This window comes from Mycobacterium sp., from assembly GCF_032159765.1.
Lineage (GTDB): Bacteria > Actinomycetota > Actinomycetes > Mycobacteriales > Mycobacteriaceae > Mycobacterium.
This window is the reverse complement of record NZ_JAVHWM010000165.1, coordinates 1-57,671: the sequence shown is the minus strand read 5'-3', so window position 1 is coordinate 57,671 and position 57,671 is coordinate 1. Positions and strand designations below refer to the sequence as shown.

48 protein-coding genes (1 of these 48 running past the window's edge) are annotated in these 57,671 nt (G+C 66.1%); 16 read left to right on the top strand and 32 right to left on the bottom strand.

The features are described from left to right. The 3 genes from treY to QOH60_RS19710 form a co-directional block, all read left to right on the top strand. A protein-coding gene (gene treY, locus QOH60_RS19720) for a malto-oligosyltrehalose synthase (protein WP_526423598.1) crosses the window boundary here: on the top strand, positions 1-1,752 show its 3' portion. It extends 504 nt beyond the left edge of the window; only the last 1,752 of its 2,256 coding nucleotides appear in the window; its start codon lies off the left edge, out of view; it ends in the stop codon at positions 1,750-1,752. Further along, positions 1,745-3,475 carry a malto-oligosyltrehalose trehalohydrolase gene (gene treZ, locus QOH60_RS19715; protein ID WP_526423486.1) on the top strand — a complete coding sequence of 577 codons (1,731 nt, stop codon included), beginning with the start codon at positions 1,745-1,747 and terminating at the stop codon, positions 3,473-3,475. Before treY ends, treZ begins: the two co-directional genes overlap by 8 nt. 67 nt (positions 3,476-3,542) lie before the next feature. After that, a complete protein-coding gene (locus tag QOH60_RS19710) occupies positions 3,543-3,986 on the top strand; it encodes a hypothetical protein (RefSeq protein WP_526423484.1) in 444 nt (147 codons plus the stop codon). Positions 3,987-3,989: 3 nt separating this feature from the next. Here QOH60_RS19710 and ilvA read toward each other — a convergent pair whose 3' ends face one another. Continuing rightward, positions 3,990-5,279, bottom strand: a complete 1,290-nt coding sequence (gene ilvA, locus QOH60_RS19705) for a threonine ammonia-lyase IlvA (RefSeq protein WP_526423482.1) — start codon at positions 5,277-5,279, stop codon at positions 3,990-3,992. Between the two features lie 30 nt (positions 5,280-5,309). Next, positions 5,310-5,747, bottom strand: coding sequence for a nitroreductase family deazaflavin-dependent oxidoreductase (locus QOH60_RS19700; protein WP_526423480.1), 438 nt, complete (start codon positions 5,745-5,747; stop codon positions 5,310-5,312). An 80-nt stretch (positions 5,748-5,827) separates the two neighbouring features. On the opposite strand from QOH60_RS19700, the gene QOH60_RS19695 reads away from it, so the two are divergent. Next, a complete protein-coding gene (locus QOH60_RS19695; protein WP_526423478.1) occupies positions 5,828-6,058 on the top strand; it encodes a hypothetical protein in 231 nt (76 codons plus the stop codon). A 23-nt stretch (positions 6,059-6,081) separates the two neighbouring features. Here the strand turns inward: QOH60_RS19695 and fadD11 are convergent, their stop codons facing one another. Continuing rightward, positions 6,082-7,887 carry a fatty acid--CoA ligase FadD11 gene (gene fadD11 / locus QOH60_RS19690; protein WP_526423476.1) on the bottom strand — a complete coding sequence of 602 codons (1,806 nt, stop codon included), beginning with the start codon at positions 7,885-7,887 and terminating at the stop codon, positions 6,082-6,084. A gap of 24 nt (positions 7,888-7,911) precedes the next feature. Here fadD11 and QOH60_RS19685 point away from each other — a divergent pair, with 24 nt between their 5' ends. After that, positions 7,912-8,670: a hypothetical protein gene (locus tag QOH60_RS19685; protein WP_526423474.1), complete on the top strand. Its 759-nt coding sequence runs from the start codon at positions 7,912-7,914 to the stop codon at positions 8,668-8,670. Positions 8,671-8,858: 188 nt separating this feature from the next. After that, positions 8,859-9,314: a hypothetical protein gene (locus QOH60_RS19680; RefSeq protein ID WP_526423472.1), complete on the top strand. Its 456-nt coding sequence runs from the start codon at positions 8,859-8,861 to the stop codon at positions 9,312-9,314. 31 nt (positions 9,315-9,345) lie between these two features. Here QOH60_RS19680 and QOH60_RS19675 read toward each other — a convergent pair whose 3' ends face one another. The 6 genes from QOH60_RS19675 to QOH60_RS19650 form a co-directional block, all read right to left on the bottom strand. Then, positions 9,346-13,659 (bottom strand): nSTAND1 domain-containing NTPase, encoded by a 4,314-nt coding sequence (locus QOH60_RS19675; RefSeq protein WP_526423470.1) that lies wholly within the window; start codon positions 13,657-13,659, stop codon positions 9,346-9,348. 122 nt (positions 13,660-13,781) lie between these two features. Next, positions 13,782-17,327, bottom strand: coding sequence for a DNA polymerase III subunit alpha (gene dnaE / locus QOH60_RS19670; protein WP_526423468.1), 3,546 nt, complete (start codon positions 17,325-17,327; stop codon positions 13,782-13,784). A 62-nt stretch (positions 17,328-17,389) separates the two neighbouring features. Then, positions 17,390-18,004 (bottom strand): SecDF P1 head subdomain-containing protein, encoded by a 615-nt coding sequence (locus QOH60_RS19665; RefSeq protein ID WP_526423466.1) that lies wholly within the window; start codon positions 18,002-18,004, stop codon positions 17,390-17,392. Then, positions 18,001-19,242, bottom strand: coding sequence for an RNA polymerase sigma factor (locus QOH60_RS19660; protein WP_526423464.1), 1,242 nt, complete (start codon positions 19,240-19,242; stop codon positions 18,001-18,003). Before QOH60_RS19660 ends, QOH60_RS19665 begins: the two co-directional genes overlap by 4 nt. After that, entirely contained in the window at positions 19,227-19,607 is a 381-nt protein-coding gene (locus QOH60_RS19655) for a YciI family protein (protein WP_526423462.1), read from the bottom strand. Before QOH60_RS19655 ends, QOH60_RS19660 begins: the two co-directional genes overlap by 16 nt. Positions 19,608-19,803: 196 nt before the next feature. Next, positions 19,804-22,734, bottom strand: coding sequence for a hypothetical protein (locus tag QOH60_RS19650; protein WP_526423460.1), 2,931 nt, complete (start codon positions 22,732-22,734; stop codon positions 19,804-19,806). 16 nt (positions 22,735-22,750) lie between these two features. Between QOH60_RS19650 and QOH60_RS19645 the strand changes: the two genes are divergently transcribed. Continuing rightward, positions 22,751-23,641 (top strand): hypothetical protein, encoded by an 891-nt coding sequence (locus tag QOH60_RS19645; RefSeq protein WP_526423458.1) that lies wholly within the window; start codon positions 22,751-22,753, stop codon positions 23,639-23,641. A 291-nt stretch (positions 23,642-23,932) separates the two neighbouring features. Here QOH60_RS19645 and rarD read toward each other — a convergent pair whose 3' ends face one another. Genes rarD through lspA form a run of 3 tightly spaced genes read right to left on the bottom strand, consistent with a single transcriptional unit; the run spans position 23,933 to position 26,365 of the window. Beyond that, positions 23,933-24,847, bottom strand: a complete 915-nt coding sequence (rarD, locus tag QOH60_RS19640; protein ID WP_526423456.1) for an EamA family transporter RarD — start codon at positions 24,845-24,847, stop codon at positions 23,933-23,935. Next, positions 24,844-25,773: an RluA family pseudouridine synthase gene (locus tag QOH60_RS19635; protein WP_526423454.1), complete on the bottom strand. Its 930-nt coding sequence runs from the start codon at positions 25,771-25,773 to the stop codon at positions 24,844-24,846. Before QOH60_RS19635 ends, rarD begins: the two co-directional genes overlap by 4 nt. After that, entirely contained in the window at positions 25,766-26,365 is a 600-nt protein-coding gene (lspA, locus tag QOH60_RS19630) for a signal peptidase II (RefSeq protein WP_526423452.1), read from the bottom strand. Before lspA ends, QOH60_RS19635 begins: the two co-directional genes overlap by 8 nt. A gap of 73 nt (positions 26,366-26,438) precedes the next feature. Here lspA and QOH60_RS19625 point away from each other — a divergent pair, with 73 nt between their 5' ends. Continuing rightward, positions 26,439-27,335 carry an asparaginase gene (locus tag QOH60_RS19625; RefSeq protein WP_526423450.1) on the top strand — a complete coding sequence of 299 codons (897 nt, stop codon included), beginning with the start codon at positions 26,439-26,441 and terminating at the stop codon, positions 27,333-27,335. On the opposite strand, the gene QOH60_RS19620 is transcribed toward QOH60_RS19625, so the two are convergent. Next, positions 27,300-28,673: a DNA polymerase IV gene (locus QOH60_RS19620; protein WP_526423448.1), complete on the bottom strand. Its 1,374-nt coding sequence runs from the start codon at positions 28,671-28,673 to the stop codon at positions 27,300-27,302. The genes QOH60_RS19625 and QOH60_RS19620 overlap by 36 nt on opposite strands. A gap of 23 nt (positions 28,674-28,696) precedes the next feature. Between QOH60_RS19620 and QOH60_RS19615 the strand changes: the two genes are divergently transcribed. After that, entirely contained in the window at positions 28,697-29,263 is a 567-nt protein-coding gene (locus QOH60_RS19615; RefSeq protein WP_526423446.1) for a class I SAM-dependent methyltransferase, read from the top strand. Positions 29,264-29,295: 32 nt separating this feature from the next. Here QOH60_RS19615 and ileS read toward each other — a convergent pair whose 3' ends face one another. Next, positions 29,296-32,427 carry an isoleucine--tRNA ligase gene (ileS, locus tag QOH60_RS19610; protein ID WP_526423444.1) on the bottom strand — a complete coding sequence of 1,044 codons (3,132 nt, stop codon included), beginning with the start codon at positions 32,425-32,427 and terminating at the stop codon, positions 29,296-29,298. 223 nt (positions 32,428-32,650) lie between these two features. Between ileS and QOH60_RS19605 the strand changes: the two genes are divergently transcribed. Beyond that, a complete protein-coding gene (locus QOH60_RS19605) occupies positions 32,651-33,514 on the top strand; it encodes an enoyl-CoA hydratase/isomerase family protein (RefSeq protein WP_526423442.1) in 864 nt (287 codons plus the stop codon). A gap of 45 nt (positions 33,515-33,559) precedes the next feature. Here the strand turns inward: QOH60_RS19605 and QOH60_RS19600 are convergent, their stop codons facing one another. From QOH60_RS19600 to QOH60_RS19565, 8 genes are read right to left on the bottom strand one after another with little or no spacing between them, the layout of a single operon-like run. After that, positions 33,560-35,233, bottom strand: coding sequence for an FAD-dependent oxidoreductase (locus tag QOH60_RS19600; protein WP_526423440.1), 1,674 nt, complete (start codon positions 35,231-35,233; stop codon positions 33,560-33,562). After that, complete coding sequence (locus QOH60_RS19595) at positions 35,230-36,594, bottom strand: aromatic ring-hydroxylating oxygenase subunit alpha (RefSeq protein ID WP_526423438.1); 1,365 nt, start codon at positions 36,592-36,594, stop codon at positions 35,230-35,232. Before QOH60_RS19595 ends, QOH60_RS19600 begins: the two co-directional genes overlap by 4 nt. A gap of 13 nt (positions 36,595-36,607) precedes the next feature. Continuing rightward, on the bottom strand, positions 36,608-38,143 hold the full coding sequence (locus QOH60_RS19590; RefSeq protein ID WP_526423436.1) for an AMP-binding protein: 1,536 nt from the start codon (positions 38,141-38,143) through the stop codon (positions 36,608-36,610). Positions 38,144-38,175: 32 nt separating this feature from the next. After that, positions 38,176-39,051, bottom strand: a complete 876-nt coding sequence (locus QOH60_RS19585) for an enoyl-CoA hydratase/isomerase family protein (protein WP_526423434.1) — start codon at positions 39,049-39,051, stop codon at positions 38,176-38,178. A gap of 15 nt (positions 39,052-39,066) precedes the next feature. Then, on the bottom strand, positions 39,067-39,303 hold the full coding sequence (locus QOH60_RS19580; protein WP_526423432.1) for a lipoyl domain-containing protein: 237 nt from the start codon (positions 39,301-39,303) through the stop codon (positions 39,067-39,069). After that, positions 39,296-40,300, bottom strand: a complete 1,005-nt coding sequence (locus tag QOH60_RS19575; RefSeq protein ID WP_526423430.1) for an alpha-ketoacid dehydrogenase subunit beta — start codon at positions 40,298-40,300, stop codon at positions 39,296-39,298. Before QOH60_RS19575 ends, QOH60_RS19580 begins: the two co-directional genes overlap by 8 nt. A gap of 11 nt (positions 40,301-40,311) precedes the next feature. Continuing rightward, entirely contained in the window at positions 40,312-41,271 is a 960-nt protein-coding gene (locus tag QOH60_RS19570) for a thiamine pyrophosphate-dependent dehydrogenase E1 component subunit alpha (RefSeq protein WP_526423428.1), read from the bottom strand. Positions 41,272-41,288: 17 nt separating this feature from the next. Beyond that, positions 41,289-41,612 (bottom strand): hypothetical protein, encoded by a 324-nt coding sequence (locus QOH60_RS19565; protein ID WP_526423426.1) that lies wholly within the window; start codon positions 41,610-41,612, stop codon positions 41,289-41,291. A gap of 182 nt (positions 41,613-41,794) precedes the next feature. Between QOH60_RS19565 and QOH60_RS19560 the strand changes: the two genes are divergently transcribed. Continuing rightward, on the top strand, positions 41,795-42,952 hold the full coding sequence (locus QOH60_RS19560) for an acyl-CoA dehydrogenase family protein (protein WP_526423424.1): 1,158 nt from the start codon (positions 41,795-41,797) through the stop codon (positions 42,950-42,952). Next, positions 42,949-44,046 carry an acyl-CoA dehydrogenase family protein gene (locus QOH60_RS19555; RefSeq protein ID WP_526423422.1) on the top strand — a complete coding sequence of 366 codons (1,098 nt, stop codon included), beginning with the start codon at positions 42,949-42,951 and terminating at the stop codon, positions 44,044-44,046. The genes QOH60_RS19560 and QOH60_RS19555 overlap by 4 nt, the downstream gene beginning before the upstream one ends. Positions 44,047-44,060: 14 nt before the next feature. Here the strand turns inward: QOH60_RS19555 and QOH60_RS19550 are convergent, their stop codons facing one another. Next, positions 44,061-44,702, bottom strand: a complete 642-nt coding sequence (locus tag QOH60_RS19550; RefSeq protein WP_526423420.1) for a hypothetical protein — start codon at positions 44,700-44,702, stop codon at positions 44,061-44,063. A 135-nt stretch (positions 44,703-44,837) separates the two neighbouring features. Here QOH60_RS19550 and QOH60_RS19545 point away from each other — a divergent pair, with 135 nt between their 5' ends. Both QOH60_RS19545 and QOH60_RS19540 read left to right on the top strand, forming a co-directional pair. Beyond that, on the top strand, positions 44,838-45,197 hold the full coding sequence (locus tag QOH60_RS19545; protein WP_526423418.1) for an XRE family transcriptional regulator: 360 nt from the start codon (positions 44,838-44,840) through the stop codon (positions 45,195-45,197). A 57-nt stretch (positions 45,198-45,254) separates the two neighbouring features. After that, positions 45,255-45,989, top strand: a complete 735-nt coding sequence (locus QOH60_RS19540) for a hypothetical protein (protein WP_526423416.1) — start codon at positions 45,255-45,257, stop codon at positions 45,987-45,989. A gap of 59 nt (positions 45,990-46,048) precedes the next feature. Here QOH60_RS19540 and lipL read toward each other — a convergent pair whose 3' ends face one another. The 4 genes from lipL to mutA are packed head-to-tail and all read right to left on the bottom strand — an operon-like array spanning position 46,049 to position 52,455. Then, complete coding sequence (gene lipL / locus QOH60_RS19535) at positions 46,049-47,317, bottom strand: esterase/beta-lactamase LipL (protein WP_526423414.1); 1,269 nt, start codon at positions 47,315-47,317, stop codon at positions 46,049-46,051. A gap of 53 nt (positions 47,318-47,370) precedes the next feature. After that, entirely contained in the window at positions 47,371-48,357 is a 987-nt protein-coding gene (meaB, locus tag QOH60_RS19530; protein ID WP_526423412.1) for a methylmalonyl Co-A mutase-associated GTPase MeaB, read from the bottom strand. Beyond that, on the bottom strand, positions 48,350-50,590 hold the full coding sequence (gene scpA, locus QOH60_RS19525; RefSeq protein WP_526423410.1) for a methylmalonyl-CoA mutase: 2,241 nt from the start codon (positions 50,588-50,590) through the stop codon (positions 48,350-48,352). Before scpA ends, meaB begins: the two co-directional genes overlap by 8 nt. Before the next feature lie 2 nt (positions 50,591-50,592). Then, a complete protein-coding gene (gene mutA / locus QOH60_RS19520) occupies positions 50,593-52,455 on the bottom strand; it encodes a methylmalonyl-CoA mutase small subunit (protein ID WP_526423408.1) in 1,863 nt (620 codons plus the stop codon). 51 nt (positions 52,456-52,506) lie between these two features. Between mutA and QOH60_RS19515 the strand changes: the two genes are divergently transcribed. Continuing rightward, a complete protein-coding gene (locus tag QOH60_RS19515) occupies positions 52,507-53,244 on the top strand; it encodes a TVP38/TMEM64 family protein (protein ID WP_526423406.1) in 738 nt (245 codons plus the stop codon). On the opposite strand, the gene QOH60_RS19510 is transcribed toward QOH60_RS19515, so the two are convergent. The 3 genes from QOH60_RS19510 to QOH60_RS19500 are packed head-to-tail and all read right to left on the bottom strand — an operon-like array spanning position 53,241 to position 55,296. Beyond that, positions 53,241-53,603: a DoxX family protein gene (locus QOH60_RS19510; protein ID WP_526423404.1), complete on the bottom strand. Its 363-nt coding sequence runs from the start codon at positions 53,601-53,603 to the stop codon at positions 53,241-53,243. The two genes, QOH60_RS19515 and QOH60_RS19510, sit on opposite strands and share 4 nt — an antisense overlap. After that, the gene (locus tag QOH60_RS19505; protein WP_526423402.1) at positions 53,600-54,823 is read right to left on the bottom strand and encodes an SPFH domain-containing protein; all 1,224 of its coding nucleotides are present in this window, start codon (positions 54,821-54,823) and stop codon (positions 53,600-53,602) included. The genes QOH60_RS19510 and QOH60_RS19505 overlap by 4 nt, the downstream gene beginning before the upstream one ends. A 41-nt stretch (positions 54,824-54,864) precedes the next feature. Continuing rightward, on the bottom strand, positions 54,865-55,296 hold the full coding sequence (locus QOH60_RS19500; RefSeq protein ID WP_526423400.1) for an NfeD family protein: 432 nt from the start codon (positions 55,294-55,296) through the stop codon (positions 54,865-54,867). 58 nt (positions 55,297-55,354) lie between these two features. Here QOH60_RS19500 and QOH60_RS19495 point away from each other — a divergent pair, with 58 nt between their 5' ends. Then, complete coding sequence (locus tag QOH60_RS19495) at positions 55,355-56,197, top strand: Rv1486c family protein (protein WP_526423398.1); 843 nt, start codon at positions 55,355-55,357, stop codon at positions 56,195-56,197. Between the two features lie 67 nt (positions 56,198-56,264). Here QOH60_RS19495 and QOH60_RS19490 read toward each other — a convergent pair whose 3' ends face one another. Together QOH60_RS19490 and QOH60_RS19485 are read right to left on the bottom strand one after the other, a co-directional pair. After that, a complete protein-coding gene (locus QOH60_RS19490) occupies positions 56,265-57,293 on the bottom strand; it encodes a ferrochelatase (protein ID WP_526423396.1) in 1,029 nt (342 codons plus the stop codon). Beyond that, positions 57,294-57,671: SDR family oxidoreductase (locus tag QOH60_RS19485; RefSeq protein ID WP_526423394.1), on the bottom strand; the 378-nt coding region annotated here is incomplete at its 5' end. It abuts the gene before it with no gap.

Sequence of the window (57,671 nt, the reverse complement as noted above, 5' to 3'; positions counted from 1 at the left end):
CGACAGCACTACCGGCTGATCGGCTGGCGTCGCGGATTGGTCGGCTACCGAAGGTTTTTCGCGATCACCTCTCTCGCGGGGCTGCGCCAGGAGGACCGCGCGGTGTTTGACGCCACTCACTCGGAGGTGCGGCGATGGTTCACCGAGGGCCTCGTCGACGGCGTCCGGGTGGACCACCCCGACGGATTGTCCGATCCCACCGGCTATCTCGGCTGGCTGCGGGAGATCACCGGAGCGGACGCGTGGATCGTCGTCGAAAAGATCCTGGCCGTCGACGAGGCGCTGGAACCGACGCTGCCCGTCGCCGGCACCACCGGCTACGACGCGCTGCGCGAATTCGGCGGCGTCTTCGTGGACCCGGCCGGTGAGCACGCTCTCACCTCACTGTACGAATCCGCGGGCGCACCGTACTCGGCCAACGCGATGCTGGCGCGCGAGCTCAAGGCCACCACCGTCACCGACATGCTGTCCAGCGAGTTGCGCCGCCTGGTGCGCGCCATGGTGCATGCGACCGGCCAAGATCACCCGCGACTGCCCGACGCGGTGGCTGCCCTGGTCAGCCGAATTGGCGTCTATCGCTCCGACTATCTGTCGCTGTCCGCGATCCTTCCCGTAGCGATCGCCGAAACACTTGTGGCTTCACCAGAATTCGCCGAACCTCTGCAGGTGGTCGCGGCCGCATTGAACAGCGCCGAGCCCGCCGTCCGCCTGCAGCAGCTGTGCGGCGCGGCCACCGCCAAATCGATGGAGGACTGCCTGTTCTATCGGGACGCGCGGCTGGTGTCGCTCAACGAGGTCGGCGGCGAGCCTTCGCGATTCGGCGTGAGCGCAGCCGAATTCCACCGGCGGGCCGCGGACCGTGCCCGGTTGTGGCCGCATGCGATGACGACCCTGTCCACACATGACACCAAGCGCGGCGAAGACGTCCGGGCGCGCATCGGCGTGCTCTCGCAGGTTCCGTCATTGTGGGCCGAATTCGTCGGCGGCTGGGCGAACAGGGCCCCAGCGCCAGATCATATGACGGGAATGTTCCTGCTGCAGAACATCTTCGGCGTATGGCCTGTCGACGGTCGGGTGACCGACGCGCTGCGCGACCGGTTGCATGCATACACCGAGAAGGCGATCCGGGAAGCCTCGACGCACACGTCGTGGAACGATCCCGACACCGAGTTCGAGTCGGCAGTGCACGCGTGGTTGGACACCGTGATCGACGGGGATATCGCCGCCGAGCTGACCAAGCTGGTCGCCCGACTCGATCCTCACGCGCATAGCGATGCGCTGGGACAGAAGCTCATACAGCTCACCGCGCCGGGCATCCCGGACGTGTACCAGGGCACCGAACTATGGGACGACAGCCTCGTCGACCCCGACAACCGCAGGCCCGTCGACTTCGCAGCCCGCCGGACCGCCCTGGCATCACTGGAGCATCCCAAGCTGCGAGTGACCTCGGCCGCGTTGAGGCTGCGACGGCGCCGTCCCGAGGCATTCCTGGCGGGAGGCCATTCGCCGGCCTTCGCCACAGGACCGGCGCGCGAGCATGTCGTCGCGTTTCTCCGGGCCACCCACGTACTGGTGGCAGTCAGCCGGTGGACCGTGCGCCTCGACGAAACCGGATGGGGCGACACGACTCTGGGCCTACCTGCCGGCCGGTGGGACGACGTGCTGACCGGCCGATCGTTCACCGGCCAGGTGGCCGCCGGCGATCTGTTCGCCGAGCTGCCCGTGGCGCTGCTGGAGCGCGCGGATGGCTGAATTCGCGGTGTGGGCACCGATTCCCGACCAGGTACAGCTGGATGTCGACGGTGCGCTGCACCAGATGCGACGAAGTGACGACGGATGGTGGCGCACCGACATCGCCGCCGCACCCGGCGCCCGCTACGGTTTCGTCCTCGACGAGGACCCTGCGGTACTGCCGGATCCCCGCTCGCCGCGACAACCCGACGGTGTGCACGAACGCTCCCAGCTGTGGTCACCGGCCGGGGACGCGTGGACCGACCAGAATTGGCAGGGCCGCAGCATCGCCGGAAGTGTGATCTACGAACTGCACATCGGCGCGTTCACCGCCGAGGGCACACTGGACTCGGCGATCACGAAGCTGGACTACCTCGTCGACCTCGGTATCGACTTCGTCGAGGTGATGCCGGTCAACGCCTTCGCCGGCATCCACGGCTGGGGTTACGACGGAGTGCTCTGGTATGCGGTCCACGAGCCGTACGGTGGACCCGACGCGCTGGTCCGGTTCGTCGACGCATGCCACCGGCGCGGGCTCGGCGTGCTGATCGACGCCGTGTTCAATCACTTTGGCCCGTCGGGCAATTACCTGCCCCGCTTCGGCCCGTATCTGTCGTCGGGCAGCAACCCCTGGGGTGAGGGCCTGAATGTTTCGGATGCGGACTCCGATGAGGTGCGGCGCTACATCATCGACTGCGCGCTGCGCTGGATGCGCGATTTCCACGCCGATGGCCTGCGCCTAGACGCGGTACACGCACTCGTCGACACCACGGCCCTCCACATCCTCGAAGAGCTGTCGGCCGAGACCGATTCGCTCGCAGCCGAACTGGGCCGCCCACTGTCGCTGATCGCCGAGAGTGACCTGAACGACCCCCGGTTGATCACCCCTCGCGACCGGGGCGGTTACGGGATGACGGCGCAGTGGGACGATGACATCCATCACGCGATCCACGCCGCGGTGTCGGGTGAGCGCCAGGGCTACTACGCGGATTTCGGTTCACTGGAAACGCTTGCAAGCACATTGCTTAACGGATACTTCCATGCAGGCACGTATTCGTCGTTCCGCGGCCGACGGCACGGTCGGCCGCTGGACAAGAAGACCATCCCGGCGACTCGCTTGATGGCATACACCTGCACGCACGACCAAGTGGGCAACCGTGCAACCGGCGATCGGCCGTCGCAGAACCTCGATGTCGGTCAGCTGGCCGTCAAGGCTGCGCTCGCACTGACGTCTCCGTACACCGCGATGATGTTCATGGGCGAGGAGTGGGGTTCGTCGCATCCGTTCCAGTTCTTCACCAGCCACCCGGAGCCGGAGCTCGCCAGAGCAACCGCCGAGGGCCGCAAGGCGGAATTCGCGCACCACGGATGGAATGCCGACGAAATTCCGGATCCGCAAGACCCGCAGACCTTTTCGCGATCGAAGCTGGACTGGGCCGAGCTCAGCACCGCTGAACACGCGCAGTTGCTGGACATCTATCGAGGCCTGATCGCGTTGCGGCGCAGCGAACCCGACTTGGCGGACCCGTGGCTCGAGCACCTTTCGATCGATTACGACGAGAAGTGCCAATGGATTGTGATGCATCGGGGGTCGGTGTCGATCGCGTGCAATCTCGGGACGGGCACCGTGCAGGTACCCGTCACCGGAACCGTGCTGATTGCGTGGGGCGAACCGACGGTCGAGGCCTCGCACACTGTGCTGGAAGGCCATTCGTTCGCGGTTCTGCGTTCTGTCAAGTCGTAATCCACACATGCCAGGCACCTGTGGATAGCGCGTTGTCGCGATCGGGTGTCGAGACGACGCTCGCAACATGGCATGTCCCTACGCACCGCCTCCGATCGAGTCAGCTACCGATCCCATCTTCTCGACCGCCGATCTGGGCGAACGCTGGCGAGCCCTGATGGGGCCGTTAGGATTCGGGGAGCGGCTCCTGTGGATCGGATTCATCGGGCCGGATCGGCGCTTGATCAAGGCGCTCACCCAAGTCGAACTCGGGCCGCGGCCAAGGCGCAGATATGTCGAATCGACGATGGCGGCTCTTCGTCACGTAATCGATGAATTCAACGACGACACCACAATCGCCTTGCTCTTGACGCGCCCGGGACGAGGCCCGATTTCGCCAGCAGACCGACAGTGGGCGTCGATGCTTGCTGATCTTGCCGCAGAATTCGGCCTGCCGATCGCGCGGATCTTCCGCGCCAACGACGATGCCCTCGTCGTCATCGATCCGGCTGATGAATCTGCAGCGAGTTAGCCGCTACGGATTGATCAGGTACCGGTAGGCCGGCGAGTCGGGCGCGAGCACCTCCACGTCCATGTCCGACGCCGCCATCCTGGTCAGCAGCCCGTCGTAGTCTTCGGCGGAGCCGAGCTCGACGCCAACCAGTGCAGCGCCGGTCTCGCGGTTGTTGCGCTTGACGTACTCGAACAGGGTGATGTCATCGTTCGGCCCGAGCACCCCGTCGAGAAACCGGCGCAGCGCGCCCGGCTCCTGCGGGAAATCCACCAGAAAGTAGTGCTTCAGGCCCAGGTGCACGAGCGACCTTTCGAGGATCTCCCCGTAGCGCGACACATCGTTGTTGCCGCCCGAGATCAAGCACACCACGGTGGTATCGGGCTCGACGACATCGGTCTCCAGCAGCGCCGTCACCGACAGAGCGCCCGCTGGCTCAGCGATGATGCCTTCGTTTTGGTACAGGCCCAGCATCGCCGTGCACACGGCGCCCTCGTCGACCGCGGTCACCGTCACCATGTCGCCCGCCGCGGCCAGCGCCGCGTAGGTGAGCGTTCCCGCCCTGTTCACCGCTGCGCCGTCGACGAACTGGTCGACATCGGCGAGCGTGACGGGCTCTCCGGCGGCGAGCGCGGCGATCATCGCGGCCGCGCCGGCAGGTTCGACGCCGAGCACCGCCGTATTGGTCGTCCGCTCGGCGAGATAGGTGGTGATGCCCGAGATGCAGCCGCCGCCGCCGACCGGCACGATCACCAGGTCCGGTTCGCCGTCGAGCTGTTCGAGGATTTCGGCTGCGATGGTGCCCTGGCCGGCCATGGTCCGCGGATCGTCGAACGGAGGCACCAGCGTGGCGCCGGTGCGCGCGACGTCCGCCAGGGCGGCCTCTGCAGCCTGGTCGTACGTCGACCCCACCGCGATCAGCTCGATGAACTCGCCGCCGTGATAGCGAATGCGATCGCGTTTCTGCTTCGGGGTCTTGCGCGGTATGTACACACGGCCGCTGATCCGCATCGACCGGCACGCGTGCGCGAAACCCTGCGCGTGGTTTCCGGCCGACGAGCACACCACGCCCGCGGCGAGCTCCTCCTCGGTGAGCTGCATCAGCAGGTTGTAGGCCCCGCGCAGCTTGTACGAGCGGACGGACTGCAGATCCTCGCGCTTGAGGTACACGGTGGCACCGGTCGCCGCCGACAGTCGCTCGCTGAGCTGCAGTGGCGTTGGCGCCACCACCCCCGAAATTCGCTTGGCCGCCGCGTCGACATCGGCCGCGGACAGCGGCCCCTCGCGATCGGTCAGGTTCAGTTCAGCGGACACCGGTCAATGGTGCCACGTCACCAGGTATTACTAGTCCGCGCGGGTCAGGACGAACACCGGAATCTGGCGGTCCGTCTTCTTCTGGTAGTTCGCGTAGTCGGGCCACGCCGCCACGGCGCGCTCCCACCACGCGGCCTTCTCGTCACCGAACACCTCACGTGAGTCGTAGTCGTGGGTCTCGGTGCCGTCCTGCAGCTCGACGCGCGGGTTGGCCTTGATGTTGTAGTACCAGACCGGATTCTTCGGGGCGCCGCCCAGCGACGCGACCACGGCGTACTCGCCGTCGTGTTCGACGCGCATCAACGGCGTTTTCCGGATCTTGCCGGTCTTCGCGCCGACGGTGGTCAGCAGGATGACCGCCTTGCCCTGCATTTCAGTGCCCTCGGTGCCGCCGGATTCCATGTACTTTTCGGCGTTCTCGCGGGCCCAATCAGACGTACTAGGAGCGTATTCACCAGAAAGAGGCATACCCAACCATAGGCGCCAGACCTGGGAGCGCCGGAGTGTTTCGGCTACCCGAAATCATGATCGAGGGGTACCCTGAACAGATGACGACGGCTGAGCACATTCAGGCGATCGCGGCCCCGAAGTCGCCGGAGATGACGATCGCCGGGGTGGCGTGGCCGCGCTACAAGGTGATCGCGCTCGTGGCCGGCCTCGTCGTCGCCGGGATTATCGCGCTCGCCACGATGACCGCCGCCCCTGCCGTCCTCGCCGGCGCCGCGGTCGGCACACTGATCTGGCTCATCCAGGCCGGCCTGCAACACTTCCGCAGCTAGGCCCTTTCTGCTCCTCGCGTCCGCTAGCTGCGACTGCTCGCGTCCTGCACCAGTGGACCCGGCTCAGCCGCGTAGAGCTCCTCGATCTCGGCCGAATATTTCTCGTTGATCGGCTTGCGCTTGAGCTTCATCGTCAGCGTGATCTCGTCGCCGCCGGGTTCCCAGAAGGCCGGCAGCACCCGGAACCGCTTGATCTGCTCGACGCGGGACAGCTTGGCATTGCCCTCGGCGACACCGTTGCCGATCTCCTTGATCACGTCCGGATGTGCGGCGAGTGTCTCGGGTGACGCGTCGGGCAGCCCATAGCGGGTGGCATAGGGCCCGGCCGACTCCGCATCGAGGACAACCAGCGCGGTGTTGTACGGGCGCGCGTCGCCCAGCGCGATGATCACGCCGATCAGCGGGCACGAAGCCTTGATCGTGTTCTCGATGTTGGCCGGTGACATGTTCTTGCCGCCGGCGTTGATGATCAGCTCCTTCTTGCGGTCGACGATGCGCAGGTAGCCGTCGTCGTCCATGTCGAGGATGTCGCCGGTGTGCAGCCAGCCGTCGGCATCGACTGCCTCTGCCGTCTTCTCCGGCTCTTTGCGATAGCCCTTCATCACCAACGGGCCGCGGACCAGGAACTCGCCGTCGTCGGCGATCTTGCCCTCCATGCCGGGGATCAGCTTGCCGACTGTACCCAGCCGGGCATCGCGCGGATGGCTCACCGTCGCCACGCAACTGAGCTCGGACATGCCCCACAATTCGACGATCGGGATCCCGAGTGCGAGGAAGAAGGCCAACGTCTCCTTCGGAATCGGCGCCGCCCCGGACACCGACCACCGGAGCTGATCGAGCCCGAGCTTCTCCCGCAGCTTCGACAGCACCAGTTCGTCGGCCTGCGCCCACTCGGCCGCGACATCGTCGGGCACCGGCTCCCCCGCGACCAGGGCTGCCGCCTTCTTCGTGGCAACTGCTAGTCCCCATTGAAGACCCAGCCGCTTGGTCTCGTCGGGCTCATTAGCGGCCGCGAAATCGATTGCCGCCTTGAGCTTTTCCCATACCCGCGGGACCGCCCCCCAGATGGTAGGCCGCACATCGGGCAGTGCCGCGGCGATCGCCCGCGCATCGGGCACCACCGTGACCTGCGTGCCGAACACCTCCTGGCTGTACAGGCAGCCCCACCTGTCGGCGATGTGCGCGGACGGCAGGTAGGACGTGATCCTGTCACCGAATTCGACGTCGAGGACCGACTCGACACCGATCGACTCGAACATCAGGTTTGCGTGCGTCATCTCGACGCCCTTGGGATTGCCGGTGGTGCCGGACGTGTAGATCAACGTCGCGATATCGTCAGGTTTTACTGCACGCCAGGACGATTCGAAGTCGAAGTCCGGGTCTCCCCCCGCCAGCATCTCGTCAAGCGTCATCGTTCCGTCCGGGCATCCGTCGATGCACACGATGTGCTCGATCGCTGCACTGCTGGCCCGCACGCGGTCGACGTATTGCGCCTCGCAGACCACCACCTTCGTGCCCGCGTTCGAGAACAGGTAGGTCAGCTGCTCGGCGGCCAGCGTGTTGTACGCCGAAAAGCACGTGGCGCCGAGGTGCTGAGCCCCGACGTCCAGCGGATAGAACTCGATACGGTTCGCCATCATCAGCGTCACTGTGTCGCCCTTGCGCACGCCGAGCGCGGCCAGCCCCGCCGTCACGCGGCGGACGTGTTCGGCGTACTCGCGCCATGTGACGGTTCGCGCGTCGCCGACTTCTCGCAAGGCCACGGCATCCGGGTCGATCGCCGCGGTCCGCTGAAACGCCTCGCACAGCGTCGTCGGTTGCTCTGTCATGACGGGTAGCGTACGGCCCAGACCATGGACGAAAGCGGGGAACGGCGGCAAGAGCACGAAGACGTCGTTCGGCGCGCCGAGAATCTGGCCAAGGGCGCCGAACAGCGCCTTCCTGCGTGGCTGCAGCCGGGAAATCCGGAGAGCCGCTGGCCCGTGCTGGTGGCACTGATCGCGGCCATCGTCATGCAACGCGCGATCCCGGTGGCCTATACCGTGGTGCCCCGCTGGCCGCTGATCGCGATGGAGTTGCTCCTCCTCGTCATTCTCGTGACACTCAACCCCCAGCGTCTGACGCGCGACACGACGTACGGCCGGTGGGCCAGTTTTGTGCTGCTCGCGGCCATCACGATCGACAACACGACGTCGGCGATCTTGCTCGACTACCGCATCCTGACCGGGGAGGTCAGCAACGACCCGGAGGTTCTGCTCGGCAGCGGCGCCGCAGTGTTCGTCACGAACATCATCGTCTTCGGGATCTGGTATTGGGAGTTGGATCTGGGCGGCCCATTCGCCCGCCAGGCGCCGCTGGCGAAGCGCGACCCGAAGCGCCGGTACCCCGACTTCATGTTCCCGCAGATGGATGCACGCCAGGTGGCGCCGAAAGATTGGGAGCCCCGATTCCTCGACTACCTGTACGTCAGCGTCACCAACGTGATGGCGTTCTCCCCCACGGACACCATGCCTTTGACGCATCGGGCAAAGGCGATGATGACGGTGCAGGCGCTGGTGGCGGTGTCGACGATCGCGTTGGTGTTCGCCCGCGCGGTCAACGTGTTGCGGTGAGTCTTCACCGAGCCCGGTTGTTGCGTCTGCACCTGGGAGTGACCTGAAGCTTCTTGGTTGCTGTGCGGGCCGAAACCGCCGTCGCGCGAGAATCGCCCGGCCAGATGGAATCGCGGGCGCAGTCTGGCCCCTTTCGGTTCCAGCAAAGCGAACGCAATCGCCGGCCTGAACGGGAATACTTCTCTGCAATGTTGTGGCCCACGAAGATCGCAGCGAATCTGCGTCGCATCCCGGCACGACCGGTGGTGTTGGCGGCCAATGTCCTGCTGTTGGTTGCCGCGGTCGCCGTGCTGTTGTTCGCTTCACGGCCAATTGACGCACAGCGCACCGCAAATGACGCCGGTCCGCGGGCCACCAGGCCGTCGGAGCCCGCCCTACCACCAGCCGCCGTGCCCTGCGAACCCCAAGCCAAGGAGACGACGCCGTACAACGCCGGTGCGAGCGGAACGCCGATGACCACATGCGCGTTCGTCGAGCGGATACGTACCGAGGCATCGCGCCACGGGCCGAAGACGGGAATGTTTCCACTTTCCGTGTACAGCCCGGCCACGCAGAAGACCTACCAGTTGGCGTGCTTCGCCTCGGAGAAATATGCGACCTGCACCGGCGGCGTCGGCGCGATCATCTACCTCTACAACAAGTAGATCCGGCGCGCGGGACTGCTGCGGGTTCCGATTATTTAGGAGTGTCACCAGCGTCTGGTAGCTCGTCGCATCCCTTGCGATAGTCAATGTCACCAGACACTGACGTGTCCCACTCTTTTTGGCTCATGTTCTCGGTCAGCATGGCGCAGATCGCGTCCTCGGCGCGCACTGTCGGCAAATTGGGCCACAGCCGTACAGTGCCGTCTGCGCTCCCCGAGATGATGCGCCGCCCCTGACCACTGACCACCACGCCGACAACCTGGGCCTGATGACCCGAAAACGCCACCAGCGCTTGATCGGGGCTGTCAGCGCCCCAGATCTGCACGTTGTACGGGTCGAAGCTCGCCGCGGCTAGCCGAGCGCCGACCGGGTCGTCCGAATTGGCACTGTACGCCAGACTCATTACGCCCGAACCTATTTGGATCGGTTGCGCCACGGGTTGACCCGTCGCATCCCACTGCTGAACCACTCCGACAGAGATTGACTCGGATGTCGCTCCGACATTTCGGACCGGTTCGGTTGTCCAGACCGCACTCCCCGACGCAAGCCGCCGACCGTCAGGGCTGAATGCCACGCTCAGTACCGCACCCGAATGTCGGTCGGCTAAATGGTGCTGTCGGGCGAACGGTTCAGGCAATTTGCTGGCAGCGTCGGCATCCCACAGTTCATTCGCTCCCGGCAGCTGCCACATGCGCAGCTTCCCGCCGGCGCTGGCTGATGCCAAGCGGTCGCCGCTGGGGCTGAACGCGACATCTGCCACGACGGCGTGGTCTTTGTTCTCGAATGGCGTCGGGTGTCCCGCCGGCAGCTGCCACATGGTGATTTGCCCGTCGATGCCCGCTGATGCGAGCCGATCGCCGTCGGGGCTTATCGCGAGCGCCGATAACGGCCGTCCCGTCTCAATTTTCGTTACGGCGTCGCTATCCGGAGCGTCTGTCCGCCACAGCCGGATGTTTCCGTCGGAGCTTGCGGAAATGACGGTACGGTCAGTGGCATCGAAAACGACACGGGTGACCGTTCCGCGAGGTGCCGGCATTTCAGCTATCTCCGTGCCCGTATCCGAATTCCACAGTGAGACCGAGCCGTCCACACCTCCAGATGCGATGCGGTGGCCGTCGTGACTTACCGCGACGCTGGTCACCGCGCCGCCATGGCGATCCAGCGGATCTGAGATCGGTTGACTGATAGACGTGTTCCACAATCGCATTGTGTGTTCGTTGCCGCCACTGATGATTTGGTCGCCCACGAACGCGACCGTCGGCACCAGGCCCTCGTGGCCGACCATCGGGTCGCCGATTCGCTGGTGGAGCGCCACATCCCACAACCGAACCGTTTTGTCGTTGCTGCCGGACACCAGACGCGTTCCGTCGAGATTGAACGCGACGCTGGTTACCGGCGCAGTGTGGCCCTTCGGCATGAGTGCGACCGGAGTCAGTTCCGCGGCCCTCCACAGCCGCACCGTGTTGTCGGCGCCACCCGACGCGATGAGCTCGCCGTTGGGGCTGAAGGCGACGCTCATGACGCCACCCGGGTGCGCGTTGCCGATCGGCCGTCCCGCCGTCGCAGCGCCGTTCGGTTGGATGACGTCCGCGACGTCCCAGACGCGTATGGTGCCGTCGGGCGCTCCGGCTGCAATGCGGTCTCCGTCAGGACTGAGGGCGACGGTCGACAACTCCCCGGGCGTCGTTATCGAGTGGTTGTCGCTTCCATCGGGATTCGACACATTCATGATCCCGTCGATGCCCACCGAGGCGAGGTATCGTCCGTCGGCACTGAACGCGACGCGCGTGACACGCTGACCATGTTGCGAGGCAAGCACTTTCGGTTCAGGATTTCTGTCATCCAGATTCCATAGCTGCACGGTTCCGTCTACGGCACCAGCGGCGATCTTGCGCCCGTCGGGGTCGATCGCGACACTGGTGAGGTCGACCCTCGGTGTCAGCGCGCGGTCATTGCCGTCGCGGATAGTATTTCGCCACGACGGGGAATTGGTGTCCCACGTGCGGACGCGTTGATGTTCTGCCGCCACAAGCCGATGCCCGCGCTCTGCATACGCAACGCTGACGACAGGATCCTGGGTCCTGAGGATGAGCGCTGTGGTGGGTCGCTTGGTGAGCGCATCGAGGAGCGGCCGTTCGTCGGGGTGGGTAGCGAGCTTTCTTGCCACCAACAGCTCCTGGAACGCGAGCACATCGTCTCCCTGGCGCGTGTCGGCGAGAATGGCCTGCGCATCGGATATCAGCTTCTGGGCGGTCGCATCCCGGGCATTGCGCTGCGCGACCTCCCGCTGCTGAAGGGCCCATGCGGCCAAGCCGGCGGCCGCCATCGCGAAGACCACCGCCACGGCGAGTAGAGCTGCCAGCACCCGCCGCTTGCGTTCCTGCTGCCGCGACTCCTGCTCTCGTCCCGCCCGAAGAAACTCGCGGGTCGGCTCGAGTTTTCTGCTGTAGGTCTTGGAATCAGCGAGTTCTTGTGCCTGTTTGAGACGGTCGCCTGGCAACAAATACGCCGCGTCGCGGCCGCGCGTCTGCCATACCAAGGCTCCCTGAAGCAGCTCGTCCGCCGCCTTGAGATTCTGACTTTCCCCGCGCAGCCATTCCTTCAGCTCGGGCCAGAGATCCAAGAACCGTTCCAGCGCAATCTCGACGACGTCCTGCTCGCCTGCGCCGCTCAGCCTTCGCTTGCCTCTGACCAGTATTCGCGCCTCGACGAACTTCTCGACCAGCTCACTGCTTGTCTCCGGCAGATCGCTCCACAGTGCGATGCGTCGCATGGACTTGTCTTCCTCGCGCTGCTCGCCGGGAATCTGCACGGCGACGACGGTCGCCAAGTAGGGAATGAAAGCCTCACGCAGCCTTGTCAATTGATCCGCCCGCACCGATGGATCCGGGGACAGGATCTCGTTGATCTGTGTCTCGACAACACCGTCGATGCCGCCGATCCGCTTGTATTGCTCGGTCTTCAACTCGTGCGTATCGCCATATTTCTTATAGAGCAGTTCGAGCGTTGCCGAAAGCAGGGGCAAAGTATCGCCTTCGCCCGTATTCGCCTCGGCATCATCAAGTAGCTGACCGACAAGGTCACTTTGGATGACCAACCGGCGGCCGCGCTCAGTCGACAACCGCGCCGGTTCGACAATGACTTGGCGCAGCCGGTCCGACCCCCGCATCGGCCCGAGTTGGCCGAACAATAGCGGGTCCAGGCCGTCCAACTCTTCGGCGGTTTGCATTGCTTCATAGCGGTCGCTGCGAATCGTCGCCGCGACGATCAACCGCAGCGGTGTCTGGCCCGATGCGTCGCTCGAAGTAGCCAGCAGGTCGCCGAGAAGCGCCAGCATGACCTTCGCCTCCGCGCCGGCCTCCGCTGAGAACAATTCCTCGGCCTGATCCAGCGGCATGACCAGTGTCTGAGGCGCGTTGGGGTCGCCCGACTCTCTCATCGCCCGGTGCTGACACTCGGTCAGCAGCTGACGGACCTTCGGCGTGCTTGTGATCCAGTCGTCCTCGATTTCTTCGAGGCTCGGATCGTGAAGACCGAGCCGTTTACGGCTCGCGGCAAGGGAATTGGCTAATCCGAACTCACCGGTCAGGACGTTGCTTCGAGGCCGGACGACATCGAGAAGCGTGAAGCGCTGATCGAAGTCCAGCCGCGGCAAGATCCCTGCACGCAAGAATGACGATTTGCCCGTACCTGACGGGCCGAGGATCACGAACAGCCGGTTTCCACCACTGGAATAAAGCTCGTCGAATTTGCGAAGTGCACTTGCAATCTCTGCATCCCGACCGAAGAACACGGGGGCGTCCTGCGCCTCGAACGGCAACCATCCGCGATACGGCGCGCGCATCGGATCGTCGCGGGGTGGCCACCGGCGGCGGAAGGAATCTGGCCCGAGGAAAGCGCGGATGTCCCTCAGCAGGAGATCGAGTTGATCGCTGCGAAATTCAACGGGTGGCCGATCGTCGTCCAGGTCGATCTGCGTGGCCGATGACCCATCGGCGACAAACAGTTCGCGACGTTGAAGCTTCGAGATTTCGCCGGTGCCGCTGTCAGGCTCCAACCGCGCGCAGAAGATCGTTTTTCGATTGTGCACTGCGTAGTTGAATTCGCCTCCGCACTCGAACGAGCTCTCCCAAGATTTCGAAATCAGGCAAAGCAGTGCTTCACAGCTTTGCAGGTTTCGTTGCAACGTCTCCCGCCACTCTTCACCGCCAACCATCCCGGTTTCGTGGTCGATATCGAGAAATATCTGCCGCTTGAAGGACGGATCCTGCTGTTCCAGCCACCGCTTGAGCGCGGTCGCCTCCCTGTTGTCTTTGCCCGAATGGCTCAGGAAGATGCGGGGCATCGGTTGCCTTACTCGGATTCGTCATACCAACAGCTAACGCTGCTCGCAGACTAATGACCTCCGCGCCATTACGACGCGTGTTTGTTCGGTTTCCCAGCAAACCGTTGGCGTACCTCGCGGGCTCAGCCGCTGAGGCAGCCCGGACCGAGCAGCGCCTTGAGATCCCCCATCAACGCGGAAGACGGCGTCACCCGCAGCGACCGATCGAGTTCGAGCGTGGTGACCCGATCGTCGCTGACCAACCGGAGGTGCACCTGAGCCGGGCCCGGGTGCCGGGCGAGCACCTGCTTGAGGGCTGTGACCTTGTCGGGTGTGCACTGCCGGGTGGGCATGCTCACCGCGACGGGCCGGTTGGCCGCGGCTTTCGAAAAATCGGGAACCACGAGCTCGTTCGCGATCAGACAGATTCGGTCGTCTTGCACTCGGACCTTCGCGTTGACGAGTACGACCGCGTCGTCGACGATCTCGGCCCCTGCGGTGGAGTAGATGTGCGGGAAGAACATCACCGTGATGCCGCCGGTGAGGTCCTCCAACTGCGCTGACACCCAGGGCATTCCGTTCTTGTTGACGCGCCGCTCCACCGACGCCAGAATGCCGCCGACGCGAACTTGGGCGTCGTTGGGCACGTCACCGTCGAGGATCGCCGGAATCTGCGTGTCGACCTGCCCGGCGAGAATGTGCGCGACACCGTCGAGCGGATGCCCAGATACGTACAGCCCCAGCATCTCCCGCTCCAGAGCGAGTTTGTGCTTGTCGTCCCACTCGTCGTCGGGCACCTTGATGGTGAAGACAGCGTCGGCGCTGGGGCCGTCCCCGCTCTCGTCGCCGAAGCCGAACAGGTCGAACTGCCCCATCGCCTCGGCCTTCTTGGTGCCCAGCACGGAGTCCACGGCGTCGGTGTGGACCAGGAACAGACCCTTGCGGGGATGGCTGAGCGAATCGAAAGCGCCTGCCTTGATCAGCGACTCGGTGACCTTCTTGTTGCACGCCGCGATGTCGATCTTGTTCAGATAGTCGGAGAAGTCTGTGAATTTTCCTCTGTTGCTGCGGGTTTGGATGATTGAGCCGACCACGTTGCTGCCGACATTGCGGACCGCGCCCAGGCCGTACCGGATGTCGGCGCCCACCGACGCGAAGTTCAGGACGGACTCGTTGACGTCTGGCGGGAGCACTGTGATCCCCAGCTTGCGACAGTCGGCGAGGTACACCGCAGCTTTGTCCTTGTCGTCGCCGACGGAGGTGAGCAGCCCCGCCATGTATTCGGCCGGGTAGTTGGCCTTCAGATAGGCGGTCCAGTAGGAGACCAGGCCGTAGCCGGCGGCATGCGACTTGTTGAATGCGTAGTCGGCGAACGGCTCCACCGTGTTCCACAGCGCCCTGATGGCCGCCTCGGAGAAACCGTTGGCCTGCATGCCTTCTGCGAACCCGGCGTACTCCTTCTCGAGGACTTCCCGCTTCTTCTTGCCCATCGCCTTGCGCAGAATGTCGGCTCGGGCCAGCGAGTACCCGGCCACCTTCTGCGCGATGCGCATGATCTGTTCCTGGTAGACGATCAAGCCGTAGGTCTCGGCGAGGATGTCGCGCAGCGGCCCCTCGAGCTCGGGATGAATGGGCTTGACGGCTTGCCGCTGATTCTTGCGTTCGGCGTAGTCGTTGTGGGCATTCATGCCCATCGGGCCTGGCCGGTACAGCGCGATGACGGCGATGATGTCCTCAAAACCGGTGGGGCGCATGCGCCGCAGCAGGTCACGCATCGGGCCGCCGTCGAGCTGGAACACGCCGAGAGTCTCACCGCGGCCAAGCAACTCGTAGGTGGCGGCATCGTCGAGCGGCAACGACTCCAGCTCGAGGTCGATTCCTCTGTTGGATTTGATGTTGTCGATCGCGTCGCCGATGATCGTCAGGTTGCGCAGGCCCAGGAAGTCCATCTTGAGCAGGCCGATGTTCTCGCACGACGGGTAATCCCAGCCGGTGATCACCGCGCCGTCTTGATTGCGTTTCCACATCGGGATCACGTCGACGAGCGGTTCGGAACTCATGATCACCGCGCACGCGTGCACGCCCGCGTTGCGGATCAGGCCTTCGAGCCCGAGCGCGGTCTCGTAGATGGTGCGCACCTCGGGGTCGGTCTCGATCAGACCCCGAACCTCGGCCGCCTCCTTAAACCGGTCATGGCCGGTGTCGGTGATGCCCGACAGCGGGATGTCCTTCGCCATGATCGCAGGCGGCAGCGCCTTGGTGATCCGGTCGGCGATCGAGAAGCCCGGCTGCCCGTAGTGGATGCGCGCCGAGTCCTTCAGCGCTGCTTTGGTTTTGATGGTGCCGAACGTGATCACCTGCGCGACGCGGTCATGCCCGTACTTCTCGGTGGCGTATCTCAGCATCTCGCCGCGGCGGCGGTCGTCGAAGTCGATGTCGATGTCGGGCATCGAGGCGCGCTCCGGGTTGAGGAAGCGCTCGAACAGCAGCCCGTGCTCGATCGGGTCGATGTCGGTGATCCGCAGCGCATAGGCGACCAGCGATCCGGCGGCCGAGCCGCGGCCGGGGCCGACGCGGATGTCCACCGACCGTGCATAGCCCACCAGGTCGGCGACGATCAGAAAGTACGACGGAAAACCCTTGTCGCAGATGACCTTTATCTCGTAGGCCGCACGCTCGCCGTATCCGTCGGGCAGGCCGTTCGGAAACCGTTGGCTTAGCCCGGCATCCACCTCGTGACGAAGCCACGAGGCCTCGTCGTGACCGTCGGGAACAGCGAAGATCGGCATCCTGTTGCGCGGCTGCCAGACATCGGCGTACGAACTGACCCGCTCGGCGATCAGCAGCGTGCTGTCGCACGCACCGGGCACCTGCTGGTCCCAGAGCTGGCGCATCTCGGCCGCCGATTTGAGGTAATAGCCGTCGCCGTCGAACTTGAAGCGGTTCGGATCCGACAGCGTCTTGCCGGTCTGCACGCACAACAGGGCTTCGTGGTTGTGAGCAGCATCGCGGGTGACGTAGTGGCAGTCGTTGGTGGCCAGCGCTGGAATGCCCAGTGTGCGGCCGATTTCGAGGAGACCGTCGCGCACCCTGCGTTCGATGGAGAGGCCGTGATCCATCAGCTCGAGGAAGTAGTTGTCGGCGCCGAAGATCTCGCGCCACTTCGCGGCGGACTCCACCGCCTCACGCTGGTGCCCGAGCCGCAGCCGTGTCTGGATCTCCCCCGAGGGGCACCCGGTAGTCGCGATGATCCCTTCGGCGTGCTCGGCGATCAGCTCAGCGTCCATCCGCGCCCATTTGCCGAGCTGACCTTCGAACGATGCCAGCGACGACAGCCTGAAAAGGTTTCGCAGGCCTGTCGCGTTCTCGGCCACCATCGTCAGGTGCGTGTAGGACCCGCTGCCGGAGACGTCATCGTCCTTCTGGCCAGGATTGCCCCAGGTGACCCGCCGGGTGTCGAACCGCGACGCCGGCGCAACGTATGCCTCGATGCCGATGATCGGCTTGATGCCCTCTTCGGTGGCCTTGGTGTAGAACTCGCTGGCGCCAAACATGTTTCCGTGGTCGGTCATCCCGATCGCAGGCATATCCAGGCGCTGGGCCTCTGCCAGCATGGGCCTGATCTTCGCGGCACCGTCGAGCATCGAGTACTCAGTGTGGTTGTGCAGGTGCACGAAGGAATCGCTCATAGGGTCGCCAGTCTATGACCGAGTACCGACGCTTCCGGGCGTGTCGTGTGCGTGTGTTGCAGTCACGCCAGTTTGCGCAGCAACTGGACCATCCGATTGGCTTGGTCAGCGGTCAGGTCGCCGGAAATCTCCAGCTCGCTCGTGTCGACAGCGGTGGTGAATTTCGGCGCGAAGACGACGATGCCGTCGCGGATGAACGCGACCTCGGAGCCGACGTGCAAGGAGCTGTACGTGGCGAAGGCCGCCTTGGACGGCTCGTTCATCGTCATCCGCACGGTGTAGAAATCGCTCTTGATCGACTTGAACGACTCCACGTGCGTCAGCGTCAGTTCCATCGGCTGAGGCCCCAGCACGAAGGCTGCGCCCCGATCGAAGCTGCATAGCGTCACCACATCGGTGGGCGGCACCTGCGGTATCTCTCCTTCGGGCGGACATTCCGACGGCGAATGGATCTCCTGCACGGGCCGAATCGGCAGGGGCACGATGTTGTCAATCGGCGCCAGCGGTCGGCTCGACGGTGCTGCCGAGGTGGTGGAAGTGGTGCTCTCGGTGCCTCGGCCACCTCCGAGCTGCAACGCCACGTAGGAGATCGCACCGATGCCTATCAGGGTTGCGATCAGCGCGATCATCGCGCTGGTCTTTCCCAGGATTCGGTTTCGCTGCTGCCGATCCATCATGCGGGCAGTTTCGCACGACACGCCGCGAGATATTCCCGGACACCCGCGTCGGCCGTCAGGTAGACGGCTCGTCCGAACGCGGCCCGTGCAGCAGCCCGCTGTCCTGAGCGCGCAAGAAGATGAGCGCGCGCCGCCCAGTACGGCTGAAAGTTCTCGACAGCCCGATCACCGATCGCATCCAGTGCGTCAAGCCCCCGCTCGGCCCCGCCGATCTCGGCCTCGACAACAGCGAGCGACACCGTCGATCCCAGAGAGGGTGCGACGTCGGCGAGCCCGCGGTGCAGCAGCCGCAGCGCCGCCCAGTCGGTCTGTCCAGTGCGGGCACGGTCGCAGTGCGCGGACTGGATCGCGGCCTCGAGTTGATAGCGACCGGCGGCGCCGTGGCCGTGCGCGCGCAACAGCAACGCCTCTCCGCGGCTGATGAGCTCCCGATCCCAGTGCCGGGTGTCCTGTTCATCGAGCGGGACGAATACACCATCCGGCGACCGCCTGGCCGCGCGCCGAGATTCGGCCAGGCATACGAGCGCGGCAAGCCCGAGCACTTCGGGCTCGTCGGGCAACAATTCCGCGAGGAGTGTGGCGAGGTACAGCGCTTCACCGGAGAGCGAATCCGGGGCACCGAGGCCCGGCCAGTCGATCGCGTACGCGCCGTAGACCGCTTCCAGGACGGCCGGCAGACGTGCGGCCAGCTCGTGACGCTCAGGTGCAGCGAAAGGTATGCGCGCCAAGCGGATCCGGCGTTTGGCCCGCACCAGTCGTTGCGCCATCGCGGCGGCGGGAACGGCGAATGCCTCCGCGATCGCGTCGGCAGCCACACCGAGCACGGTCTGCAACATCAGCGGAGTGCGAACCTCGGCAGCGATCGCCGGATGAGCGCACACCAGCATCAGCTCCAACCGTCGATCCGGGATAGCCTCTTCTGATGTCTCCTCGAAAGGAGTTGTAGGAGAGTCGGTTTCGATCAGCGGCTGGGTCATCCGGTGGGCGTGGGACTTCCACAGGTCACGTAGCCGGTTGCGGGCCACAGTCAGTATCCAGCCCTCGGGGTTGGCGGGAATCCCGTCGCGGGGCCAGCGGGTGAGGGCACGTTCGATCGCGTCGCCGATCGCGTCCTGGGCCGCGCAGATATCGCCTGTCGGTGCCGCAAGGAGCGCGAGAAGCCGACCGTACGAGTCGCGGGTCACCCGGCTCAGCTCGCCGGTGACCCGCGACTGCGCCGGGTCTACGGGGTGAACCACTCGCCGCGCTCGTGGGTGTACGTGCGCGCCACCGGCCGGATCTCGATGGAGCCCCAACTGGTTGCCGGATTGCGGTTGGCCCAGTCCAGTGCGGCGTCCAGATCGGCGACCTCAATGACGAAGATGCCGCCGAGGCGCTCCTTGGTGTCGGCGAATGGGCCGTCCTGAATCTCAGGAGCGCCGTTACGCGCGGTGACGGTCGTCGTGGCCGCGGTCGGTTCGAGAACCTGGGTGGTGACGAGCACGCCCGCCTCGTCGAGATCGCGAGCGTAGGCCTGGAACGCCGCCATGGCCGGGGCCATGTCTTCCTCGGTCAGGCCGATTTCGCTGGCTTCCTGATAGTGCATGAGCAGGCAGTACCGCATGAGGAGTGTCCTTCCGTGACGTTCATTGTCGAACCTGTCACCTCAATGACGACTGAGGATGCGTCAGATCGACACCGCGTCGGAACACCTATCCAGTGTCATTGCGCGTTCGTCGTTCCGCGCAGCCGTTGGGCCAGGCCCGTTCGGCACGGCGGCCCCGAAGTGGTCCCGACCTACGCAGTCGCGCCGGGCCGCATCACGTGCCGTCCGGGCCCTTCGTGCCGTCGGTGCCGGGGGTACCGTTCGGTGTGCCGGCGAGGCCGCCGACGCCGAGGGAGCCGCCGGAGCCGTGCGAACCTGGACCTCCGGGCTGGCCGTCTGAGCCCGTGCCGTCAAACAGTTTATGTCCGTAGCCAGCAGCCCCGCCGGCGCCGTGGTTGCCGCCGGCGCCGCCGTTGGTGCCGTTGCCGCCGTTGCCGCCGTTGGCGTAGCTGATCAAAGAGCCGGAGTTGCCGCCGTTGCCGCCGTAGCCGCCGACCCCGCCGTTGGCGCCGTTACCGCCCGGGCCGCCGGGGCCACCGTTGCCGGGACTGGTGCGGAAAAGGCCACCGTAGCCGCCGACCCCGCCGGCACCGCCCCTGGCACCGGCACCGCCGGCACCGGCCGTGCCGCCGCCGCCGCCGTTACCACCAGGACCGCGGGAGGAGTAGCCGCCCGGACCCCCGGTGCCGCCGGCGCCCCCACTGGCACCGTTGCCGCCGCGGCCGCCGCCGCCGCCGCTGAATAGGTCGTTGGTGAAAGATGTGCCGCCGTAGCCGCCCTGCCCGCCGGCACCGCCGCTGGCACCGGGGCCGCCCAGGCCGCCGGCACCGCCGCCGCCTGACCCGTCGGCCCTGCCGCCGGCGCCGCCAGCGCCGCCGGCACCACCGCTGGCACCCGAGCTTCCGTTTCCACCTTGCCCGCCGAAGACGTCGTTGCTGGCGCCGCCGCCTCCGCCGGCTGCACCGGCTCCACCGGCTCCACCGGCTCCACCGGCTCCACCGGCCCCGCCGTTGCCGGACCCGTAGGCTTCGCCACCGGCGCCGCCGGCCCCACCGACGTTACCGACGCCGCCGGAACCGGCGGTGCCGCCACTACCGGTGAAAGAGTTGTCGTAAGAACCTTGGTCGTAGCCACCGGCACCACCGGCCCCGCCGTTGCCGGACCCGCCGGCCGCGCCGCCGACCCCACCAGCGCCGCCGTTGCCGGACCCGTGGGCCGCGCCGCCGACCCCACCGGCCCCGCCGACCCCACCGACGCCGCCACCACCGCCATTGCCACCACTACCGCTGTGTTCTTCGTATAACCCGCCGGAGGGCAGCACGAAGCCGTCTCCACCGCCGTGGCCGCCAGAGCCGCCGACCCCGGCGGCCCCACCGGCCCCACCGGCCCCGCCGACCCCGCCGTTACCCGATCCCAGGGCCTGCCCGCCTGCCCCCCCGGCGCCGCCGGCGCCGGCGTTGCCGCCCTTACCGCCGCCGCCGCCATCCTGACCAGATGTGTCGTAGCCGCCCGTTTTGCCGTTGCCGCCGCCGCCGCCGCTGCCCCCGTTACCGCCGAGCCCGCCGGCGCCGCCGGCGCCACCGTTACCTGAAACGGAGCCGCCCAAGCCGCCGGCCCCGCCGTTGCCGCCTCTGCCCGCGTCCACGCCGCCGGTTCCGGCGGTGCCTTGCCCGTCAACGCCGTGTGCACCCGCATTGCCGCTGGCGCCGTTGCCGCCCTTACCGCCGTCGCCGCCGTTGCCGACCGAACCCCCGTTACCGCCGGCCCCGCCGTCGCTGCCGGCTCCGAGGTTGAAGCTGAGGATGCCGTTGCCGGTGTTGTCGGCACCTGCCCCGCCCTTGCCGCCGTTGCCGCCGCTGGTGACCGAGATACCGTTCGCGCCGTTACCGCCGGTGCTGCCGCTGCCGGTAAAGCCGCCGGTCCCTGGCGCTCCGCCCGTTCCACCAGCCCCAACCGAGCCCGGGTTACCGCCGTTACCACCGGCGCCGCCAGTGAGTGCCGCGCTCACGGAGTCGGCGCCGGTGCCGCCGTTGCCGGGCGCCCCAGCGTTACCCCCAGCTCCGCCGTGACCGCCGTCGCCGTTCAGTCCCGCGACGGCTGACTCGCCCCCGGCCGCGCCGCCGTTACCGCCCGCGCCGCCCTTACCGCCCGCGCCGCCGTTGCCGCCGTCACTGCCGCTCGCGCCAGCGCCTGTGCCGAGGTGAAAAATCGTGCCGAAGGCGCCGTCGGTACCGTCGATGCCGTTGCCGCCGTTACCTGCCACCCCGCCGATGCCACCGGCACCGCCGTTGCCGCCTTCGCCGTCAATAGCAGCCTTGCCGAACAACAACGAGCTGGTACCGCGGGCCCCGCCCATCCCGCCAGCGCCGCCCATCCCGCCGCTACCGGCCGCGCTGCCGTCACCGCCCTTGACCCCGACAACGGTGGCAGCGCTTCCGTTCACACCGTTGCCACCGGCCCCTCCGCCGCCGCCAGCCCCGCCTGCCCCGCCGGCACCGCCGTTGCTGAGCACCGAGAACAGACCCACATTGCCGCCTGCCCCGCCAGCCCCACCAGCCCCACCGGCTTGGCCGTCAGTGCCCAAATCACCCGCCGCGATACCGTTTTCGCCGGAGCCGCCGGGCGCACCCGCCCCGCCGGCACCGCCGACACCGCCGTTGCCGAGCACCGACAGCAAGCCCGCGTTACCACCCGCCCCGCCGGCACCGCCGTCGCCGTTGTTGATCCCGGCCACCCCGGCCGCCCCGGCCCCGCCGTGCGCGCCGTTGCCCAAGACCCACCCGCCGGATCCGCCGTTACCGCCGTTTCCGTTGTTGACACCGATGACGCCGTTACCGCCGAGTCCGCCGTCCCCGAACAGTCCGGCCGCACCGCCGTCACCACCGTTGAAACCCGCTCCGCCGTTGCCAAGAATCAGCCCACTGCTGCCGCCGTTACACGCCGTCCCGCCCGTGCAGGTGGAGGCGTCGTAACCGAAGCCGTTGCCGATCAACAGGCCCGCGTTCGGATGATCCGCGGTGCCGTCGCCGATGAAGATCCGGATGAAATCCTCGATCGGATTTGCCGGCGCGGCCGCCGCGGGAGAAGGCGCCAGCAGCGGTGCAGCCGCCAATGCCGGGCCTGAACCCACCGTCAAGCTGCTCACGCCCGGATCGGCGCCCGTGGCCACAATGCTGGACTTTGCCCGCACGCCCGACACCCCAACCTCGCGGCGCGCGAACGCCAGGGCCGCCCACGCCAGCGGCGTCCCCGCAGGACCACCGGGACCACCGGCAGCCGACTGTGAGCCCACCCCCAACCACGACAACACCCCGGCCACCACACTCGTCGGCGGCTGCACGACCGGCGCCGTCACAACCGGATGGGACGCCAGCGAGAAGCTCGACACCGACGGCACCACTTCAGCCGACGACACCACGCCCGTGGAGCCGCCCGACGTGATTGCTGCCGATCGCAGGCCAGGCGCCGAATCCGATGTCGGGCTCAACGACTTACTGCCGGTGTCGCTGCCCACGCTGCTGCTCTTACTGCTCAGGCTGCCGCTGGTGTCCGGGCTGGCCGCACCCGACGAAGCACCCCCGCTATCCGAGATCGCGCTGCGGTGGCGCTTGCCCGACGGACCCGTCAATGACTTTGGCAGCAGACTCGTGGACGACGATCCCAAACCCGCACCACTGGGCGAGCCCGACGACGAACCACCCGCGCTGCTCGACACCGACGTGGTTGCTCCACCGGAGGCCGACACACCTGACGACGAGCCGCCCGACGCCGTCGAACCACTCGACGGCGAGGACTCCCCCGACGCAGATGTACCCGACGACCCCGTGGGAGTCGTCGTCGACGAACCCGGCGACGCCGAACCACCCGGCGCAGACGACGTAGACGACGTACTCGACGTGCCCGCCGAGGAGGCCGAACCCGACGACGACGAACCGCTCGAACCGGCCGACCCAGTGCCGTCAGCGAAAGCCACTCCGGGCGCCGACGCGATGGCCGCGCCCACACCCAACGCCACTGCCAACGCCGCCACCCGCCCGATATACCGCGCGTAGCCAGCCTCCACCGAAGGCGCTGCGCCGATGTAGCGAAGGCGCACCGGCCGCTCAACGGTCGTCGAACGTTGATGCCGGTCCGACTCGGCGGCGAGCGGACCAGTCTCACAGGAAGTTAACGGGTTCACGGGGCTCTCTGGTCTCCTGGGCTGATGGAGCGGGCTTTTTGCGTTCGTGAAAGATTTTGCTCAAGCGGATGTTAAGCCATGAACGAGGGCAAGCATTGGAGATCGACCAAAACGACATCCCAGAATTTGCTATATCCCGACCACAAGGTACCCTTCGGGCGCCTCAGATCGCCCGCGCGGCATCATCTTCGGCGGCTACAACCTTCTCTGGACGCTTGCGCGTCAACCCGTCGATCGTCAGCACCACGAGCGCTACCCAGATCAACGCAAACCCCACCCACCGCGCTGTCGGCATCTCCTCGTGGCCGACCAGCACACCCCACGCCATCTGCAGCGCGGGATTCAGATATTGCAGCAACCCCAGAGTGATCAGCGGCAGCCGCTGCGCCGCCGCCGCGAACAGCAGCAGCGGGATCGCGGTCACGGGGCCTGCCAGAACCATCAGCACGGTGTGGCCCGTGCCGTAACCCGTGAAATGCGCTGTTCCCATGACCTGCAGCGCGATCAGGTACGCGCCGACCACGGGCAGCGCCAAGAGCGACTCGACCGCCACGCTGACCCGCGGATCGGCCCTCACCACCTTCTTCACCAGCCCGTAGGTCCCGAACGAGCTGGCGAGAGCAAGCGCGATCACAGGCACCCCTGCCACCTGCGTGGTCAGCACCACGACCGCCGCGACCGCGATTGCCAGCGCGACGAGCTGCAATCGGTGAATCCGCTCCCGAAGGACCAGCACCCCGAGGGCCACCGAGACCAGCGGGTTGATGAAGTATCCGAGGGCGGCGTCGACGACGTGACCGTGCGACACCGCGAAAATATATGTGCCCCAATTGATTCCAATAAGCACCGACGCGGCCGCCAGCAACAGCCAGGCGCGACGGTCCAGTCGGCGAATGTCGCCGAGCCTTCGCGCGAAGATCAGCACCACTACGAGGAACACCGCGGTCCACACGTACCGGTGCGCCAGCACCTCCAGCGAACCGGCGGGCAACAGAAGCGGAAAAAACCCGGGGCACAACCCCCACCAGATGTACGCGCCTGCGCCGTACAGCAGTCCGGTGCGGCGGGAGTCGGTCACGCGCCGTGGGCGCGCAGCACGTCCAGCGCGTGCTGCAGGTCGGGCGGGTACGGCGCGGTGATCTCGATCTGGCGGCCGTCGCCAGGGTGCGTGAACGCCAGCGACCGCGCGTGAAGCCACTGATGGTCGAGGCCGAGCTTTTTCGCCAAGACGGGGTCGGCGCCGTAGGTCAGATCGCCGACGCAGGGGTGGTGCACCGCCGCGAAGTGCACCCGGATCTGATGTGTCCGGCCGGTTTCCAGGTGGATGTCCAGGAGGCTGGCGGCGCGGAAGGCCTCGACCGTGTCGTAGTGGGTGATGCTGTGCCTGCCGCCCTCGCTGACCACGAACTTCCAGTCGTTTCCCCGGGCCCTGCCGATCGGCGCGTCGATGGTGCCGCTGGACGGGTCGGGGTGGCCCTGCACGACGGCGTGATACCGCTTGTCGACGGTGCGTTGCTTGAACGCCCGCTTCAACAGCGTGTATGCCCGCTCCGATAGCGCGACGACCATGACGCCGGAGGTGCCGACGTCCAGCCGGTGCACGATGCCCTGGCGCTCGTGTATCCCCGACGTCGTGATGCGGAAGCCGGCGGCGGCCAGGCCACCGAGGACGGTTGGCCCCGTCCATCCGACCGACGCATGGGCGGCCACACCCGCCGGCTTGTCGACGGCGACGATGTCGTCGTCGGCGTAGAGCACGGTCATCCCGGCGACTTCTTCGACGCGGTTCTCCGGCGCGCCAGGAGGTTCGGGCAGCCGCACCTCCAGCCACGCGCCAGGGGTCAGCCGATCGGACTTTCCCACGGCTGCGCCGTCGATATCCACGGCCCCGTCCTCCGCGAGCGCCGCGGCCGCGGTCCGGGACAACCCGAGAAGACGGGCGAGGCCGGCGTCGACGCGCATCCCGCCCAGCCCCTCAGGGACCGGCATGGACCGATCAGTCATCTGTGCTTTCGCCGGTGCGGGGTGCTTCCTCGGCGCGCTCGTCATCCGGTCTGCGTCTGCCCGGCCTGTCGAAGTCGTATCCGAACAGAGACAGCGCCACGAGGAGCACTGCGCCGCAGACCACGCAGGAGTCGGCGACGTTGAACACCGGCCACCAGCCGACGGACAGAAAATCGACGACCTGTCCGCGCAGCGGCCCGGGCGCACGGAAGATCCGGTCGACAAGGTTGCCGAGGGCGCCGCCCAGAATCAAGCCGAGACCCAGAGCCCACCATGGCGACACGAGACGCCGGCCCATCCAGACGATGCCGACCACCACGGCCAATGCGATCAGGGTGAGAATCCACGTCGACCCGGTGGCCATCGAGAACGCTGCACCAGAGTTGCGCACCAGATTCCACGTCACCGTGTCGCCGATGATCGAGACGGGCTCGCCGGGGACCAAGAGTCGTACGGCGGCGACCTTGGTCGCGATGTCCACGGCCAGGACCACGGCCGCGACCGCGACGAGCAAACCCACCCGACGGTGCGGCCGGGGCGTCGCCGCGTCGTCATCCGAGGTGACCGGCTCCACAGTGGATTCCTCACTCACATGTCCATCCTCCCAAAGCGGTTCAACGGCCAGCCCATCAACGCCCCTTTTTGCAGTGATGCATGATTCGGGCATGACGCGCATCGTCGTGCTCACCACAGGCGGGACCATCGCCTCGGTCGCCGACGAGCACGGCGTGCTGCGGCCAGCCCGGACCGGCCAGCACCTTCTCGGCGACACCGGGGACAGCGACGTCGAGGTCGTCGACCTGATGAGCAAGGACAGTTCGCAATTGACGATGGCGGACTGGGACACGATCACCGCAGCCGTGCGCGACGCCGTCGACGACAACGCCGACGGAATCGTCGTCACCCACGGGACCGACACCATGGAGGAGACGGCGCTGTGGCTGGAGCTCACCTATGACGGTGCCCCGCCCGTGGTCCTCACGGGTGCGGCGAAAGGGGCAGACTCCCCCGACGCGGACGGCCCCGCCAATCTGCGCGGCGCGATCGCAGCGGCCGCTGAGGCAGACAACCGTGGGATGGGCGTCCTGATCGCGTTCGCCGGCGCGGTCCTCGTTCCGCTCGGGATGCGCAAGATCGCCGGCGGGTTCGCGGGGACGCACTACGCCGGCGCGAAAGTGCGGCCGTTCTTCGGGTCTGCGCGGGCGGCGTCGGCGCCGCGGGTCGACGTCGTCGCGTGTTACGCGGGCGCTGACGCGGTGGCGCTCGATGCGTGCGTGGCCGCAGGTGCGCGCGGGTTGGTGCTCGAAGCGACGGGTTCGGGCAACGCGGGCGATGCGATTGTCGACGCGGTTCGCCGGCATTGCGCCGATGGGGTTGCGGTGGCGCTGTCGACGCGGGTTGCGGGCGGAGCGGTGAGCCCCACCTACGGGCCGGGCGCGGAACTGGTCAGGGCCGGTGCCGTTGCCGTACCCCGGCTGAGCCCCGCGCAGGCGCGGGTGCTGCTGATGGCGGCACTGGCCACAGGATCACCCGTTGGCGAGATCATCCGTTGCTGGGGTTGATTCGTCGACCAGCCCGTTGACGAACTCCGGCCAGTCCAGGCTGTCTACCGGATTGGCCCGGCTCACGTCGGGGTCGTCGATCGGCAGTGTCCTCGCCGGGCCCGGGCCACTGGCACGGGTCTCGAACCGCACGGTCATCACGCCGTGCCCCGCGCCTTGCACCCACCCGTGACCCGATTCCCGATGATGCACGTCGTCGCCGATGCGCCAACCGGGAGGTGCCGTCGTCGTCGGCGCGTTCGCCGACTGGGTGTCCGTCGGCTGGTCCCAGCTGTGCAGGTCCGGGAACAGCGGCTCTTGGAGCACTTCGGTGAGTCCTGAAAAGCCAACGCCCACAAGACGAATGGGCCCGATTTCCACCGGGTCGAGAAGGAGCCGGTGGGCAGCCGCGATCAACGTGGTCGCGTCGGCTGTGGCGTAGGGCAACGTCAGCGACCGGGTGAGCGTGCTCATGTCTGAGCGCTTGAGTTTGACGGTCACCGTGCGCGCGCCGCGGCCGTCGTTGAGCAGCCGCCGATGCGCGTGCTCGCCGATGGGTGTGGCCGCCTGATGCAGCTGGTCCAGTGTCGTGAGGTCCTCGGGGAAGGTCGATTCGGCGCTGATCTGCTTGGCTTCGGCGCGCTCGGCGACGGGCCGATCGTCAATGCCGCGAGCGAGCCGGTGCAGCGCAGGCCCTACCGTCGCCCCGAGGACGTCGGCGACCTCAGCGTCGGTCAATTCCGCGAACTGACCGATGGTCTGGATGCCCAGCCGGTGCAGCTTGTCCTCGGCGACGGGGCCAATCCCCCACAGCCGGCGCACCGGCAGCCCCGCCAGCAGCAGGCGTTCCTCGTCCCGTGAGATGACCTTGATGCCGTCGGGCTTGGCCAGTCCAGACGCGATCTTGGCAATCTGCTTGCCCGAGCCGGCGCCGACGGAGGCCACCAGGCCCGTCTCGTCGCGGACTCTGGCCCGCAGCTCCTCGCAGAACCGCTCGACGACTGCGGTGGTTGCGCCGGCGAGTTCGGCGGGCTCGCCGAACGCTTCGTCAAACGAGAGTTGTTCCAGCACAGGCATCGTCGCGCGCACCGTAGCCAATACCCGGCGGCTCGCGACGCCGTAGACCACACCGCGGGGCGGCAGCACGACCGCGTGAATGCCCACCATGCGACGGGCCTGATGCATCGGCATGGCGGAGCGGGCGCCGAATACCCGGGCCTCGTAGCTGGCGCCGGCGACGACGCCACGTCCGCCGAGCCCGCCTACCAGTACCGGGCGCCCGCGAAGCGTGGGCCGGGTCAGCTGCTCGACGGACGCGAAGAACGCGTCCATGTCGAGGTGGAGCACCCACCGTTCCATGTTGAGAGGCTACGGTCGGCGCTATGGCGATGAATCTGGTGCACCGGCTGTGCTGTAACTCGGAATACTGGGCCAAGACCGTCGAGAAGAAATTGTTGCCGTGGGTCCTGGGCGACATGAAGCTCGGAGACACGACACTGGAGATCGGGCCGGGCTACGGCGCAAACCTGCGGGCGCTTGCTCCCAGGACTTCGCTCACCGCTGTCGAGATCGACGGGCCGATGGCGACCCGTCTCCAGAAGAAGTACGGCGATCGTGCCCGCATCCTTCAGGGCGACGGTACCGACTTGCAGTTGCCTGACTCGGATTTTGATTCGGTGGTCTGTTTCACGATGCTGCACCACATTCCGACGCCAGCGCTGCAGGACCAGATGTTCAGTGAGGTGTTCCGGGTTCTGCAGCCCGGCGGGGCGTTCGCGGGCAGCGACGGCGTGCCTTCGCGGATGTTCAGCATCATGCACATCGGCGACACCTGTAATCCCGTTGACCCCTCGACGATGGCGGACCGGCTGCGCCGCGTCGGGTTCACCGACGTGGAGACCGAAACGCACGCAGGCGAACAACGCTGGCGGGCCGTCAAGCCCGGATAGCGAGCACGCCGATTGGCCACTCGGCGGCCACATCACGCCTTCGCGATGGCCACCCGCACGCCGTCGCCGATCTCGACACTCTCCGACGGTTCGCCGAATTCAAACCTGGTGGCCAGGATTTCGCGTGCGATCAGGTCGCGGTGCACATTGGCCCAGTCCTCGCGCTCAGCCGGTACGGCGATCACAACGCTGATCCGGTCGGACACGTCCAGGCCGGTATTCTTGCGAAGCTCCTGCAATTCGCGGATGCGGTCCTTGGCCCAGCCCTCGGCCTCGAGTTCGGGCGTGACAGTGCCGTCGAGCACGACGAGCCCGGCACCGTCGGGTAGCGCGGCCGTCCATTCCGGTTCGGCCGCAACGAGCTTCGACGAGTACTCCTCGGGTTGCAGCACCGCGGGTCCCGCGGTCAGGGTTCCGTCGTCGTTCACCACGGCCTCGCCGGCCTTCACCGCCTTGATGGCTGCCTGGACATCCTTGCCCAGGCGCGGCCCGGCAAGCTTGGCGTTGACCGCCAACTCGAATTGCCCGAACGCTGCGATGTCGTCGGTGAGCTCGACGGCCTTGACGTTCAACTCGTCGGCCAACAAGTCGATGAAGGGCGCCAACCGCTCCGGATTATCAACGGCTACAGTCAGTTTAAGCAACGGCAGGCGGACTCGCAGTTTCTTCGCCTTCCGCACCGACGACGCCACGGAGGCCACCTCACGCACCAGATCCATCGCGGCCACTAACTCCGGGTCGGACGGCAACACGCCGGCTTCAGGCCAGTCGGTCAAATGAACCGAACGCTCGCCTGTGACGCCGCGCCAGATCACCTCGGTGGTCAGCGGGAGCAGCGGAGCCGCCAACCGGGCCGTCACCTCCAAGACCGTATGCAGGGTGTCGATCGCTTCGGGATCCTCATCCCAGAACCGCTGGCGTGAGCGCCGCACATACCAGTTCGTCAGTGCCTCGGTGAACTGTCGTAGTTCCTCGCATCCGCCGGAAATGTCGCAGACGTCGAGTGCCTCGGTGAGGTCGTCACGCAGCTCCGCGAGCTTGGCGAGAATGTAGCGATCTAGTACTTGCTGCGAATCCGTCCGCCACACACCGACTTTCGGTGCATAAAGGGCCAGGAAGCTGTATGCGTTCCACAACGGCAGCAACACCTGACGCACACCCTCGCGAATTCCCTGCTCAGTCACGATCAGGTTGCCGCCGCGCAGAATCGGCGACGCCATCAAGAACCATCGCATCGCGTCGGAGCCGTCGCGGTCGAACACCTCGTTGACGTCCGGGTAGTTACGCAGCGACTTGCTCATCTTTTGCCCGTCGTCGCCCAACACGATCCCGTGCGCGACGCACGTGGTGAACGCGGGACGGTTGAAAAGCGCGGTCGCGAGCACGTGCAGTGTGTAGAACCAGCCGCGCGTTTGGCCGATGTACTCGACGATGAAGTCGCCAGGGAAATGAGTCTGGAACCAGTCGGCGTTCTCGAAGGGGTAATGGACTTGCCCATAAGGCATGGAGCCAGAGTCGAACCAGACATCGAAGATGTCCGGGATGCGGCGCATCGTGGCGCGGCCGGTGGGATCGTCGGGGTTGGGCCGGCTCAGCTCGTCGATGTACGGGCGGTGCAGGTTATCCGGCCGGACGGCGAAGTCGCGTTCGAGCTCGTCGAGGCTGCCGTACACGTCGATCCGCGGGTACTCCGGATCGTCAGATATCCACACCGGAATCGGTGTGCCCCAGTAGCGGTTTCGAGAGATCGACCAGTCACGTGCACCCTCGAGCCACTTGCCGAACTGGCCGTCTTTGACGTGCTGTGGGTACCAGGTGATCTGCTGGTTCAATTCGACCATCCGGTCGCGGAACTCGCTGACCTTGATGAACCACGACGACACCGCGCGGTAGATTAGCGGATTGCGGCACCGCCAGCAATGCGGGTAGGAGTGGTCGTAGGTTTCGTGACGTAGCAGCACGGCGCCGTTGGCAGCCGCAGATCCTGTGCCGTTCTTGAGATCCCGGATGATGTTCGGGTTCGCGTCGAACACGTGCTGGTTCAGATAGTCCGGAACGCTCGCATCGAAGCGGCCCTTGGAGTTGACAGGCGTCACGGGGGTGATGCCGGCCTTCGCCGCGACGGCCATGTCGTCCTCGCCGTAGGCGGGCGACATGTGGACGGCGCCGGTGCCGTCCTCGGTGGTGACGAACTCCCCCGGCAGCACCTGAAAGCTGTTGGCGGAGTTTATAAAATACGGGAACGGCGGTAAGTAACGCGTACCAAGCAGGTCTGCACCCCGATAGGTCGCAACGACGTCAGGCTCTTCGCCCAATTCGCGCGCATACGCACCCAGCCGCGCGGCGGCCAAAACAAAACGCCGCTCGCCTGACCGCACCACAACGTACTCGACATCCGGGTTCACCGCGACCGCCTGATTTGAGGGCAGCGTCCACGGCGTCGTCGTCCAGATCAGAAGGTATGCGCCGTCAAGATGACCGCCAACTACGCGGAATCCGACGGTGATCGCCGGATCCTGTCGACTCTGGTAGACGTCGTCGTCCATCCGCAACTCGTGGCTGGACAGCGGGGTTTCGTCGTTCCAGCAGTACGGCAGTACCCGGTAACCCTCGTAGGCAAGTCCCTTGTCCCACAACTGTTTGAACGCCCAGATCACCGACTCCATGAAGGTGGGATCGAGCGTCTTGTAGTCGTTGTCGAAGTCGACCCAGCGAGCCTGGCGAGTCACGTACTCACGCCACTCGTTCGCGTAGCGAAGCACCGATTCCCGGCACGCCTCGTTGAACTCAGCGATGCCCATCTCGTCGATCTGGGACTTGTCGGTGATGCCGAGCTCGCGCTGCACCTCGAGTTCGGCGGGCAGCCCGTGGGTGTCCCAGCCGAAGCGACGCTCGACCTTGTAGCCGCGCATCGTGCGATACCGCGGCACGATGTCCTTCACGTAACCGGTCAGCAGGTGCCCGTAGTGCGGCAGCCCGTTGGCGAACGGCGGCCCGTCGTAGAACACGTATTCCTCGGCACCGTCGCGACGGGCGACGCTGGCCCGGAAGGTGTCGTCATCAGCCCAGTAGTCGAGAACCTCGAGTTCGAGCTTCGGGAAGTTCGGCGAACCACCACGCTGGTCAGCGCCCAATTCGGTGCGCGGGTACGCGCTCCCAGTCACTCCTGCGTCTCCTGTGCGCTTGTGTCATCCAAGGCACGGGGACGACGACGCGCCGTTGCGCGAGCGCCGCGGTACCACCCCGCTTGCCACGCGAAACGCACGTGGCCGCTCTCGACGGCTGTGACGGGCCTACCCGTTCGGGTCTACTGGGCCGCCCTGGCTGTTCTTCCGAAAGCTCCCCGGTGATGGCCGGATCGACGCTGGTGCCCCTAGTCTAACGGCCATGCAGAAGCGCACTCTCGAAGCGGTCATCTACGAGCGCGAGCCGCCGATTGCGCGGATCATCCTGAACCGTCCGGACAAGGCCAACACCAAGGACGCCCAGCTGGTGACCGAAGTCGACGAATGCCTGCGCGACGCCGACCGCGACGGCGAGATCAAGGTCGTCATCATCAAGGCGAACGGCAAGGGCTTCTGCGGCGGACACGTGGCGCGATGGGGACCTGACGAGAACCCGTACCCCGATTTCGGCAACACGTTCGAGTCGCTGTACAAAGGCACTGCCGACCTGTTCCTGTGGCCGACGCTGTATCTGTGGGAGTTCCCCAAACCGACCATCTCCCAGATCCACGGCTATTGCATGGGCGGCGGGATCTACCTGGGTCTGCTGACCGACTTCTGCGTGGCCTCCGACGACGCGTACTTCCAGATGCCGCTGGCACAGAGTCTCGGCGAGCCCGGCGGGCACACGATGATCGAGCCCTGGTTGCTGATGAACTGGCACCGCACCATGGACTGGCTTCTGCTGGCTCCGACGCTGTCTGCTGCAGAAGCCCTCGAGTGGGGACTGCTGAACAAGGTCGTGCCGCGCGAAGACCTCGAGGACACCGTCGAGGAAATGGCCCGCAAGCTCAGCCAGATCCCGCTGACCACGCTGATGGCGGTGAAGAACAGCGTGAAGCGCGCCTACGAGTTGATGGGCATGCGGGTGCACCTGCAGGTCAGCCACATCCTGACGAACATGGTCGGTGCGGCGACAGACGTGCAGGAGCGCCGGCGTCAGCTCATCGATTCAGGCTTGAAGCCAAGGGATTTCATCGAGGGCGGCGACGGCGAGGGCTCCGCGAATTCTGCGCCAGGGTCGTGATTACGCACTGACCACAGCCCTGGTGCAGAACTCGGCGAGTACGGGCTAGTGTTCCCCGGCCACCCGTCGTCCCGCCGCATGCCGGGCGGCGACGTACCCGAACACCATGGTGTTCGCGATGCTCGCACCCGCGCCGGGGTAGGTGCGTCCCATCACTGTGGCGGTGGTGTTGCCGGTGGCGTAGAGGCCCTCGATCACCTGATCCCGCTCGTCGAGCACCTGAGCATGCTCGTCGGTGATCACACCGCCGCAGGTGCCGACGTCGGACGGAATCACCATAGTCGCGTAGTACGGCGCGATGTCCAACGGTCCGATCGCCGCGTTCGGCCGATACCCCGGGTCGCCGAGGCAGTCGTTGTACGCGGACTGCCCTCGCCCGAAATCGGGATCCAGGCCCTTCGCGGAATACCGGTTGAACCGCTGAATCGTATCCGCCAGAGTGTCTGCGGGGACGCCGATCTGGCCTGCCAGGTCGGCAATGGTGTGGGCACGCTTGATGAGACCCTGTTCGATCGGCTCGGCGGGCAGACCCCGCTTGAGCGGGTTTGACGTCGACGCGTACCTGCGGGTGTAACCCTCGTCGAAGATCAGCCAGCACGGCACCGCCTTGTTTGCGTACATGGCCTTGCCGACCTCCAGGTAGGAGTTCGACTCGTTGCAGAAACGCCTGCCGGCGGAGTCGACAAGGATCGCCCCCGGTCGCTGACGGGCCGCCACCAATGACCCGGCAGAGGCCGCCGCGACGGGAGTGGGCAACCAGATCGCCTCGTCCAACATGTCCGTTTTCGCCCCGAGCTCCATCGCCGCGGCCAGCACCTCGCCGGTGTCGCCGGCGTTGGCAATCGACCACTTGGCCTCGTTGGGCTGATCGCCGCTGTACTTGCGGCGCATCTCCGCGTTGTGCCCGAATCCCCCGGCCGCCAACAAAACTCCCTTGCGGGCTTCGACATTCACCGGGCGCCCGTTGCGGACCACACGTGCTCCCACCACACGTCCGTCCTCGACCACGAGGTCGTCCATCGCGGTCTCCATCCACAGCGCGGGGTTCCCGTCACCGAAGTCGATGAGAAGTTTCAGCATCTGGGCGATCAACGACGCGCCGTTGGTCAGGAGTTGCCGACGGCGCGCCTTGGCTGCCGCCGTGCGCGCGAACACCCGGGTAGCGACCGTGAAAGCGCTTGGCGCCCGGTTGAAGTACTGCACTGACCGGACTTCGTTGGTCTTCATAATGTAGCCGTAGCTCTTGGCCAGCGGCGGCTGGACCTTGTCGCTCCATTGACCCAATTCGGCCGCGTCGAACGGGTCACCCTCCACCGCACGGCCGGCTGCGTTGCCGCCCTTGTGGTTTGGGTAGTAGTCGCTCCAGCCTTCGCACCGATTGAGTCGAACACCCTTGCGCAGCAGGAACGTCAGCATCTCGGAGCCAGCAGAAAGAAACGTCTCGCGACGCGCCAGGGAGGACGCTGCGCCAATGTCTCCGACGACATCGGCCAGGTATGCGAGGCCGTCCTCTTGCGAATCCGCGACCCCCTCGGCACGCATCAAGGGATTGTTCGGCATCCACACCATTCCGCCGGACATTCCCGTGGATCCGCCTACCAGCGACTGCTTCTCGACGATCAGCGGTTCGAGGCCGGCGTCAAGGGTTGCCAGCGCGGCGACCATCCCGCCGCCACCGCTGCCCACGATCAGCAAGTCGACTGACTTGTCCCAGTTCATAAGGCCGGCACTCGGTCGGAGAGTCCCAGGTCGACGATCGGCACGTCGATGGTCGTGTTGGTCTTCTGAATCGCAGGAACCAAACGCTCGGACGGCAGCCCGGCCAGGAAGCCGTCGACCACCCTCTCGAAGTTCGAGATCAGTCCCTCGATCTCGCTTGACAAGCGCATGTACTCAAAGCCCTTGGCGTGCAGTCCCTTCTGCTGCTTGGGCAGGTTAGAGAAATCCTGCGCGGGAATGGTGGGCCAGCTCGGGTCGTCCGGTGCGAGCGGGTCCGGCGGAGTCGGTCTGCCCTGGGAGCGGTCGTCGGGGTAGCGCGTCAGCGACCAGACCTCGAACAACGTCTGCTCGGGGCCCAGCGGCCTGATCCGGTATGACGATGCGCTGCTGTATTGCGGCAGCAGGAAGTAGTGCGGGAAGCAGAAGCCGATCGGGTCGAGCATGTTGCGGCGGTCCAGATCGTTCAGGTCGGGAAAGTCGCACCCGCGGGCCCGGTGCCACTGCGTGACGGCATCGTTGACGGCGCCGCGCCAGGCGGCCATCGCCTGCATCGGGTCGTCGGGAAGCGAGATATGCTGCAGCCCTTCGGCGATCCGGATGTCGTTCTCGTGGGTCATGCCGCCCATGCCAGATCCGAGCGTCTTCATGAAGTACAGGCTGGTTTGCACGAGGGGATGCACCGACGACGATTCCGGGTGGTGCGAGCTCGGCAGAAGCTGCGGGTGGGTCTGCGGAACGTGGTAGCCCTCCATGAAGGCGGCCGTCGCAAGCTTCCAGTTCACCGGCAGCAGACACGATTTCCACCACTCGACACGCAGCGCGTCGACCTTCCACTCGTCGTGCCGCGAGGCGAACGGCTCGATGCACTCCTGCAACGGCGGTGCGTCGTCGTCGAGGTTTATCCACGCGCAACCGCCCCACAGCTCGCACCTGACCGGCACGAGCGCGAGATCCTCGCCGCCGAGGTTGCTTTCGTCGAATTCCTCTGGCCGCAGCACGAACGTGTTCTTCCCGTCGAGCCCCCAGCACCAGCCGTGGAACGGGCATACCAGGGTGCGACGCGACCCGTGGCCCTCCACGAGTTTCATGCCCCGGTGGCGACACGAGTTGTAGTACGCGCGCACCGTTGAGGCGTCGACCCGGACCACGATGATGGACTGGTCGAGGATCTCGTATTCGGCGAAGTCGCCAGGTTTGGGGATCTCCTCCAGCCGGCACGCCATCTGCCAGACCCGGGGCCAGAACAGCTCCGTCTCCATGGCGTAGAACTCGGGATCGAAGTAGCGCTGCTTGGGAATCCGGTCGGGAGTCTGGACCGCCAGCGGCACGGGCAGCGGCGTCCACTTCACGCGTTCGGTCATGTGCTCTCACCTCTCATACGATCCGCGACGCCCGTCCCTGCCAGTAACGCTCGCGGATGCGCCGCTTGTAAAGCTTGCCGTTGGGATCGCGGGGCAGTTCGGGGTCGAACTCGACGGAGCGCGGGCATTTGTAGGCGGCCAGGTGAGCTCGGCAGTACGCGATCAGCTCGGCCTCGAGCTCGGGACCCGCAGTTGCCGGGTCGACCGGTTGCACAACGGCCTTCACCTCTTCGCCGAACTCGTCGTTGGGGACGCCGAACACCGCCGCGTCGACCAGCTTCGGGTGCATTACCAGAAGGTTCTCGGCTTCCTGCGGATAGATGTTCACCCCGCCCGACACGATCATGAACGTCGAGCGGTCCGTCAGGTACAGGTAGCCGTCCTCGTCGACGTAGCCCATGTCACCCAATGTCCGCCAGCCGCGGTCGTTGGACACCGACGCGGTCTTGGCCGGGTCCTTGAAGTACTCGAACGCCGGACCGCCCTCGAAGAACAACTCACCGGACTGGCCTGCGGGCAGCTCCACCCCATCCTCGGAGACCACGTGGACCGGGCTGAACGGTTTGCCCACGGAGCCGGGGTGAGCAAGCCACTCCTGCGGGTCGATCGTGGTGCCCGCGAATCCCTCTGTGCCGCCGTAATACTCGTGGATGATCGGGCCGAACCACTTCATCATCTGGTGCTTGACGTCCACTGGACACGGCGCGGCGGCGTGGATCACGCATTGCAGGCTCGACACGTCGTAGCGGCGACGCACCTCCTCGGGCAGCTTCAGCATCCGCACGAACATCGTCGGCACGAACTGCGCGTGCGTTACGCGGTGACTCTCGATGAGACGCAAGACAGCCTCGGCGTCGAACTTGCGCATCGCGATCGCAGTCGCGCCCGCACGGTGAACGGCCATCGTGTAGTTGACCCCTGCCGCGTGGTACAGCGGCGCCGGCGAGAGGTACACGCTGGATTCCGTCATTCCGTAGCGCTTTGTGAGCGCGTACTCCAGGACCATCTGCGCCCACGAGCCATTACCGCCCTCGGGGAGCGGCCTGCGGACGGCCTTCGGCCGGCCCGTCGTTCCCGACGAATAGAGCATCTCCGAACCGTCCGAGTGCGGCGGCGCGTCGCCGGCCTCGCGCAGCGCGTCGGAGTAACCAGTCCAGCCCGGCATATCGCCGCCGACGCTGACGTGCGTCTCGACCCCGGCGTTGGACTTCACGATGTGGGCGGCGGTCTCGGCCATCGACGCGTCGACGAACACCGCCCGTGCCTCGGAGTCGTCGATGACGTAGGCGACCTCGTCCGGCGTGAAGTGGATGTTCACCGCCGTGTAGTACAGCCCGGAAAGCTGGCAGCCCCAAGTGATTTCGAAAAACTCCTGGCAGTTCGGAAGAACCAGGGCCACCCCGTCGCCGCGGCGCAGGCCCCGCTCGTGCAGCAGGGCCGCGACGCGCCGGCTCCGCTCGTACAGCTCGCCGTACGAAATTGGCGCGTCGTCACCAACGACGAGGGCAGCCGAGGTTGGCGCCCTCATCGCGTGGTCGGCGAGATTCATCGCTGCCTACCCTGGACTGCTCCTCGCGTCCGCTAAGTGGCCGCCGCACCGTCGGTCGACGCCGCTGCGGCAGCCTGGCGCTGTGCCATCTCCGACGGCAGGACCTTGTCCTTGAATACCCGCTGGATCAGTTCCTGGACGTCCTTGCTGATCGACGCGAGCGCCACCAGGTCGTTGGAGCTCTGCCAGTGCACGCGCATGCCCATCAGTTCCCACGCCCGCTTCAGGTTGGCCTTCGTGGCCAGCAGCGTGGTCAGCGGCGCCTGGGCGATGTGGCGGGCGATCGCGTCGACGCGGGCGTCCAGGTCTTCGAGCTTGACCACCTCGTTGACGAGCCCGATCTCCAGTGCACGCTTGGCGTCGATCACCTCAGCCAGATACAGGTAGTAGGCCGCGCGGCGCCAGTTCATGAACACCCACGGCTCGATCGAGCACTCACCCGACGGCATGCCGAACCCCTGCAGCGGCGGGTACGAGAAGTAGGCGTCCTCGGAGGCGATCACGATGTCGGTGGTCAGCCCGTAGTGTGTGCCGCCGCCGACGCAGTAGCCGTGCACCTGGGCGATCGTGGGCTTGGAGAACTCCCACAAATTCAGGATCGGCTTCACGAACAGATCGGTCTGCGGCTTCCACGGCGTGCCCATGTACTGCGCGGCCGTCACGAAGTCGGGGTAGTCGACGGCGTTGTTGCCGATCGCGTGCCCCGAACAGAAACCCTTGCCGTTGGCCCTGAGGACCAGGACCTTGATGTCGTAGTCGCGGTCGGCATCCAGAAGGGCGGCATCGACCTCTTCGGCGAGCTTCTGGTCCTGCGCGTTGGCCTTCTCAGGCCAGTTCAACGTGACCTTGGCGATCGGCCCCTTCTTTTCGTAGATGATTCTCTCGCGGGTATCGGGTTCGAGATCCATGCATGCCCTTCCTGGTTATGACGTGATGACGCCGATTTGTGCGCCGATGTCGTACGTGGTGCCGACTTCGCCCGTCCACTCGACGGTGCCTGACGCGCCCGCCTCGATTTCTTGTTCCACTTTCTCCGTTGCGATGGTGTAGATGGGGGTGCCCTCCTCGACATGTTCGCCATGCTCGACGAGGAGGTCGACGAGCTCGGCCTCGGAGACCGCAACAGAGACACGAGGAATGCGAATCACGAAGTCACCCATGCGCTTTCGCCTCGGACCCGTGGAGCGTTCGCTGCGCAGCAGCGACGACGCGTGCCGGTGACGGGTAGATCTGGGCTTCCAAGCCAGCCGCCGCAGGGGCCGGGACGAACCGCCCTCCAACGCGTTCGACGGGCGCAGCGAGGTCGCCGAACGCCTCGTACTGCAGCGTCGCGGCGATTTCGGCGCCGGGACCGGCGAATTGGACGGCGTCGTGCACCACCACGGCCCGGCGGGTGCGGCGCACCGAGGAGACCATGGTCTCGACGTCGAGGGGCAAGAGTGTGCGCAGGTCGATGACCTCTGCACTCACACCCTGCTCCTCCAGCGTCGCGGCGGCCCCCAGACAGTCGTGCACGCTGCGCCCGTAGCTGATGAGCGTGACGTCGTGGCCCGGCCGCTTGATGTCGGCAAGCCCCAGCGGGATCGAGAAGCCGGGATCTGTTGGCACCGGGCCTTTTTGGCCTTGCAGGCGAATTGTCTCGACAAACAGACACGGATCAGGGTCGAAGATAGCGGACGTCAGCAGCCCTTTACCGTCTCGAGGCGTCGACGGGATGATCACCTTCATCCCCGGGATGTGCATGAACCAGGCTTCGAGCGACTGCGAGTGCGTGGCACCCGTGGCGAGCCCGCCGTAGACCTGGGTGCGGACGGTGAGCGGGGCGGTGGTCCGGCCTGCCGTCATGAAGCGAAGCTTCGCGGCGTTGTTGATCAGCTGGTCGGCCGCGATCCCGATGAAATCCATGATCATGATCTCGGCCACCGGCAACAGCCCGTCGATCGCCGCGCCGACCGCGGCCCCCATGATCGCGGCCTCGGAGATCGGCGTGTCAAGAACGCGGTCGTGGCCGTACTTCGTCGACAGCCCGGCAGTCGGGCCCGACGCGCCGGGGTCGGCGATGTCCTCGCCGAGAAGAAACACCCGTTCGTCAGACGCCAGGGCGGCATCGAGCGCGAAGTTGAGCGCCTCCCGCATCGTCATCACCTTGTCGTCCACGATCAGGCGCCTCAGGCGGGATACGGGATCGGTTGTGCATAAACATCTTTGGCCAATTCGTCCGCCGAAGGGGCGTCCGCCGCGACGACCGCGTTCAGTGCAATCTCGACTGCGGTGAGCGCTCCCTCGTCGATCCCGCTCAGCTCGTCGTCGGTGCAGACGCCGTTGTCGACCAAGTAACGCCGGAACCGCGGCACCGGGTCAGCAGCCATTGCCGCCTCCATCTGGTCCTTGGGGATGTACGGGGTGCGGTCGCCGAAGTAGTGGCCACGAAAGCGGAACGTCAGGCATTCGATGAACGTGGGACCGTCGCCCCGGCGCGCCCTGTGCAACGCCTCGTCCAGGACGGCACCGACGGCCAGCGGATCGTTCCCGTCGACGCGCACACCCGGCATGCCGTATCCGGCGGCCCGGTCGGCGACCTGCTCGATCTTCATCGTGTCCGTGGTGGGTGTCATCTCGGCGTACTGATTGTTCTGGCAGACGAGAACGAGCGGCAGATCCCACAGCGCCGCCATGTTCGCGGCCTCGTGGAACGATCCGGTGTTAGTGGCGCCGTCGCCGAAGCTGACGACGGTGACGCGGTCGAGTCCCTTGCGCTTGGCCGCCATCGCCAGGCCCACACCGACGGGCGGCCCGGCACCGACGATCCCCGTCGAGAGCATCACGCCCTTCTCCGGCTTGGCGATGTGCATGGTGCCGCCCTTACCGCGGCTCGCGCCAACGGTGCGTCCCATCATCTCGCCGTAAATCTCTTCCAGCGGAACGCCTTTACCGATGAGATCATGCAGCCCGCGGTACGTGGTCACCAGCTGGTCGTCATCGCGCAAGCACACGCCCATCGCCGCGGCGATCGCCTCCTGGCCGCGCGACGGCCAGTACACGCACATGAACTCGCCTGTGCCGATTCCCTTCGACAGCCGGTCATCGGCAGCCTTCATCAGCACCATCAACGCGTACATGTGGCGCATCTGCGCGGCGCTAAAAGTCACTTTGAATAGGACCCGATCTCCCGGTAGACCTTCGGAATCGGAGGTGGCGAGTCCATGCTGAGGTACTGCAGCGATGACATCGTGCCGCTCTTGCCGAGCTCCCCCAGCCGCTGCACGACCCCGTCGAGGTCATCGCAGTCGAGCTCGTAGATAGCCACGAAGGGCCCCTCACCGTCGGTTGGCTGGAACCGGCGCGCGGAGACGACCCCGTCGACCGAGCAGATCTCCGCCAGATGAGTCTCGTTGTACCACTTGTGGTATTCCGCCTCTTTGTCCGGCGACACCGGCATCGTCTGCAGGTAGATGATCCCTCTTGCCATGCTCACCTCTCCACCAGCCGGTCCGCCCGCGACTACCTGCGCAGGTACGCGGCACAGTATCTAAAATACCTAAAATAGAAAAGACACCGACAGCGGGTTCGGCACCGGTCCGCGCCTGATCAAATATCTGTTCCGGTAAAGTCCCGCGTGCCCCAGCCGACCGGACGACTCGATGAGGGACCGTGGACTTCTCATACCCGCCTGAGGTGGAGGCGTTCCGCAAGGAGTTGCGTGAGTGGCTCGCCGCGAACCTGACTGACGACGTGCTCGCCGCGGCCCGCGGGCGCGACCGCACGGGCGCGGGGTTCGACACGCTTCGGGCATGGGACGCCAAGGTTGCCGACGCGGGATGGGCCGCGGTGTCGTGGCCGACGGATTTCGGTGGGCGTGGCGCCACCGTCCTCGAGCAGCTGGTCTACGCGGAGGAGACTACGCGCGCACGGGCTCCGCTGCCGCTCAACGTGATCGGGATGAACAACATCGCCCCGGCGATCATGCACTACGGGTCGGACGCCCAGAAGCGCTCACTGCTCCCCCGGATGAGGCGCGCGGACGACATCTGGTGTCAGGGCATGTCGGAACCGGAGGCAGGCTCCGACCTCGCGTCGCTGCGCACTCGCGCAACCCAGGACGGCGACGACTTGGTGGTCAACGGGCAAAAGATCTGGACCTCCCTGGCACCACGCGCCGACTGGTGTCAGTTGTATGTGCGCACAGACCCCGACGCCCCGAAGCACAAGGGCATCTCGTGCCTGATCGTCGACATGAAGCTGCCTGGGATCGAGGTCCGGCCCATCGAGACCATGACCGGTGACACGGACTTCGCCGAGGTCTTCTTCACCGACGTGCGGGTGCCCGCCGACTCACTTCTCGGACCACTCAACGGCGGCTGGCAGGTGGCAACCACCACGCTGAGCCACGAACGAGCAGGAGCAGCAAGGCTATACGCGGAGATGCAGCTGCGCCTGCACGACCTCGTCACCGACTTGGCCGACGCCACGGTCGACGGCCGGCCCGCCCTCCAGGACAGCTCGACCCTGCACCGGCTCGGCGAGATCGCCGTACGGATCAAGTACCTCGAAGTGCTGTGCCTGCGGTCGATCTCGGCAACGCTGCACGGTGGCGACGCGTTCGGATCGGCCAGCCTCGCCAAGACGGTGTGGGGTGAGGTGGGCCAGGAACTGGCCGCCATCGGCTTCGACACACTCGGACCGCAGGGTGCCGACGGCCGGTGGGCACACTATCGGCTGTCGTCGCGCTCGCTCACCATCGCCGGGGGCACCACCCAGATCAACAAGAACATCACCGCCCAGCGAGTTCTCGGGTTGCCACGCAAATGAACCTCGAACCAACTGACGAGCAGGCAGCACTGCGCGACACCGTGCGCAAGTTCCTTGCCGAAAAGGCAAGCATTGCATCGTATGTGCGGCCGATGCTCGATGATCCCGCCGGCACCACCGATGACGTGTGGCGCGGTCTGGCCGCCCTGGGTGCCACGGGCCTGTTGGTGCCGACTCAGCACGACGGCGCCGGCATGACGATGGTCGAGGCCGGGATCGTCGCCGAGGAACTCGGGTCGGCGCTTCATCCAGGACCCTGGCTGTCGTGCGCCGTGGCCGCTGCCCGCGCGCTGCAGCGCGTCGACGCCGGCAGCGAGGCCGCTGACCTCTTGCGCGGCATCGCCGACGGCTCCGTCATCGTCACCGTCGGGCCGCTGGCCGGCACGCGTCCGTCGGCGCACGAGCACGGGCAGGACGTCGCGCTGCGGGGAACGCTCGCCGGGATTCCTGACATGGCGGCTGCCGACGTCCTGCTCGTCCTCGCCGATACCAAGAGCGGCACCGAGCTTCTCGCTGCCGAAGCCCACGCACCCGGCATCGTCGCAACCCGGGTATCCGGGGTAGACCCGACACGTAGATACTTCGACGTCACGCTCGACGACGTGCCCGCCCGCCCGCTCGCATCCGCCTCACCCGAAGCGATCGGCGCGCTCGTCGACGATGTGCTGTGCGCGCACGCCGCCGACGCCCTCGGTGCCGCGACCGCGGTGCTGACCAACGCCGTCGAGTACGCCAAGGTGCGCCGACAGTTCGGCCAGCCGATCGGCAGCTTTCAGGCCGTCCAACACCTCTGCGTGGACATGTACGAGACGGTGGAGCTCGCCCGCAGCGGGGTCTTGCATGCGCTGTGGGCGGCCGACGCGGCCGACGCCTCAGAACGCCATCTCGCCGCCGTGCGAACCAAGGCGTTCGCCGCGCGGCTCGTCACTGTTGGCGAAACGGCGATCCAGGTGTTCGGCGGCGTGGGCTACACCTGGGAACACGACGCGCACCTCTACCTCAAGCGCCTGCTGAGCTGGAGCGCGTTCCTCGGCGCAGCCGATCAGTTCGTCACCGAAATCGGCGCTCAACTGGCGCATTCGGTGACTGCCTGACGGCAGCGAGTGCCCTAAAGGCTGCCGGCCATCAGCTGGTGATGGGTGTCCCCGATCTCGGCCGAATCCTCCGCCAGCGGGCTGGCCTCCGATGTGAGGTCGATCAGCGCAAGTGGGAACTGCTCCGTCATCTCTTCGACCGTGTAGCGGTCGAGCTGACGGGTGTCGTACCACCAATCCATCTGCACCCGCCGTGCGGCGCGATACACGCGGATTTCAAGGGCGTGCGCACCAGTCGGCAATGCCTGGATGTACGCGGGCTCAGGCACTGAGCTGGTGTAGGCGAAGTGCACATCTGCGAGATCGTGCGCGAGGCGATCACCCTCAGCGATCGCCTGACGGACCGCCAGCAGAGCTTTCGTGGCGCTGGCCTGCCGGACGGTGGTGCACGCCAACGTGACCGTGCTGTCGGCGCCCTTGACGGATACGTCGACAGCCAGGTCACCGGCCCCGAGTGTGCGTGCGATGGTCCGGCCCAGCGCACCGAGCAGGATCTCGTCGGTCGGGATGGCCAGATGACGCGCGGCTTCGTCGAGCTCTTCAGTGAGGAGGCCCGTCACTGGGGCGGGAATCCTTGCAAGATCGTCGGGGCGAGCAGGTTCAGCAACGTCATGGTCCACCACCCGAATGGTTGCCGTGACGGAGTTATTCGACATGACGGCAACCGTACAACCAATGTCCCAGAAATGGGAGACATGTGCCAAAAGTGTGACGGCTGTGTCAATAAGGGAGACAATTCCCGCATTTGCTAGGGGCTGCCCAAAACCGGGATGACAGGCTATCCTCATTGGATGCCGCGGACAGACGAGAACGGTCGACAGCTCAAGGCGTTGCTCGGTTATCTGCTCGACGGGGAGATCGACGCCAAAGAGATTTACGACGCGCTCGGAGTCTCCAGCAGCACCTATTACCGGCGGATCAAGGACCGTGACTATCCGAACGCCGAGGAACTGCGCCTCGTCGCCGACCGGTTCAGCCTGAACTATCCGGACCTCCAGGTCCGGTTCGGCCTGATGACGCACCACGAGGTGCAGCGCTACGTCGAGTCGGGCCCGCTCGCGATGGCAACCGTTAACGAGGTCGTCACATCGGCGCCCCACAGGACGCGGTTATCTGAGTTGAAACCGCGGCTCGATGCGCCCCCGTTATAGCCACAGCAACGGTATTATCTTTTTGCTGACATCACTCCCGCGCAAAGGCAAGTTCCGATGGCCGTAGCAACACTGATCCTGATTACAGTGGCCTGCATCGGGTGGAGCCTGTGGATTCGACGGGTCACGTGGACATGTCGATGGGAAGTCGCGGCCACGCTGAACATCGCGCTGCAAGGTGCCGCCGTGCTGTTGATGTCTCCCCTCGCGTCGCGGACAGTCGGGCATTGGCTTCACGCGCTCACCGGGAAATGGAATCTCGAAGACTACATCGGCCACGACTGCTACATCGTCGCTGCGTCGGCGATCGTGTACAACGCACTGGGCCGGCTGGCCAGTGACAACGAGATGCAGCGGACCTTCAAGCAGTACGTCGAACGCCCCGCGACCTTGTGCATCCCGTTGCTGCTCGCGACGTTCTCCGTCGGCGCAGGCGCGCGGATCTACCGGGCGGATTTCTTCACGGTGCCCACCGACTTCTGGCTGAGCATCTACTGGCTATTGCTCTGCGGCACACTCATCTATCTCCTCGGATACGGCTCGCGGGCGCTGCTGGTGCTGCGCAAGGATCCGCGGTCACGCACGATGGCAAACGTATATCTGGCCGCATGCATCAGCGGGATCATGGCCTGCGTCGTGCGGATTACCACGGCGTTCGTGCCTGCCCTTCAGGGGCTGGAGAACGGCGTGCTCGTGTGGTTTTTCGCTTGCGTGTGCGGCGCGGTCTTTGCGCTGGCCTCGGCTCATTCCTGGCGGGTCAGGACCAAGTGGTTCACCAAGGTCTCGCACTGACACGAGCCGCCAACCGCCGAGCGGTGCGCCACTGACGAGCCCGACGACGGTCGCGCGTCCTACCCCGCGACGACTCCTTGAGGCTCCGGGTACGGCGCGCCGAATTGGGGCACGACGTGGTGCCCGCGCGTGCGGGCCGCCTGGGCGCCGCGACGCAGCAGTCCGACGAGGCCGACGAATGCGGCTTGGTCGAACATCATCGGAGTCAGCAGTCGGTTATGCACGAAGGAGAACGACATCCCCGTGCTCGGATCGGCCCATCCGATGGAGCCGCCGAGCCCGGCGTGTCCGAATCCGGGCATCACCCCGGGCACCGGCACCGAGTGATAGCCGAGGTGAAACGACAGCGGAACCATGATGTTGAGGTCGGGACGAAGGCTCGGTTTGCCCGTCAGGCCGCGGACCAGATTGGCGGACAGGTAGCGGGTTCCATCGATCCGTCCGCCGTTGGCGATCGCCCCGTACATCTTGGCCAGTGCGCGTGCCGTCATCACGCCGTTGACCGACGGGATCTCGCTGTCGAGGAACGGGATGTCGCCTTGAACAAAGGATTTCACCCCAGGGAAGTACATCGCGCCGAATCCGCCGGAGAACCACAAGGCCGCGTACTTGGGCGCAAGGAGGTTGAACACCGAATTGGCGCGGGCGCTTTGGGGCATGAGGATCTCCGCCACCCGGGTGGGCGATTCGGCTGGCGGGCGGCCGAGATGCAGACCATCGGTGTTCAGTGGTTGTGCGACCTCGGTGCGAACCAGCTCTCCCATTCCGGTCCCGGTCACCGCGCGGGCCAATCCGGAGATCAACCACCCGTAGGTGAGTGCGTGATAGGCAGGCTGGCCCAGCAGCCGCGTCACGGGCGCCGCCGCGATCCGCTGCTCCATCAAGCGGTGGTCGAGCACGTCGACTTTGTTGACGCCGTTGAGGTGTGACAGCCCGGCCCGGTGCCGCATCAGCTCTCGCACGGTGATCGCCGATTTGCCGTTGACGCCGAACTCCGGCCAGTATTCGGCGACCGGCGCGTCGTAGGTCATCAGCCCGCGATCGACCAACCGGTGAATGACCGTCGCGGCAACACCTTTGGTGGTAGAGAACACCATCGCCGCGGTGTCGGCCGACCACTTCACCTCACCGCGCCGGTCGGCCCATCCGGTCCATACGTCGACCACTGGTTGGCCGTCGAGATACACCGCCAAGGCACCCCCGCCGTAGCGGCGACCCGGGAACAGTCGCGAGAACAGTTTGATGGCACACGAGAAATGCGAGTCGGCGGCGCCTTGAACACCATGCGGTAGGCCGCCGTCGATGAGATGCAGGTGCGCGCGCGTCACCTAATCATGATGACGCGCTAACAGTCCAAATTAGGCGAGTTGTTACCGATCTGTTAAGTGCGCGCTGCGGAATCGAGAATGCGTTGCGCCCCTAGCGCTGCGGTCAGTTCTCCGTCGCGCACCAGCCGTTCCACCTCGGCGCGAATGCCTTTCACCCCGCGGTCCGACACCAGGCGGTCGATCACGGTGTCGCGGACCATCGACCACATCCACTCCACTTGCTGCCGCCTACGTTTGGACTCGAACTCGCCCGCCTCGGTCAAGACATCGCGGTGCTTGAGGACCGTGTCCCACAGTTCTTGCAGTCCGGTGCCTTCCAGAGCACTCATCGTCAAAACGGGCGGGCGCCAGAGCGTTTCACGCGGATAGATCAGCCGGATAGCCGCTTTGAGTTCGCGCGCCGCGGATTTCGCTTCGACGGCATGCTCGCCATCCGCCTTGTTAACCACGACGATGTCTGCGAGTTCGAGCACGCCTTTCTTGATGCCCTGCAGCTGATCTCCCGTTCGGGCCAGGGTGAGAAACACGAAGCAGTCCACCATCGCGGCGACAGTCACCTCCGACTGACCGACGCCAACGGTCTCCACCAGGATCACGTCGAAACCGGCAGCCTCCAGCAACACAATCGTCTCGCGCGTCGCCTTCGCGACGCCGCCGAGAGTGCCTGATGTCGGCGAAGGGCGGATGTAGGCGCCGGGATGGTTGGCAAGCTTGGCCATCCGGGTCTTGTCGCCCAGAATCGAGCCGCCCGTGCGCGTCGACGACGGATCCACGGCCAGCACCGCCACGCGATGGCCCTGTTGGATGAGCATCATGCCCAGCGCCTCGATCGCCGTCGACTTCCCCACTCCCGGGACGCCGGTGATTCCCACGTGAAGCGAGTTTCCCGCGTCCGGCAGGAGCTCCATAAGCAGCTGCTGGGCCTGGTCGCGACGGTCTAGCCGTGTTGACTCGACCAGGGTGATGGCGCGCGACAGCTCCGTGCGATCGCCGCTGCGGACCGCGTCGACGAGCCGCTGGACAGTCCGGCTGTCAGTCATCGCCGAGGGTGTACCCCAGGCGCTCGGCGAGCTTGTGCAACAGGCCGATTGCAGCGTCGGAGATGACGGTGCCGGGGGGGAAGATCGCGGCGGCCCCCGCGGCGTACAACTCGTCGAAATCACCGGGCGGGATGACACCGCCTACGACGATCACGATGTCGGGTCGGCCTACTGCGGCCAGCGCTTCGCGCAGGGCGGGCACCAGCGTCAGGTGTCCGGCGGCCAGCGATGACACCCCGATGACGTGCACGTCGTTGTCGGCCGCCTGCCGTGCCACCTCGTCGGGGGTGGAGAACAGCGATCCCACGTCGACGTCAAAGCCGATGTCGGCGAACGCTGTTGCGATGACCTTCTGGCCACGGTCGTGGCCGTCCTGGCCCATCTTGGCCACCAGGATGCGCGGCCGCCGGCCATCAGCCTCGGCGAACCGTTCGACAAGCTCGGTGGCTTTGGATAGACCCGTCGCGCTTCCCTTCCCTGAAACTTCGTCGCGGTAGACCCCGGAAATGGTACGGATTTCGGCCTGATGCCGCCCGTACACCTTCTCCAGCGCGTCCGAGATCTCCCCGACCGTCGCCTTGGCCCTGGCCGCGTCGATGGCCAGGGCCAGCAGATTGCCCTCCGACTCGGCCGCACGCGTCAGGGCAGTCAGCGCGGCGTCAACCTCGTGCGGATCCCGGTCGGCACGCAGCTGCTCGAGTTTCGCAAGTTGCTCGGCGCGCACTCTGCTGTTCTCGACCTTGAGCACCTCGATCGCGTGGTCCTCGTCGACGCGGTACTTGTTTACGCCGACCACGGGCTGTTGGCCGGAGTCGATCCGTGCCTGAGTGCGGGCAGCGGCCTCCTCGATGCGCAGCTTCGGGATGCCATCGGTGATCGCCTGAGCCATGCCGCCGTGTTCAGCGACTTCGTCGATGTGGGCGCGCGCGAGCGCGGCGAGTTCATGGGTGAGCGACTCGACGTAGTACGAGCCGCCCCACGGGTCGATCGGCCGGGTGGTCCCCGACTCTTGTGCCAGCAGCAGCTGGGTGTTGCGGGCGATGCGGGCGGAAAAATCGGTGGGAAGTGCGAGCGCCTCGTCGAGCGCGTTGGTGTGCAGTGACTGGGTGTGGCCCTGCGTGGCGGCCATCGCCTCGATACACGTGCGCGCGACGTTGTTGAACGGATCCTGGGCGGTCAATGACCACCCGGATGTCTGCGAATGAGTGCGCAGAGAAAGCGATTTCGGGTTCTTCGGGTTGAATTGCCCGACGAGCTCACTCCACAGCAGGCGGCCCGCGCGAAGCTTGGCCACCTCCATGAAGAAGTTCATGCCGATGCCCCAGAAGAACGACAGCCGAGGCGCGAATTTGTCGATGTCCAGACCAGCGGCCATACCCGCCTTGATGTACTCGACGCCGTCGGCGAGGGTGTACGCCAACTCGAGATCGGCTGTCGCCCCGGCCTCTTGGATGTGGTAGCCGGAGATCGAGATCGAATTGAACTTCGGCATCTTGGTGCTGGCGTACCCGAAGATGTCGGAGATGATCCGCATCGAGGGCTTCGGCGGATAGATGTAGGTGTTGCGGACCATGAACTCTTTGAGGATGTCGTTCTGGATTGTCCCGGCCAGCTTCTCCGGTGGCACGCCCTGCTCCTCCGCGGCCACCACGTAGAGCGCGAGGATCGGCAGTACAGCGCCGTTCATCGTCATCGACACGGTGACTGTCGACAGATCGATTCCGTCGAAAAGCTGGCGCATGTCGAGGATGGAATCGATTGCCACCCCCGCCATTCCGACGTCACCCTGCACGCGCGGATGATCCGAGTCGTAACCGCGGTGGGTGGCCAGATCGAAGGCCACCGATAGCCCCTTCTGACCGCCCGCGAGATTGCGCCGGTAGAACGCGTTCGACTCCGCCGCGGTGGAGAACCCCGCGTACTGGCGAATCGTCCACGGCTGGTTCACATACATCGTCGGATACGGTCCCCGCAGGAACGGCGGCTCACCCGGGAAGCTGTTGAGCGGGTGCCCTGCGCTGATCGCCGCCGCACGGTCGGCAGCGGTGTAGACCGGCCTCACCACAATGCCTTCCGGCGTGTGCCAGTCCAGCTGCTCGGCTGTGTAGCCGTGCGCAGCCGCAGCCGCGGCCGCGTGCGCCGTCACATCGGCTTCCGTGGGTGGGCTGGCGACTTCGTTTCCGTGCAAAGGGATCTCAGCGAAGCTGCCGACTACCGAGGTAGGTGTGCTCACGTTCAGGCCCCCAATCGGGTGAGCAGATTCGACAACGCGTCGACGGCGTCGATAGCCGATGTGAGGTAATCGTTGGGAAGCTGCGATTCGTCGAGATCGGCGACAGCCTTGCGCGGGCCCGCCAAGTAGGTCAACGAGATTCCCGCCGTACGGCCCGCCTCGACGACACCGGCGACGTCGGAGCCATACCGGGCGTCGGTACCGCAGATGATCGCCGTGTCCAATGTCGCCCCGACCTTCTCGGCGACGGACGGCAACGTCTGTGCATCGACGGTTCCCGGATTGACCGCTTCGATGCCGCCTGATGCCAGCAGATTCGTCGCGAACGTCGTGCGCACGTTGTGCTCGGCGAGCGGACCCAACGGCAGCAACAACACTCGCGGCCTGACACCGGTGCGCTCCAGATACGCATCCGAGCGGTCCCGCAGCGCTTCGAAGTCCGCCGCGTATCGACGGATGTCGCCGACTTCGCCGCGCTCGGGCAGTACGTCCTCGTCGAGCTTCGGAAATTCGTTGACGCCGGTGATTTTCGTTTGCCGATGGTCGATGTCCGTGATCCTGCGCGCGCTGGTCTCGGCGATTTCGGCGATGATGAAATCCTGCGCCTCAGTGAAGCCACCACGCTGTTCGATCTGCTGGAAGTGCGTCCACGCCTGTTGCGCAAGGGTTTCAGTGAGATCCTCGACGTACCAGGAGCCACCGCCAGGATCGAGCACCCGTCCGATGTGGGATTCCTCGAGCAGAAGCAACTGGGTGTTGCGGGCGATGCGGCGCGCAAAACCGGGACTTACACCAGGAGCACCGCCGCGGATCGCGGCGTCGAACGAGTGGACCAGAACCGTGTCGGCCCCACCAACGCCGGCGGCAAACGCCGCGACGGTGGTACGCAACATGTTCACCCACGGATCACGCTGCGTCATCATGGGCATCGACGTCACGGCGTGCAGGGTTGCTGCGCCGGCGTCGGAGGCGGCCGCCACTTCGGCCACCCTCCCCCAGAGTTGGCGGGCCGCGCGGAATTTCACGATGGTCATGAACTGGTCATCATCGGCGGCGAACCGGAAGCTGATCTGCCGCAGCGCATCACCGGCAGTCAGCGCCGGCAACGCCCGCAGGTAGCCAACTCCGGCCGCCACACTGGCCGCCAATTCCCAGGAGGCGTTCGCGCCGCGATCGTGGAATGCCGGTCCGTCCACGGTGATCGCCCGCACGCCACCCCCGTAGCCGACCAGCCTTGACGCGGTCGCGACCACGTCGTCGAGGCTGGGTGCGGGCCGGCCGCTCAGCGCGCACGTCAGCGGGTCGGCGCCGAGATCGATCGACAGCATGGCGTACGAGTCGTCGCTGACCGCCTCGACCAGCGAAAGCAGTGCGTCGACGGCTGCGCCGTAGGAAGCGCCGGCGTCCAGCATGATCGGCACCAATTCGATGTACACGCCCTCGAGCACCCGGGGAATGTCCCCCGCGGCGATACCGGTGTCGCCGATCCGCAGTGCCAGCGCGCTGACGCCTTCGGTCAACGCCAGCAGCACCGCGCCGTTGATGTCGGTCTGATCCTTGCCCAGCGACGAAGGAAACGCCTCGGCGACCTTCCACCCGGCGTTGACGTCGCGAAGCGGGTCGCCGCCGCGCACGAACGGCCACGTGCCGGGCAGCGGATTCTCGGGGCGGGCATCCAACGCCGTGTACAACGGCCGGATCGGGAAATCCTCGTAGGTCGGCGCGTCGAGCAGTCGTTCGGGATCACTGGGCATATCGGCCGGATCGCGCCGCGTGCTCTTGACGAGGACCCCGGCCACCGCCGAGCGCCACTCACGACGCGCACGCTCAACCTCCGCTAGGTCGACCGACGCTCCCGTGGACATCCCACCAGGCTAAATGATGGTCACCGGCTCAACGCCGTAGGGTTTGTAGCCGTGCTCAGCGCGAACGTCCGCAACGGCGCACGTGGCGTGCTTTCTGCACTCATCGCCACTGCACGCCAGGTGTCACCCCGGCGGATGGTCGCAACTCTCGTGGGCCTTGTGATTTTGGTCGCATTGATCGTGTTCCTGCCGATGCCCACGGCTGTGGAGCTTCGGGACTGGGTGCGGTCGGCAGGGCCGTGGTTCGCGATCGCATTCCTTGCCGCTCACATCGTCATCACGGTGTTCCCGTTCCCGCGCACAGCGTTCACCCTGGCGGCGGGTCTGCTGTTCGGCTCAGCACTCGGTGTCGTGCTTGCAGTCCTGGCCTCCACAGTCAGCGCGCTCATCGCATTCTGGTTGGTCCGCGCGGTGGGCTGGCGGCTCGATCGACTGGTCAGTCACCCGGCGATCGAAGCCGCCGACGCGCGGCTGAGGCGACGAGGCTGGCCTGTCGTGCTGTCGCTACGACTCATACCCGCGGTGCCGTTCTCGGTGATCAACTACGCGGCGGGGGCGTCCGCGATCCGATCGGCACCCTACACACTGGCGACCTTCTTCGGCCTCATTCCAGGCACGTTGGCGATCGTCGTACTCGGCGATGCGTTCACCGGGCATATCAGCCCGTTGCTGATCGCGGTGTCAGCGGCGACGGGCTGCCTCGGCCTGTTCGGTCTCGTCTTCGAGTACCGGGCTCACCGAAGGGAGCGCGAGCCCGAGGATTGCATTGCCGCACCGATATCCGCCTAGGCGCCTCGGTCGGGTCCCTTTCCGGTGAGCGCTGCGTACGTCAGCAGGAAGAATGCCGCCGGGATTGTGTTGACGACGGGGTCGCGCACACGGATGTGCGCGCCGACAGCGAGGACGAAGTAAATCGTCAGCATCGCCGTCGTCAGCCGTGCGAGCGCCGGGAACCGCGCGACCGACAGCAATCCGACAACGGATGCTGCCTTCGCCACCGGCAGGATCCAGCGAATCCCCGGCGGAACACGCAGATCGTCCATCGCTTTCTCGATGTAGGACAACGGGATCGCGCACGCCACCGAGTCGACGGCCTGGAACCCGGCGAGCAGCCGGTAGGTCCTCGGCGAAGTCAGCGCGCTGGTCAAAGCTCCAACCCACCCCCGCCGTGCCGCGGACCCGATGATTCGTGCTGCTGCTGCGACAGCGGGGGGTACTGCATCGGCGGCAGCGGATCGATCGGTGCCGCGGGGATCGCGCTGACATCGGTCGATCGCGCATCAGCCACTGCGGCCGCCACAGCCTGAGCGATCTCGGGATCGGTTTGCGTGTTGAACCAGTCGGCCACTTCGTCCGAGTCGTCCTCCGGCTTCGGCAGATCCGTGTCGACCGGCGAGGGCTGGTAACGGAACACACCGTCGTCGCCTGGCGCACCGAGCATCTTGGTGAAGCCCTGCAGGGCCGTACCGAAGTCGCTCGGGACCAGCCACACCTTGTTCGCTTCGCCCTGCGCCATCAGCGGCAGCGTTTGCAGGTACTGGTAGGCCAGCATCTCCGGTGTCGGTCGGCCCGCCTTGATCGCCGCGAACGTCTTCTCGATCGCCTTCGCCTGTCCCTGCGCCTGCAAATAAGCGGCGGCGCGCTCGCCTTGAGCGCGCAACATCCTCGACTGCCGGTCTGCCTCGGCCCCCAGGATCGCGGCCTGCTTGGCGCCCTCGGCGGAGAGTATCTGGGCCTGCTTCTGCCCCTCGGCCTGCTTGATCGCCGCCTCCCGGCTGCCCTCGGCTGTGAGGATCATCGCGCGCTTCTCGCGGTCGGCCCGCATCTGCTTTTCCATCGAGTCCTGGATCGAGGGGGGCGGGTCGATGCTGCGCAGCTCGACGCGAGCCACGCGCAGCCCCCACCGGCCGGTGGCCTCGTCGAGCACCCCGCGCAGCTGTCCGTTGATCTGGTCACGCGATGTCAGTGTCTGCTCCAGCGTCATGCCGCCGACCACGTTGCGCAGTGTGGTGGTGGTGAGCTGCTCGACGCCGACGATGTAGTTGCTGATCTGGTACACCGCGGCCTGCGGGTTGGTCACCTGGAAGTACACGACGGTGTCGATGTTCACCGTCAGGTTGTCCTCGGTGATCACCGGCTGCGGCGGGAACGACACCACCCGCTCACGAAGGTCGACGCGTGCCCTGATCCGGTCGACGAACGGCAGCAACAGTGTCAGCTGCCCGGACACGGTTTTGCTGTAGCGGCCCAGCCGCTCGATAACCGCTGCCTCGGCCTGCGGGATCAGCGCGACCGATTTCACGACGATGATGATCGCGAGCACGACGAGCACCGCCAGCACGATCAACGGCGCGACGTAACCATTCATGAAGACTTCCTTCCTTATCGGAGCCCGTTATCGGCGAGCCTCTAGATCACCTTTGACACGACCGCGGTCGCCCCGTCGATGTGCACGACGGTCACCTGGTCGCCGGGTTCGAAAACATCGATCTCGTTGAGCGGCCGGGCGGTCCATATCTGGCCGTCGAGCTTCACCTGGCCCTCATGCAGCGCCACTTTGTCGAGCACCAACGCCGTCTTGCCTTCCAGCGCCTTCATCGGTTCTGGCAGGCCCTTGCCTGAGGTCAGGTGCCGTCGCAGGATGGGGCGGACGCCGACCAGCAGCAGAATCGACGCGATCAGGAAAACGACCCCCTGCACCCAGAGATCGCTGAAAATCAACGCTGACCCCGCCGCGACAAGTGCGCCACCGCCCAACATCAGCAAGAACATGTCGCCGGTCAATACCTCTGCGCCTGCCAGCCCCAGGCCGACGAGCAACCAGATGAGCGCCACAGGCATGCCGCCAGCGTAGCGCGTAACAGGCCGCGTCCGGGGCGAACTATTACACTCCGTCATCATGTGGTGCCCGAGTGCGTCGCTGTCGGTGTGGGCCAATGCGTGGCTCGCGGGTGCTGCTGCGCCTGACGACGTTCTCGACGCATTATCGCTCTGGGCGCCAAAGCATTTCGTGACAGCGTACGACTCTGTGGCAGCAGAGCGAACCGGGTTGCCGTGGCCAGATCTCGACGAAGCGAGCGCGGTGATGCTGCTCCGGACATTGCGCACGGCGTCCGGATCGCCCCGCAGCGAACCTTCGATCAGCATCGTGTTGCCTATTCCTGGGGATGTGCTGGGACTGGTCGCCGGCACGGCGTTCGGGCGCGACGCGCTGGGCGCCGGAGAGGCGCTGATCGTCTCCGACGACCGTCGAACGGCCATCGGCCTGGTACCCGAATTCGACTACGGCGATGATGAATGCGGGCAGGACGCTGCGCCGAGCGGGCTGGTGTGGACCGCGCACGCGCTGCCGACGGCACCAACACCGTCGTACCAGGACCTGGGCGAGGCCGAATTCGCGCTGCGCTCGGCGGTGCGTTCTGCAGCCGAGGCCCTTGGTGCGATCCGACCGGGCTTCGACGTCGCCGACCCGCGCGGCATGGTCGAGAAGGTGCTCGAATCCACTCGACTGCATCAGGTCCCGGAGGACGCGCCCGCGCGGGCGCTGCGCGTACTCGAGAACGTGGCGCGCGTCGACGCGATCATCACGGTCAGCGCGGATCTGATGCCGATCGGCACCCAGACGCTGTCGGACGCCCAGATCGCCAACGAAGCGCTCAAACCACTGTCGGCGGTGGTTCGGTCGGCCAGAGCGGCCGCGATCACCGCGATCCTGTACTCCGCCTGGCAACACCGCGCCTAACCGCCGCGAGCGTGCGAGTCTGCAGGCGACACGCCGACGTTTTGCATGACTTCACGCACGCTCGTTGCTAGCGGTTTTGCGCACATTCGGGCGTGCAGGGTGCGCCGTTGACCGAAACGCCCTGCAGTGGAACGGGATCGGATGCGGGTACCCGCACCGGCTCGTGCCCGTCCTGCAGCTCGTCGATCAGGTCGACCGCGAGGCGGGCGAAGCGCCGGTCGGCGTTCGGGGTCGCCGCCCGCCCGAACGCCATGCCCGCGGCCTCAGCCTGCAGGCGCAACTCATGGTCAAGGTCCCAGATCACCTCGATGTGGTCGGAGACGAAACCGATCGGGCAAACGATCACGGCCGGGGTCCCTGCGGCGACCAGCCGGGCGAGATGATCGGACACGTCGGGTTCCAGCCACGGGATCCGCGGCGGCCCCGACCGGGACTGCCATACCTGGTCGTAGTCGGCGAACCCGGCTGTCCGCGCGACAAGCGCTGACGCATAGCCGACCTGGCGACTGTACAGATCCGGTCCGCATCGTGAATTTGCTTGCAGCGGAATGGAATGCGCCGTGAACACCAGCCGGGCACGGTCACGCACTGCGTTGGGCAGCCCCGTCGCCGCAGCGGTGATCGCCTCGGCGAACATCTCGACCAGCAGCGGGTGGTCGAAGTAGTGTCGCAGCTTCACCAGATCCGGCGCGGCGGTCCCCGCTGCCCGCCGTGCCCGAGCGATGTCCTCGAGATACTGTGTGCAACTTGAATACCCGCCCCATGCCGACGTCGTGAAGACAGCCGCACGACGGACGCCGTCGTCGCGCATCGTGGCGACGGTGTCCTCGATGAACGGGTGCCAGTTGCGGTTCCCGAAGTAGACCGGCAGCTCGCGCCCGCGTTCGATCAGCTCGGCGCGGATCTGCTCGATCAGCGCCCGGTTGACGCCGTTGATCGGCGAGACTCCCCCGAAATGCTGGTAGTGCTCAGCGACGTCATCGAGCCTCTCCGGCGGTACACCCCTTCCGCGCGTGACGTTTTCAAGGAATGGCCGCACCTGCTCCGGCCCTTCCGGACCGCCGAATGACTGCAGCAGGACGGCGTCGAAATCCATTTACAGCAACTGCGTGCTGGCGCCACCATCGGCGTAGATCACCGTGCCGGTGGTGGCAGGCAGCCAGTCGGACAGCAAGGCGCACACCGTCTTCGCCACCGGCGTCGGGTCCTTCATGTTCCAGCCGACTGGAGCGCGCTGATCCCAGCCCTCTTCGAGCAACTGCATCTGGGCGCCGGCCTCCTCGCCGAGCGCACCGCCGACGATGGCGCTCATGGCTAACGTCCGAATCGGCCCAGCCGCAACGAGATTAGAGCGCACACCGAACTTGCCTGCCTCGCGCGCAACGAACCGGTTGACCGATTCCAGCGCGCTTTTGGCAACCGTCATCCAGTTATATGCCGGCATCGCGCGGGTCGGATCGAAATCCATGCCGAC

Excerpts from the sequence above, each read along its gene's own strand:
- QOH60_RS19555 (WP_526423422.1), top strand. The coding sequence starts at position 42,949 with ATGAACCTCGAACCAACTGACGAGCAGGCAGCACTGCGCGACACCGTG.
- QOH60_RS19695 (WP_526423478.1), top strand. The coding sequence starts at position 5,828 with ATGACGACGGCTGAGCACATTCAGGCGATCGCGGCCCCGAAGTCGCCG.
- QOH60_RS19550 (WP_526423420.1), bottom strand. The coding sequence starts at position 44,702 with ATGTCGAATAACTCCGTCACGGCAACCATTCGGGTGGTGGACCATGAC.
- QOH60_RS19585 (WP_526423434.1), bottom strand. The coding sequence starts at position 39,051 with ATGGATCTCGAACCCGATACCCGCGAGAGAATCATCTACGAAAAGAAG.
- QOH60_RS19620 (WP_526423448.1), bottom strand. The coding sequence starts at position 28,673 with ATGGAACGGTGGGTGCTCCACCTCGACATGGACGCGTTCTTCGCGTCC.
- QOH60_RS19505 (WP_526423402.1), bottom strand. The coding sequence starts at position 54,823 with ATGAATGGTTACGTCGCGCCGTTGATCGTGCTGGCGGTGCTCGTCGTG.
- QOH60_RS19580 (WP_526423432.1), bottom strand. The coding sequence starts at position 39,303 with ATGGGTGACTTCGTGATTCGCATTCCTCGTGTCTCTGTTGCGGTCTCC.
- QOH60_RS19625 (WP_526423450.1), top strand. The coding sequence starts at position 26,439 with ATGACGCGCATCGTCGTGCTCACCACAGGCGGGACCATCGCCTCGGTC.
- QOH60_RS19605 (WP_526423442.1), top strand. The coding sequence starts at position 32,651 with ATGCAGAAGCGCACTCTCGAAGCGGTCATCTACGAGCGCGAGCCGCCG.
- QOH60_RS19680 (WP_526423472.1), top strand. The coding sequence starts at position 8,859 with ATGTTGTGGCCCACGAAGATCGCAGCGAATCTGCGTCGCATCCCGGCA.
- QOH60_RS19685 (WP_526423474.1), top strand. The coding sequence starts at position 7,912 with ATGGACGAAAGCGGGGAACGGCGGCAAGAGCACGAAGACGTCGTTCGG.
- QOH60_RS19490 (WP_526423396.1), bottom strand. The coding sequence starts at position 57,293 with ATGGATTTCGACGCCGTCCTGCTGCAGTCATTCGGCGGTCCGGAAGGG.
- mutA (WP_526423408.1), bottom strand. The coding sequence starts at position 52,455 with ATGTCCACGGGAGCGTCGGTCGACCTAGCGGAGGTTGAGCGTGCGCGT.
- QOH60_RS19710 (WP_526423484.1), top strand. The coding sequence starts at position 3,543 with ATGGCATGTCCCTACGCACCGCCTCCGATCGAGTCAGCTACCGATCCC.
- QOH60_RS19595 (WP_526423438.1), bottom strand. The coding sequence starts at position 36,594 with ATGACCGAACGCGTGAAGTGGACGCCGCTGCCCGTGCCGCTGGCGGTC.
- dnaE (WP_526423468.1), bottom strand. The coding sequence starts at position 17,327 with ATGAGCGATTCCTTCGTGCACCTGCACAACCACACTGAGTACTCGATG.
- QOH60_RS19655 (WP_526423462.1), bottom strand. The coding sequence starts at position 19,607 with ATGCGGTACTGCCTGCTCATGCACTATCAGGAAGCCAGCGAAATCGGC.
- fadD11 (WP_526423476.1), bottom strand. The coding sequence starts at position 7,887 with ATGACAGAGCAACCGACGACGCTGTGCGAGGCGTTTCAGCGGACCGCG.
- QOH60_RS19500 (WP_526423400.1), bottom strand. The coding sequence starts at position 55,296 with ATGCCTGTGGCGCTCATCTGGTTGCTCGTCGGCCTGGGGCTGGCAGGC.
- QOH60_RS19600 (WP_526423440.1), bottom strand. The coding sequence starts at position 35,233 with ATGAACTGGGACAAGTCAGTCGACTTGCTGATCGTGGGCAGCGGTGGC.
- meaB (WP_526423412.1), bottom strand. The coding sequence starts at position 48,357 with ATGACTGACAGCCGGACTGTCCAGCGGCTCGTCGACGCGGTCCGCAGC.
- QOH60_RS19635 (WP_526423454.1), bottom strand. The coding sequence starts at position 25,773 with ATGACTGATCGGTCCATGCCGGTCCCTGAGGGGCTGGGCGGGATGCGC.
- QOH60_RS19570 (WP_526423428.1), bottom strand. The coding sequence starts at position 41,271 with ATGCGCCACATGTACGCGTTGATGGTGCTGATGAAGGCTGCCGATGAC.
- QOH60_RS19565 (WP_526423426.1), bottom strand. The coding sequence starts at position 41,612 with ATGGCAAGAGGGATCATCTACCTGCAGACGATGCCGGTGTCGCCGGAC.
- QOH60_RS19700 (WP_526423480.1), bottom strand. The coding sequence starts at position 5,747 with ATGCCTCTTTCTGGTGAATACGCTCCTAGTACGTCTGATTGGGCCCGC.
- QOH60_RS19665 (WP_526423466.1), bottom strand. The coding sequence starts at position 18,004 with ATGATGGATCGGCAGCAGCGAAACCGAATCCTGGGAAAGACCAGCGCG.
- treZ (WP_526423486.1), top strand. The coding sequence starts at position 1,745 with ATGGCTGAATTCGCGGTGTGGGCACCGATTCCCGACCAGGTACAGCTG.
- QOH60_RS19590 (WP_526423436.1), bottom strand. The coding sequence starts at position 38,143 with ATGAATCTCGCCGACCACGCGATGAGGGCGCCAACCTCGGCTGCCCTC.
- QOH60_RS19615 (WP_526423446.1), top strand. The coding sequence starts at position 28,697 with ATGGCGATGAATCTGGTGCACCGGCTGTGCTGTAACTCGGAATACTGG.
- QOH60_RS19545 (WP_526423418.1), top strand. The coding sequence starts at position 44,838 with ATGCCGCGGACAGACGAGAACGGTCGACAGCTCAAGGCGTTGCTCGGT.
- QOH60_RS19675 (WP_526423470.1), bottom strand. The coding sequence starts at position 13,659 with ATGCCCCGCATCTTCCTGAGCCATTCGGGCAAAGACAACAGGGAGGCG.
- QOH60_RS19495 (WP_526423398.1), top strand. The coding sequence starts at position 55,355 with ATGTGGTGCCCGAGTGCGTCGCTGTCGGTGTGGGCCAATGCGTGGCTC.
- QOH60_RS19540 (WP_526423416.1), top strand. The coding sequence starts at position 45,255 with ATGGCCGTAGCAACACTGATCCTGATTACAGTGGCCTGCATCGGGTGG.